Origin of the sequence: Streptomyces lincolnensis (assembly GCF_021173675.1) — a bacterium.
In the GTDB taxonomy this organism is placed as follows: domain Bacteria; phylum Actinomycetota; class Actinomycetes; order Streptomycetales; family Streptomycetaceae; genus Streptomyces; species Streptomyces lincolnensis_B.
On sequence record NZ_JAIHON010000002.1, the window covers coordinates 341,625 to 399,295 of the forward strand.

Annotated in this window: 51 protein-coding genes and 1 riboswitch (2 of these 52 cut by a window edge); of the genes, 33 read left to right on the top strand and 18 right to left on the bottom strand. The window is 71.3% G+C overall.

Annotation, left to right across the window (positions count from 1 at the left end):
• On the bottom strand, positions 1-44 hold the start of the coding sequence (gene bfr, locus K4B79_RS05080) for a bacterioferritin (RefSeq protein WP_232025027.1). 436 nt of this gene lie to the left of the window's left edge; only the first 44 of its 480 coding nucleotides appear in the window; its start codon is at positions 42-44; its stop codon lies off the left edge, out of view.
• A gap of 174 nt (positions 45-218) precedes the next feature.
• On the opposite strand from bfr, the gene K4B79_RS05085 reads away from it, so the two are divergent.
• On the top strand, positions 219-851 hold the full coding sequence (locus K4B79_RS05085; RefSeq protein ID WP_232025028.1) for a sulfite oxidase-like oxidoreductase: 633 nt from the start codon (positions 219-221) through the stop codon (positions 849-851).
• 33 nt (positions 852-884) lie between these two features.
• On the opposite strand, the gene K4B79_RS05090 is transcribed toward K4B79_RS05085, so the two are convergent.
• From K4B79_RS05090 to thiO, 5 genes are all read right to left on the bottom strand, one after another.
• Positions 885-1,748 carry a deoxyribonuclease IV gene (locus K4B79_RS05090; protein WP_232025029.1) on the bottom strand — a complete coding sequence of 288 codons (864 nt, stop codon included), beginning with the start codon at positions 1,746-1,748 and terminating at the stop codon, positions 885-887.
• 74 nt (positions 1,749-1,822) lie between these two features.
• The gene (gene pknB / locus K4B79_RS05095; RefSeq protein WP_232025030.1) at positions 1,823-3,754 is read right to left on the bottom strand and encodes a Stk1 family PASTA domain-containing Ser/Thr kinase; all 1,932 of its coding nucleotides are present in this window, start codon (positions 3,752-3,754) and stop codon (positions 1,823-1,825) included.
• 307 nt (positions 3,755-4,061) lie between these two features.
• Positions 4,062-4,856: a thiazole synthase gene (locus K4B79_RS05100; RefSeq protein ID WP_232025031.1), complete on the bottom strand. Its 795-nt coding sequence runs from the start codon at positions 4,854-4,856 to the stop codon at positions 4,062-4,064.
• A 3-nt stretch (positions 4,857-4,859) separates the two neighbouring features.
• The gene (gene thiS / locus K4B79_RS05105) at positions 4,860-5,060 is read right to left on the bottom strand and encodes a sulfur carrier protein ThiS (protein ID WP_232025429.1); all 201 of its coding nucleotides are present in this window, start codon (positions 5,058-5,060) and stop codon (positions 4,860-4,862) included.
• Between the two features lie 14 nt (positions 5,061-5,074).
• Complete coding sequence (thiO, locus tag K4B79_RS05110; protein ID WP_232025032.1) at positions 5,075-6,250, bottom strand: glycine oxidase ThiO; 1,176 nt, start codon at positions 6,248-6,250, stop codon at positions 5,075-5,077.
• Positions 6,248-6,359, bottom strand: a riboswitch (TPP riboswitch). (Overlaps the previous gene by 3 nt.)
• Positions 6,360-6,411: 52 nt before the next feature.
• On the opposite strand from thiO, the gene K4B79_RS05115 reads away from it, so the two are divergent.
• The 6 genes from K4B79_RS05115 to K4B79_RS05140 all read left to right on the top strand — a co-directional run bounded on the left by K4B79_RS05115 (position 6,412) and on the right by K4B79_RS05140 (position 11,525).
• On the top strand, positions 6,412-6,762 hold the full coding sequence (locus tag K4B79_RS05115; protein WP_232025033.1) for a hypothetical protein: 351 nt from the start codon (positions 6,412-6,414) through the stop codon (positions 6,760-6,762).
• A 49-nt stretch (positions 6,763-6,811) separates the two neighbouring features.
• Positions 6,812-8,038 carry an NAD(P)/FAD-dependent oxidoreductase gene (locus K4B79_RS05120; RefSeq protein WP_374208421.1) on the top strand — a complete coding sequence of 409 codons (1,227 nt, stop codon included), beginning with the start codon at positions 6,812-6,814 and terminating at the stop codon, positions 8,036-8,038.
• Positions 8,039-8,104: 66 nt separating this feature from the next.
• Positions 8,105-8,476: an Rv2175c family DNA-binding protein gene (locus tag K4B79_RS05125; RefSeq protein ID WP_232025034.1), complete on the top strand. Its 372-nt coding sequence runs from the start codon at positions 8,105-8,107 to the stop codon at positions 8,474-8,476.
• Between the two features lie 209 nt (positions 8,477-8,685).
• Positions 8,686-9,366 carry a thiamine phosphate synthase gene (gene thiE, locus K4B79_RS05130; protein WP_232025035.1) on the top strand — a complete coding sequence of 227 codons (681 nt, stop codon included), beginning with the start codon at positions 8,686-8,688 and terminating at the stop codon, positions 9,364-9,366.
• 189 nt (positions 9,367-9,555) lie between these two features.
• Positions 9,556-10,479 carry a methylenetetrahydrofolate reductase [NAD(P)H] gene (gene metF / locus K4B79_RS05135; protein ID WP_232025036.1) on the top strand — a complete coding sequence of 308 codons (924 nt, stop codon included), beginning with the start codon at positions 9,556-9,558 and terminating at the stop codon, positions 10,477-10,479.
• Positions 10,480-10,535: 56 nt separating this feature from the next.
• Positions 10,536-11,525: an SCO2102 family sporulation regulator gene (locus tag K4B79_RS05140; protein ID WP_232025037.1), complete on the top strand. Its 990-nt coding sequence runs from the start codon at positions 10,536-10,538 to the stop codon at positions 11,523-11,525.
• A 57-nt stretch (positions 11,526-11,582) separates the two neighbouring features.
• Here K4B79_RS05140 and K4B79_RS05145 read toward each other — a convergent pair whose 3' ends face one another.
• The 4 genes from K4B79_RS05145 to K4B79_RS05160 all read right to left on the bottom strand — a co-directional run bounded on the left by K4B79_RS05145 (position 11,583) and on the right by K4B79_RS05160 (position 17,107).
• On the bottom strand, positions 11,583-13,097 hold the full coding sequence (locus K4B79_RS05145; RefSeq protein WP_232025038.1) for a phytoene desaturase family protein: 1,515 nt from the start codon (positions 13,095-13,097) through the stop codon (positions 11,583-11,585).
• Between the two features lie 506 nt (positions 13,098-13,603).
• Positions 13,604-14,233 (bottom strand): TetR/AcrR family transcriptional regulator, encoded by a 630-nt coding sequence (locus tag K4B79_RS05150; RefSeq protein ID WP_232025039.1) that lies wholly within the window; start codon positions 14,231-14,233, stop codon positions 13,604-13,606.
• Between the two features lie 59 nt (positions 14,234-14,292).
• Entirely contained in the window at positions 14,293-16,377 is a 2,085-nt protein-coding gene (locus K4B79_RS05155) for a YhgE/Pip family protein (protein ID WP_232025040.1), read from the bottom strand.
• A complete protein-coding gene (locus K4B79_RS05160; protein WP_232025041.1) occupies positions 16,349-17,107 on the bottom strand; it encodes an ATP-binding cassette domain-containing protein in 759 nt (252 codons plus the stop codon). Before K4B79_RS05160 ends, K4B79_RS05155 begins: the two co-directional genes overlap by 29 nt.
• A gap of 180 nt (positions 17,108-17,287) precedes the next feature.
• Between K4B79_RS05160 and K4B79_RS05165 the strand changes: the two genes are divergently transcribed.
• From K4B79_RS05165 to K4B79_RS05175, 3 genes are all read left to right on the top strand, one after another.
• Positions 17,288-17,854: an SAV_6107 family HEPN domain-containing protein gene (locus K4B79_RS05165; protein WP_232025042.1), complete on the top strand. Its 567-nt coding sequence runs from the start codon at positions 17,288-17,290 to the stop codon at positions 17,852-17,854.
• Between the two features lie 196 nt (positions 17,855-18,050).
• The gene (locus K4B79_RS05170; RefSeq protein ID WP_232025043.1) at positions 18,051-18,821 is read left to right on the top strand and encodes a methyltransferase; all 771 of its coding nucleotides are present in this window, start codon (positions 18,051-18,053) and stop codon (positions 18,819-18,821) included.
• A 276-nt stretch (positions 18,822-19,097) separates the two neighbouring features.
• Complete coding sequence (locus K4B79_RS05175) at positions 19,098-19,496, top strand: DUF3040 domain-containing protein (RefSeq protein WP_232025044.1); 399 nt, start codon at positions 19,098-19,100, stop codon at positions 19,494-19,496.
• Between the two features lie 202 nt (positions 19,497-19,698).
• Here K4B79_RS05175 and K4B79_RS05180 read toward each other — a convergent pair whose 3' ends face one another.
• From K4B79_RS05180 to K4B79_RS05195, 4 genes are all read right to left on the bottom strand, one after another.
• On the bottom strand, positions 19,699-22,116 hold the full coding sequence (locus K4B79_RS05180; protein WP_232025045.1) for a transglutaminase TgpA family protein: 2,418 nt from the start codon (positions 22,114-22,116) through the stop codon (positions 19,699-19,701).
• The gene (locus K4B79_RS05185; RefSeq protein WP_232025046.1) at positions 22,113-23,477 is read right to left on the bottom strand and encodes a DUF58 domain-containing protein; all 1,365 of its coding nucleotides are present in this window, start codon (positions 23,475-23,477) and stop codon (positions 22,113-22,115) included. Before K4B79_RS05185 ends, K4B79_RS05180 begins: the two co-directional genes overlap by 4 nt.
• Positions 23,477-24,511 (bottom strand): AAA family ATPase, encoded by a 1,035-nt coding sequence (locus K4B79_RS05190; protein WP_232025047.1) that lies wholly within the window; start codon positions 24,509-24,511, stop codon positions 23,477-23,479. The genes K4B79_RS05185 and K4B79_RS05190 overlap by 1 nt, the downstream gene beginning before the upstream one ends.
• 238 nt (positions 24,512-24,749) lie before the next feature.
• On the bottom strand, positions 24,750-25,358 hold the full coding sequence (locus K4B79_RS05195) for a beta-class carbonic anhydrase (protein ID WP_374208423.1): 609 nt from the start codon (positions 25,356-25,358) through the stop codon (positions 24,750-24,752).
• 384 nt (positions 25,359-25,742) lie between these two features.
• Between K4B79_RS05195 and rsmH the strand changes: the two genes are divergently transcribed.
• From rsmH to K4B79_RS05275, 16 genes are all read left to right on the top strand, one after another.
• Positions 25,743-26,702 (top strand): 16S rRNA (cytosine(1402)-N(4))-methyltransferase RsmH, encoded by a 960-nt coding sequence (gene rsmH, locus K4B79_RS05200; RefSeq protein WP_232025049.1) that lies wholly within the window; start codon positions 25,743-25,745, stop codon positions 26,700-26,702.
• A 34-nt stretch (positions 26,703-26,736) separates the two neighbouring features.
• A complete protein-coding gene (locus K4B79_RS05205) occupies positions 26,737-27,336 on the top strand; it encodes a septum formation initiator family protein (RefSeq protein WP_232025050.1) in 600 nt (199 codons plus the stop codon).
• A gap of 5 nt (positions 27,337-27,341) precedes the next feature.
• A complete protein-coding gene (locus K4B79_RS05210; RefSeq protein WP_308280394.1) occupies positions 27,342-29,318 on the top strand; it encodes a peptidoglycan D,D-transpeptidase FtsI family protein in 1,977 nt (658 codons plus the stop codon).
• 173 nt (positions 29,319-29,491) lie between these two features.
• Positions 29,492-31,012, top strand: coding sequence for a UDP-N-acetylmuramoyl-L-alanyl-D-glutamate--2,6-diaminopimelate ligase (locus tag K4B79_RS05215; RefSeq protein WP_232025431.1), 1,521 nt, complete (start codon positions 29,492-29,494; stop codon positions 31,010-31,012).
• A 4-nt stretch (positions 31,013-31,016) separates the two neighbouring features.
• The gene (locus K4B79_RS05220) at positions 31,017-32,423 is read left to right on the top strand and encodes a UDP-N-acetylmuramoyl-tripeptide--D-alanyl-D-alanine ligase (protein WP_232025052.1); all 1,407 of its coding nucleotides are present in this window, start codon (positions 31,017-31,019) and stop codon (positions 32,421-32,423) included.
• A complete protein-coding gene (mraY, locus tag K4B79_RS05225; protein ID WP_232025432.1) occupies positions 32,423-33,511 on the top strand; it encodes a phospho-N-acetylmuramoyl-pentapeptide-transferase in 1,089 nt (362 codons plus the stop codon). Before K4B79_RS05220 ends, mraY begins: the two co-directional genes overlap by 1 nt.
• Entirely contained in the window at positions 33,508-34,917 is a 1,410-nt protein-coding gene (murD, locus tag K4B79_RS05230) for a UDP-N-acetylmuramoyl-L-alanine--D-glutamate ligase (RefSeq protein ID WP_232025053.1), read from the top strand. Before mraY ends, murD begins: the two co-directional genes overlap by 4 nt.
• 116 nt (positions 34,918-35,033) lie before the next feature.
• Positions 35,034-36,395, top strand: a complete 1,362-nt coding sequence (gene ftsW / locus K4B79_RS05235) for a putative lipid II flippase FtsW (RefSeq protein ID WP_232025054.1) — start codon at positions 35,034-35,036, stop codon at positions 36,393-36,395.
• A 6-nt stretch (positions 36,396-36,401) separates the two neighbouring features.
• Complete coding sequence (gene murG / locus K4B79_RS05240) at positions 36,402-37,499, top strand: undecaprenyldiphospho-muramoylpentapeptide beta-N-acetylglucosaminyltransferase (RefSeq protein WP_232025055.1); 1,098 nt, start codon at positions 36,402-36,404, stop codon at positions 37,497-37,499.
• Between the two features lie 35 nt (positions 37,500-37,534).
• Positions 37,535-38,329: a cell division protein FtsQ/DivIB gene (locus K4B79_RS05245; RefSeq protein ID WP_232025056.1), complete on the top strand. Its 795-nt coding sequence runs from the start codon at positions 37,535-37,537 to the stop codon at positions 38,327-38,329.
• Between the two features lie 282 nt (positions 38,330-38,611).
• Positions 38,612-39,817: a cell division protein FtsZ gene (gene ftsZ / locus K4B79_RS05250; protein ID WP_232025057.1), complete on the top strand. Its 1,206-nt coding sequence runs from the start codon at positions 38,612-38,614 to the stop codon at positions 39,815-39,817.
• Positions 39,818-39,827: 10 nt separating this feature from the next.
• Complete coding sequence (gene pgeF, locus K4B79_RS05255; RefSeq protein ID WP_232025058.1) at positions 39,828-40,556, top strand: peptidoglycan editing factor PgeF; 729 nt, start codon at positions 39,828-39,830, stop codon at positions 40,554-40,556.
• A gap of 6 nt (positions 40,557-40,562) precedes the next feature.
• Positions 40,563-41,282: a YggS family pyridoxal phosphate-dependent enzyme gene (locus tag K4B79_RS05260; protein WP_232025059.1), complete on the top strand. Its 720-nt coding sequence runs from the start codon at positions 40,563-40,565 to the stop codon at positions 41,280-41,282.
• A 128-nt stretch (positions 41,283-41,410) separates the two neighbouring features.
• Positions 41,411-42,061, top strand: a complete 651-nt coding sequence (locus tag K4B79_RS05265; RefSeq protein ID WP_232025060.1) for a cell division protein SepF — start codon at positions 41,411-41,413, stop codon at positions 42,059-42,061.
• Positions 42,062-42,133: 72 nt separating this feature from the next.
• Complete coding sequence (locus K4B79_RS05270) at positions 42,134-42,424, top strand: YggT family protein (RefSeq protein ID WP_232025061.1); 291 nt, start codon at positions 42,134-42,136, stop codon at positions 42,422-42,424.
• 52 nt (positions 42,425-42,476) lie between these two features.
• Positions 42,477-43,694 (top strand): DivIVA domain-containing protein, encoded by a 1,218-nt coding sequence (locus K4B79_RS05275; RefSeq protein ID WP_232025062.1) that lies wholly within the window; start codon positions 42,477-42,479, stop codon positions 43,692-43,694.
• Positions 43,695-43,918: 224 nt separating this feature from the next.
• On the opposite strand, the gene ileS is transcribed toward K4B79_RS05275, so the two are convergent.
• Positions 43,919-47,080, bottom strand: coding sequence for an isoleucine--tRNA ligase (gene ileS, locus K4B79_RS05280; RefSeq protein WP_232025063.1), 3,162 nt, complete (start codon positions 47,078-47,080; stop codon positions 43,919-43,921).
• Between the two features lie 606 nt (positions 47,081-47,686).
• Here ileS and K4B79_RS05285 point away from each other — a divergent pair.
• The 6 genes from K4B79_RS05285 to K4B79_RS05310 all read left to right on the top strand — a co-directional run bounded on the left by K4B79_RS05285 (position 47,687) and on the right by K4B79_RS05310 (position 53,534).
• Positions 47,687-48,901 (top strand): TraR/DksA family transcriptional regulator, encoded by a 1,215-nt coding sequence (locus K4B79_RS05285; protein ID WP_232025064.1) that lies wholly within the window; start codon positions 47,687-47,689, stop codon positions 48,899-48,901.
• A 70-nt stretch (positions 48,902-48,971) separates the two neighbouring features.
• Positions 48,972-49,571 (top strand): signal peptidase II, encoded by a 600-nt coding sequence (lspA, locus tag K4B79_RS05290; protein ID WP_232025065.1) that lies wholly within the window; start codon positions 48,972-48,974, stop codon positions 49,569-49,571.
• Between the two features lie 77 nt (positions 49,572-49,648).
• A complete protein-coding gene (locus K4B79_RS05295; RefSeq protein ID WP_232025066.1) occupies positions 49,649-50,593 on the top strand; it encodes an RluA family pseudouridine synthase in 945 nt (314 codons plus the stop codon).
• Positions 50,590-51,060: a GNAT family N-acetyltransferase gene (locus K4B79_RS05300; protein WP_232025067.1), complete on the top strand. Its 471-nt coding sequence runs from the start codon at positions 50,590-50,592 to the stop codon at positions 51,058-51,060. The genes K4B79_RS05295 and K4B79_RS05300 overlap by 4 nt, the downstream gene beginning before the upstream one ends.
• A 74-nt stretch (positions 51,061-51,134) precedes the next feature.
• On the top strand, positions 51,135-52,721 hold the full coding sequence (locus K4B79_RS05305; protein WP_232025068.1) for a Na+/H+ antiporter: 1,587 nt from the start codon (positions 51,135-51,137) through the stop codon (positions 52,719-52,721).
• Between the two features lie 72 nt (positions 52,722-52,793).
• Positions 52,794-53,534, top strand: a complete 741-nt coding sequence (locus tag K4B79_RS05310; protein WP_232025069.1) for an SDR family NAD(P)-dependent oxidoreductase — start codon at positions 52,794-52,796, stop codon at positions 53,532-53,534.
• A 53-nt stretch (positions 53,535-53,587) separates the two neighbouring features.
• Here K4B79_RS05310 and K4B79_RS05315 read toward each other — a convergent pair whose 3' ends face one another.
• Entirely contained in the window at positions 53,588-54,742 is a 1,155-nt protein-coding gene (locus K4B79_RS05315; RefSeq protein ID WP_232025070.1) for a mechanosensitive ion channel family protein, read from the bottom strand.
• Positions 54,743-54,819: 77 nt separating this feature from the next.
• Here K4B79_RS05315 and K4B79_RS05320 point away from each other — a divergent pair, with 77 nt between their 5' ends.
• The gene (locus K4B79_RS05320; protein WP_232025071.1) at positions 54,820-55,389 is read left to right on the top strand and encodes a dienelactone hydrolase family protein; all 570 of its coding nucleotides are present in this window, start codon (positions 54,820-54,822) and stop codon (positions 55,387-55,389) included.
• Between the two features lie 4 nt (positions 55,390-55,393).
• Here the strand turns inward: K4B79_RS05320 and K4B79_RS05325 are convergent, their stop codons facing one another.
• Both K4B79_RS05325 and K4B79_RS05330 read right to left on the bottom strand, forming a co-directional pair.
• Complete coding sequence (locus K4B79_RS05325) at positions 55,394-57,064, bottom strand: alkaline phosphatase D family protein (RefSeq protein ID WP_232025072.1); 1,671 nt, start codon at positions 57,062-57,064, stop codon at positions 55,394-55,396.
• A gap of 79 nt (positions 57,065-57,143) precedes the next feature.
• On the bottom strand, positions 57,144-57,671 hold the 3' portion of the coding sequence (locus K4B79_RS05330; protein WP_232025073.1) for a thioredoxin domain-containing protein. 315 nt of this gene lie beyond the right edge of the window; 528 of the gene's 843 nt are visible here — the last part of the coding sequence; its start codon lies beyond the right edge, outside the window; its stop codon occupies positions 57,144-57,146.

Consider the following 57,671-nt stretch of genomic DNA (forward strand, 5'->3'; position numbering starts at 1 on the left):
AGCTGCTCGTTGAGGAATTCGATGACCTCGGTGTCGCCCTGCATCGCAGAGGCTCCTTCCGACCGTGGGAACTGGCGGGTTGCGCCGCATCCTTGCATCGGGAACGAAGATCGTCCAGTAAGTCTTCACTTAGTAAGTAAGGGCAGGCTTAGTTCTAATTGCCCGATATGGGCAGGGGTTGGTCATGTGCACTGCCCGAGGTCTGTCAGGATGGAGACATGGGTCAGCCGGTGGAACGCGAGTCTGGAGAAGAGGCGTACTCCGAGCTTCCGCCGGGGCAGCGACTCCAGCGCGGCTGGCCGGTCACGCACTACGGCCCGGTCCCCAAGTTCCGTCCCGAGCGCTGGGAGTTCCGCGTCTTCGGCGCCACCGCGGACGGCGAGAAGCACTGCTGGAACCACGAGGAGTTCACGGCCCTGCCGTACACCTCCGTCCTGGGCGATCTGCACTGCGTCACGAAGTTCAGCATGCTCGGCTCCGAGTGGGGCGGCGTTCCGGCCCGGACGATCCTGGAGATCGCCCCGCCCGCGCCGAGCGTCACCCATGTGATGGTCTGGGCGGAATACGGATTCAGCTCGAACCTGCGCCTCGCCGACTTCGCGGGCGAGCGCACGATCTTCGCCACCCACAAGGACGGCGAACTGCTCACCGCCGAGCACGGCTTCCCGCTCCGCCTCGTCGTGCCCCATCTGTACGCCTGGAAGGGTCCCAAGTGGGTCCGCGGCGTGGAGTACATGACCGCCGACCGCCGCGGCTTCTGGGAGGAGCGCGGCTATCACAACGTCGGCGACCCCTGGAAGGAACAGCGGTACTCCTACCAGGAGGAACCGGGGGACGGCCCCGAGCTGTGACTCAGGGACGGGGTGAGGGTCGCGACCTCCGACTCAGCCGTCCCGCAGCTTCTTCAGCCGCTCCACGTCCGCCGCGTGCCCCTCTTTCCCGCCGGGCGTCTCGATGATCAGCGGTACGCCCTCGGTGGCGGGGTGGGTCATCAGCTCCCGGAACGGGTCCTCGCCGATGTGACCGGCGCCGATGTTCTCGTGACGGTCCTTGTGGGCACCGACCACGTCCTTGGAGTCGTTGGCGTGGATCAGCTTCAGCCGGCCCTCGCCGACCGTGTCCACCAGCAGGTCCAGGGTCTGGTGCATGCCCGAGGGACCGGTCAGGTCGTGTCCGGCGGCGAAGATGTGGCAGGTGTCCAGGCACACGCCCAGCCTGGGGTGGGCGTCCAGTGCCTCGAAGTACGGCCCGAAGTCCCAGGTCCGCGAGCACAGCGAGGCGCCCTGCCCCGCGGTCGACTCCAGAAGCAGGTACGGGTCGTCCTCGTGGGTGAGCTCGTCGAGCAGCGGCAGCAGATGCTCCCGCACCTGCTTCAGGGCCACGGAACGGTCCCGTCCGCCGGTCGCGCTCCCCGTGTGCACGACCACGCCCAGCGCCCCGATCTCCCGGCCGCGCCGCAGTGAGTGCCGCAGCGACTCCACCGACCTCTCCACGGTCGCCTCGGTGTGCGAGCCGAAGTTGATCAGGTACGGGGCATGGACGTACGCCGGGATCGACTCGGCCTCGCACACCGCGCGGAACTCCTCGTCCTGGCGGGGATTCCCGGTGGGCGTGGCCCAGCCGCGCGGGTTGGCGACGAAGACCTGGACGGTCTCGGCCTTGAGGTCATGGGCGTACGACAGGCCCACGGAGTGCAGGCCGCCGGCCACGGGGACGTGGCCGCCGACGGGGTTGCGCTGAATCGTCACGGATTCAAGGGTGTCATGCTGCCGGGGGTGCTCCGTCAGCGGAGGGTTGCCCGGTCAGGGGTGGTCGCTCTCGGTCAGCGGATGGTGATCGTGATCGTCGACCCCTTGGGCGCGCTCTCCCCGCCCGCGACGGACTGTTTGCTGACGGTGTCGCCGAAGAGCCCGAGCAGTCCGCGGTCCTCGTCGACCTGGAAGCCGGCCCCCTCCAGGGCGGCCTTGGCGTCGTCCACCTTGTCGCCGGTCACGTCCGGGACCTCGACCATCTCGGGGCCCTTGGACACCGTCAGCGTGACCGTGTCGCCCTCGGCGGCCTGGCGGCCGTCCGCCGGGGTCTGCAGGGCGACCTGGCCCTTGTCGAACTCCGAGGAGGTGACCTGCTGGGGGGAGACCTTCACCTTCAGGCCCGCCTCCAGCAGTTCCGCCCGCGCGTCCTCGACGGTCCGGCCGGTGACGTCCGGGACGTCGATCGGGCTGCCCTTGCTGACGGTCAGCGCGATCGCCGAGCCCGCCCGCCGCGTGGTGCCCTTGTCCGGGGTGGTGGAGATGACGGAGCCCTTCGGGACGTCGTCGCTGAACTCCCGGGTGACCATGCCGGGCTCCAGACCGCTGTCCTTCAGCAGGGACCTCGCCTTGTCCAGGCGGTAGCCCTCCACGTCCGGCACCCGGACCGTCTCCGGCCCCTTCGAGATGGTCAGCGTCACGGAGTCATTGCTCCGGATCCGGCTGCCCGGCTGCGGGTCGGACTTCATGACGGTGCCGCGCTTGAAGGTGTCGCTGTAGGCCTCCTTGACGTCACCGACGTCCAGTCCGGCCGACTCCAGCCGGTCCCGGGCCTGCGCCTCGGTTTTCTCCAGCAGCCTCGGGACCTCGGTGAACTGGCCGGCGTTGATGTACCAGACGCCCGCGCCGACACCGAGGACCAGCAGCACGGCGGCGATGATCGCCATCAGACGGGGCCGCGGGCCGCCTCGGCGGCGTGGGGGCAGGGGCGGCGGCGACTCCAGCCGACTCGTGCGGTGGTAGCCGCCCTCGGGCTCGTCCTCGTTCACCGGCAGCGGCCGGGGGACGGTCAGCGAGCGCGGGATCACGCTCGTGCGGTTGTCGGAGTTGTCGTGCGCCGTGGCGGTCGCCTGCGGCGGTACCGCGTCCAGCTGGTCCGCGCTCAGCGCGGCGCGCGCCTCCCGCGCCTGGGCGAGCAGCGCGACCGCGTCGTACGGGCGTAGATCGGGGTTGCGGGCCGTCGCGGACGCCACCAGCTCGTCCAGTTCGTACGCCAGTCCCGGCACCAGGGCCGAGGGCGGCGGCACGTCCTCGTGAAGGTGCTTGTAGAGCACGATCGCGGGGGAGTCCCCGTCGTGCGGCCTCTCACCGGTGAGCATCTCGTACAGGACGACACCGCACGCGTACACGTCGACCCGGGGGTCGGCGGCGCCCGGCTGCTCGATCTGCTCAGGCGCGAGGTAGGAGACGGTGCCGAGGACGGCGCCGGTGGTGCTGGTGACCGTGTCCACGGAGCGCACCAGACCGAAGTCGGCGACCTTGACCCGGCCGTCGTCCCCTATCAGCACGTTCTCCGGCTTCATGTCCCGGTGCACGAACCCGGCGCGGTGCGCGGCGCCGAGCGCGGCCAGCACCGGTTCCAGGATGTCGAGCGCGGCCCGGGGCTGCAGCGCGCCTCGGTCGCGCAGCACGTCCCGCAGGGTGCAGCCGGCGATGTGCTCCATGGCGAGGTAGACGTACGACCCGTCGGTGCCCTGGTCGAAGACCTGCACGACGTTCGGGTGCGCGAGCCGGGCGACGGACTTCGCCTCCCGGATGAACCGCTCCACGAACACCCCGTCCGCCGCGAGCGCGGGGTGCATCACCTTGAGCGCGAGCACGCGGTCCAGGCGGGTGTCCACGGCCCGGTAGACCGTGGCCATCCCGCCGACCGCGATACGCGCGTCCACGCGGTAGCGGCCGTCGAGCACCTGCCCGACCAGGGGGTCCTGAAGGGTCGTATCCACGCAGGTGAGTGTACGAGTTGTCGCTGACAGTCCAGCGGGATCGGGGTATTTCGGGGCTGGACTGAAGCGGAGCTGTGACGGGGATCGCATGGAGCGGGGGCTTGGGGGCGGTCGGTCGTCTGCGGCTGGGTGGGAGCTGGTCGCGCAGTTCCCCGCGCCCCTTGGGTGGGTGCGGTCACCGTTGCTTGCCTGCTCCGCTGCCGTAGCTGCGGGCAATCGTGCTGCTGGGGCGGCGCCCGTCCCACAGAGAGGCGGCACCCCGCAAGCGCGGGTGAGCGCCCCCACCCCCCGCCGCACCCCCGGGCGCCTAGAAAGCAGGCCGCTCCGGATCCAACCGAGCAATCCCCTCCACCGGCGACGACGCCTCCGCGAAGTGCCGCCTGGGAATCCGCCCCGCCCGGTACGCCAACCGCCCCGCGTCCACCGCGTGCCGCATCGCGTGGGCCATCAGCTCGGGCTCCTGGGCCCGGGTCACGGCGGAGGCGAGCATCACGCCCGCGCACCCCAGCTCCATCGCCAGCGCCGCGTCGGACGCCGTCCCGGCCCCCGCGTCGAGGATCACCGGCACACGCGCGTGCTCGACGATCAGCTGGAAGTTGTGCGGGTTGCGGATGCCGAGCCCGGAGCCGATGGGGGAGCCCAGAGGCATGATCGCGGCGCAGCCGACGTCTTCCAGCTTCCGCGCGAGCACGGGGTCGTCGTTGGTGTAGGGCAGCACGGTGAAACCGTCGTCGACGAGGGTCTCCGCCGCGTCCAGGAGCTCGATCGGGTCCGGCAGGAGCGTGCGCTCGTCGGCGATGACCTCCAGCTTGACCAGGTCCGTGCCGAGGGCCTCGCGTGCGAGGCGGGCGGTCAGGACGGCCTCCCCGGCGGTGAAGCAGCCCGCCGTGTTCGGCAGGACCCGGATGCCCAGCTTCTCCAGGACGGACAGCACGGACCCGTGCACCGAGGGGTCCACCCGCCGCATCGCGACCGTGGTCAGCTCGGTCCCGGAGGCGACCAGCGCCCGCTCCAGCACCTCCGGGCTGGGCGCGCCGCCGGTGCCCATGATCAGTCGGGACGTGAAGGACGTACCGCCGAGGACGAAGGGGTCGTCGGCCATGGGTCAGCCTCCTTGGACGGCGGTGAGGACCTCGACGCGGTCGCCCTCGGAGAGGGGCGTCGAGGGCCACTGCGCGCGCGGGACGACGGTTTCGTTGAGGGCGGCGGCCACTCCGGAGGGCGCCGGGGTCAGGGCGCGCACGACGGTGTCGAGCGCCGTGCCGGAGGCGACCTCGCGCGGCTCGCCGTTGACGGAGATGGAGATGGTGACGGAGAGAGTCATGCGGGTTGCTCCACGAGGGCCATGGGTTCCGTGGTGATGAAACGCTTCGGCGTGAACGGGCGGGCCTCGTCGGGGAGTTCACCGGTGGTCAGCACATGGGCCATGGCGTCACCGGTGACCGGCGTCAGCAGCACCCCGTTGCGGTAGTGCCCGGTGGCCAGCAGCAGCCCGTCCAGACCGGTCGGGCCGAGCAGCGGCGCGTTGTCCGGGGAGCCGGGCCGCAGCCCCGCCCGGGTCTCGGTGAGCGGCAGTTCCGTGATCCCGGGCACCAGCTCGTGCGCGTCCCGCAGCAGCTCGTACACCCCGCCCGCGGTCACCGTGGTGTCCCAGCCCAGTTCCTCGCTGGTCGCCCCGATCACCAGCTCGCCGTTCTCGCGCGGCACCAGATAGACCTGGCTGCCCCGCACCACGGCGCGCACGGTCCGGCTCAGGAACGGCGCGTACCGCTCCGGCACGGTCAGCCGCAGCACCTGCCCCTTCACGGGCCGTACGGGAGGCAGCACCGCGTCGGGAACCCCCGCGAGCCGCCCGCTCAGGCTGCCCCCGGCGAGGACCACCTGCCCCGCGCCCAGCGCCTCGCCGTCGCGCGTGACCACGCCCGCCGCCCGCTCCCGCGGCACGGTGAGCCGCTCGGCCCACACCCGGTGGAAGACGACGCCCGCCCGCTCGCACGCGGCCAGCAGGGCCCCGGCGAGGCGGCGCGGGTCGATCTGGTGGTCGCCGTCGACCCGCAGGCCCCCGCGCACGCCCGGCGCGAGCATCGGCTCCAGGCGCCGGCACTCCCGCCCGGACAGCCACTCGGAGTCCAGCCCCGACTGCCGTTGCAGGGAGTGCAGTTCGCGCAGATGGGCGCGGTCGTCGGCGTCCAGCGCGACGGCGAGCGTGCCGCACTGCCGGTAGCCGAGGTCCCGCCCGGTGAGTTCGGTGAGCTCGGCCGCGAAGTCCGGGTAGCGGCGGGCCGAGGCGAGGTTCAGCCCGAGCAGGGTCTGCTCGCCGTAGTGCAGTTCCGTGACGGCGGCCAGCATCCCGGCCGCCACCCGTGCGGCCCCGCCGCCCGGTTCGGGATCCACCACGGCCGTGGTGAACCCGCGCTGTGCGGCCCGCCACGCCGTGACGAGCCCGATGATTCCGCCCCCCACGACGAGGACGTCTGATGTGTGCGTACGCGACATGGGCGTCCAGCCCCTCCCTTCGCCGGCATGACCCGGATCAGGTTCGTACGGTCGGAGGCCGCCAGCCTCCCTCTCAGCCCGGTGCGTCCGGGCTCCCGCGAGTGCTCTACGTTGGCCACCCTAGCCCGACGTCGTATGTCTCAGTAAGGGAGCCTCCGCCCGTGGCACGCTCGCTCGACGGTCTCGTCCTCGCCCCCGTCACCGACCAGGCCCCAGGTCAGGTGGGCACCAGGACCCGTTTCACGTACCACGAGCAGGGCGGCGAGATCTGGGCCGAGTACGCGGGCGGCGACGTCGTACGCGGGCATCTGCTGGGCACCCGTGAGGGCGACCGTCTCGACTTCCGGTACGTCCAGCTCAAGCGCGACGGATCGACGTCCTCGGGGCACTGCGTGTCGACGGTCGTCGACCTGCCCGACGGCCGTGTACGGCTGGAGGAGACCTGGGAATGGGAGTCGCAGGAGGGCAGCGGGACCAGCGTCGTGGAGCAGGTCACGGAGCGGGACTCCTGACTGACGGATTGTCAGTTGCCCGAGGCGATCAGGTGTCTAAGGTGATCGGGTGAGCGAGCAGACACATGCGCGGCGACGGGTGGTCGTCGTCGGCGCGGGCATGGCCGGGGTGCAGACCGCCGTCGCCCTGCGGGAGCAGGGCTTCACCGGCGGCGTGACGGTGATCGGCGCGGAGCCCCACCAGCCGTACGACCGGCCGCCGCTGTCGAAGGCCGTCCTGCTGGGCAAGGCCGAGGACTCCGCCTTCGAGGTGGACTTCGAGGGCCTCGGCATCGACCTGCGGCTCGGCCGCGAGGTCCTCGGCGTACGCCCCGCCGACCGCGAGCTGGACACCGCCGAGGGCCCGGTGCCCTACGACGTCCTGGTCCTGGCCACCGGCGCCGAACCGATCCGGCTGCCGGGCGCCGAGGGCGTCCCCGGCGTCCATCTGCTGCGCACCCTGGACGACGCCGAGCGGCTGCGCCCGGTGCTGGCACGGCAGCACGACATCGTGGTCGTCGGCGCGGGCTGGATCGGCGCCGAGTTCGCCACGGCCGCGCGCGAGGCGGGCTGCGCGGTGACGGTCGTCGAGGCCGCGGACCGCCCTCTCGCGGGCGCGCTGCCCGCCGAGGTGGCCGAGCCGATGGTCTCCTGGTACGCCGACGCCGGAGCCGTCCTGCGCACCCACGCGCGCGTGGAGCGCGTCGAGCCCGGTGCCGTCCTGCTGGACGACGGCTCGCGGCTGCCCGCCGGCGCCGTCGTCGTCGGCATCGGCGCCCGCCCCGCCACGGCCTGGCTGGCCGGTTCCGGCATCGCGCTCGGCCGGCACGGCGAGGTCGTCGCCGACGACCGCCTGCGCACCTCCGCGCCGGACGTCTACGCGGTCGGCGACTGCGCCTCCTTCCCCTCGGGGCGCTACGGCGAACGCCTCCTGGTCCACCACTGGGACAACGCCCTCCAGGGCCCGCGCACGGTCGCCGCGAACATCATCGGCGAGGCCGTCGGAGCGGTCCCGGCGGTCTACGACCCGGTGCCGTACTTCTGGTCCGAGCAGTTCGGCCGCTTCGTCCAGTACGCCGGTCACCACGCCTTCGCCGACACCACCCTGTGGCGCGGCGAGCCCACCGGGCCGGCCTGGACGGTCTGCTGGCTGCGCGAGAACCGTCTGGTCGCCCTGCTCGCGGTGGGCCGCCCCCGGGACCTGGCCCAGGGCCGGCGGCTGATCGAGGCGGGCACCCCGATGGACCCGGCGCTGCTGACGGATCCGGCGAAGCCGTTGAAAACGGCCACGGCGTAGTGCGAAAAGCGCAGGTCGGGGGAGTCCGGCTTCCTACTGTCAGTGCGGGATGGCACGCTTGTTTCCGTGACCGAGATTGACGCAAAGATCGATGCTCTCGTCCCCGCCTGGCTCACCCTCCCCGACATCGCAGAAATGCTGGATGTCGAGGTGACGCGTGTGCGGCAGCTGGTCAAGGACGGCCAGCTCATCGCCGTACGCCGTGGCGAGAACCGCGCGCTGCACGTTCCCGCCGCCTTCATCGACGGGGCCGAGCAGAAGGTCGTCAAGGGCCTGTCCGGGACCTTGACGCTCCTGCGGGACGACGGCTTCAGCGACGCAGAGATGCTGGAGTGGCTCTTCACCCCCGACGAGAGCCTGCCCGGCACGCCCGCACAGGCCCTCAGCGAGAATCGCGGCACGGAGGTGAAGCGCCGGGCCCAGGCGCTCGCCGTCTGATCCGATCCGACTGATCGCAGACCGATCCGCACACCGTCCGGAGTACGGGCCGGGGCGCGCGCGTCACGGCCCGGCCGGAGTCATGGCTCCATGGCCTCCGGCCGGGGCCCGTCGCGGTCCGTCGAGCCACGCCTGTGGTTCACTACGGCCCGCCGCCGACCGCACCGGCCCACGGCCCGTACGCCACCGACACCCGGGGGGACCTCCGCATGCCCGTCACGTCCGACACCGCCGCCCGCGACCGGCTTCCCGACGCCCGGCTCTACCTCTGCACGGACGCCCGCAAGAAGCAGGGCGACCTCGGCGACTTCCTGGACGCGGTGCTGAGCGGCGGCGTGGACATCGTCCAGCTGCGCGACAAGACCCTGGAGGCCGACGAGGAACTGGCCCTGCTGGAGCTCTTCGCCGACAAGTGCCGCCGGCACGGCAAGGTCCTCGCGGTGAACGACCGGGCCGACGTGGCCCACGCGGCCCGCGCCGCCCACCCCTGGGGGCCCGCCGTCCTCCACCTGGGCCAGGGCGACCTCCCCGTCCCCGCCGCCCGCGCGATCCTCGGCGACGACCTCCTCATCGGCCGCTCCACGCACTCCGAGGCCGAGGCCGCCGCGGCCGCCGTCCAGGAGGGCGTCGACTACTTCTGCACCGGCCCCTGCTGGCCCACCCCCACCAAGCCCGGCCGCCACGCACCCGGCCTCGACCTGGTCCGGTACACCGCCGCCCTCGGCACCGAGCGCCCCTGGTTCGCCATCGGCGGCATCGACCTCGGCAACCTCGACGAGGTGCTGCGGGCCGGCGCCCGCCGGGTCGTGGTCGTCCGGGCGATCACCGAGGCGGACGACCCCGGCGCCGCGGCGGGGGAGTTCGCGAAGCGGCTACGGCACGTGGCGTAGTCGACCGGGCGACCAGTCCATCGGTCGGATGATCGACCTGGTGAGCGGTCGGATGATCGATCAGGTGGTCGGTCGGATGATCGGCCGGGGTGTCCGGCGAGTGTCCGAGGGATGGACAACAAGTCGACAAATCCGGCAAATTTCCCTGATCCGGTTGGGAGAGGGCCGCCCCCTGACTAACCTGCGGGTATGGCCCTCGGAACCGCATCCACCAGGACGGACCGCGCACGCACGGTGCGTGACATGCTCGCGACCGGCAAGACGACGTACTCCTTCGAGTTCTCGGCGCCGAAGACGCCCAAGGGCGAGCGGAACCTGTGGAGCGCGCTCAGGAGGGTCGAGGCGGTCGCCCCGGACTTCGTCTCCGTGACCTACGGCGCCGGTGGCTCCACCCGCGCGGGCACGGTCAAGGAGACCCAGCAGATCGTCGCCGACACCACGCTCACCCCGGTCGCCCACCTCACCGCGGTCGACCACTCCATCGCGGAACTGCGCAACATCATCGGCCAGTACGCCGACGCCGGGATCCGCAACATGCTGGCCGTGCGCGGCGACCCCCCCGGCGACCCCATGGCCGACTGGGTGCCCCACCCGCAGGGTCTGACCTACGCCGCCGAACTCGTCCGGCTCATCAAGGAGTCGGGCGACTTCTGCGTCGGCGTCGCGGCCTTCCCGGAGATGCACCCGCGCTCCGCCGACTGGGACTCCGACGTCGCACGCTTCGTCGACAAGTGCCGGGCCGGCGCCGACTACGCCATCACGCAGATGTTCTTCCAGCCGGAGTCCTATCTGCGCCTGCGTGACCGAGTCGTCGCGGCGGGCTGCGAGACCCCCGTCATCCCCGAGGTCATGCCCGTGACCAGCGTGCGGATGCTGGAGCGGTTGCCGCAGCTCAGCAACGCGGCCATCCCCTCCGCCCTGAAAGAGCGGATCCTCACAGTCAAAGACGATCCGGCGGCTGTACGCTCCATTGGTATTGAATTCGCCACGGAGTTCTGCGCACGGCTGCTGGCCGAGGGAGTGCCCGGACTGCACTTCATCACGCTCAACAACTCCACGGCTTCACTGGAAATCTACGAGAACCTCGGTCTGCACCACCCGCCGCAGGCCTAGACCGGCCACGCCGGTATACGACACACTGCGTAGCGGCTACTGGGAGAGGGGCGTACATGGGCTGGACGGTCCTCTACATCGCGTTCGGAGTCGTCGCGCTGTGGCTGCTGGGTGAAGTGCTGTTGCAGTACAAGGCGCGGCTGCGCTGGCGACTGCTCGCCTTCGCCGGGTTCCTCGGCGTGGTCCTGGGTGTCCTGATCCCGTCCGTGATCGTCATCGCCCTGGGCGCCGCCGCCTTCGCGGTCGGCCAGACCTACGTCACCCTCTCCTTCCGCCGCGGCTTCGCACAGGGCTGGGCGGTCAATCCGCCGGAGGCCCTCGGCAACCTGGTCGGCGGCAAGCGCAACCGCCGCGACCGGGGCCGGCAGGAGCCGACCCTGGAGGTCACCGACCTGGAGAGCGGCGAGGCGGGCTTCGCCGAAGAGCCCCCGTACGCCGACGGCACCAAGTACGGCCAGGACACCGGCGCCTACGGCCAGGACGACTACGACCGCGACGACGTCTTCACGCCCGCCCGTCCCCTCCAGCCGACGGCCGCCGAGACCACGTCCGTGTACGAGCCGCAGCCCCTCCCCGACGACACGGGCTCCTACGGCATATACGACACCGGCTACGCGGCCGCCGCCGACGCCTCCTACGCGGCCGCGGGCCAGCCCCAGGACCAGTACGCGACGGCCGCCGCCGACCAGACGTACGGCTACGACGGCTACACCGGCTACGACCAGCAGCAGTACGGCTACGATCCGGCCGGACAGCAGCAGTACGCCGCCTACTCCGACCCGTACATCGGCACCCAGACCTACGACGGTTCCGGGTACGACGCCTCCTACGGCGGCCAGCAGCAGTACGGCCAGCAGGGCTACGCCCAGGACCAGTACGCCACCGGCACCTACGGCGAGACCCCGCCCGGCGGTGTGTGGGTGCCCCAGCAGCGCAGCACCGACGACCCGTACGGCGCCGAACTCCCGCCGGAGCAGCAGCAGTACGGCCAGCAGGGCTACGACCAGACCCAGGGCAACGGGTACGGCGACCAGTACCGCTTCTGAGGGATGTACTCCTCCTTCTGAGGAACCGCCCGCCCGTTCGGGCCCCGGGGCTCGACGTCACTGAGAGCCGCGGAACTCCGGCCCCTCGACGATCAGTCCGGCCACGAGCGCGCCCGACATGCCCGCGTGGGCGAGCCCGCCGCCCGGGTGCGACCAGCCGCCGACGGTGAACAGACCCGGTGTTCCCGTGCTGTTGGACGGATGCAGCAGGCCGCCGGCTCCGGCCGCCAGTGCCGGCGCCGGGACCGAGCCGCCCTCCGCGCCGGTCTCCTCGGCGATCTCGGCCGGAGTACGGACCTCGTGCCAGAGCAGACGCTCGCGCAGATCGGGTACGGCACGCCCGGCGGCGGCGATCATGTGCTCGACGCCACGGTCGACGTCCGGCTGCTCCGGTCGTCCGCGGCCGGTCTGTGCCGGCACCACCGAGGTGAGGGTGATCGCCTCATGGGCGGAGTCCGGGACCAGCTTCGGGTCGTCGGGACGCAGGACGGTGACGGTGGGGCGGGTGTCCGTCCCGAGCGGGGTACCGAACAGAGCCTCCAACTCGCCCTCCCGGTCGGGCGCGTGCACCACCGTCCGGTGGGCCACCCCTTCCGGCCGCGGACCGCGCAGCGCCATCAGCACCGTCAGACGGCTCGCCGCCCCCCGCTGGGCCGGGACGCCACCGGCGGGCCGCACCACCGACTCCCGGACCAGTCGGTCCACCACCGCGGGAGCCGTGCCGGCGACCACGAAGTCCGCCTCCGCCACGGACCCGTCGGCCAGCTCCACCCCGGCCGCCCGGCCGTCCTTCTCCAGCAGCCCCGTGACCTCGGCGCCGAAGACGAACTCGACCTTCCTGGCCACGCACCGCTCGTGCACCGCGCGCGCCAACTCCCGTATCCCGCCGCGGACATACCAGGTGCCGAAGGCGTGCTCCATGTACGGCAGCACGGCGGCGCTCGCCGGGACGGCGCGCGGATCCAGGCCGTACGCCAGGGCGTGGCTCTCCAGGAGGGCGGCGAGCCGGGGGTCGCGCAGCTCCCAGGCGGCGACCTCGGCGAGGGTCGTGGCCCTCCGGGTGCGCAGCAGTCGCTTGTGCGGGACCGCCGGGTAGGGCTCGCGCTCGGCCAGCACCGACCAGTTCGGCCAGAGGGGCTCCTCCAGGAGCGGTCTGCGGGTCCGGTCCCAGGCCTCGCGCGCCCGGACCAGGAAGTCGCCCCAGCGCTGCCCGGCGGCCGCACCGAGCGCCTCGTCCAGGGCCGCGACGACACCCGCGCGCGAGGCGTTCGGCAGGGACACCTGTGTGCCGTCGGCGAAGACGTGCCGGGACGACGGGTCGACCTGGACCAGCTCGACGCACGCCTCCAGCGGCTCCTTGCCGGTCTTCAGGAACAGGTCGCGGTAGACCGCGGGGAGGGTCAGCAGTCCGGGGCCCGAGTCGAAACGGAAGCCGTCCCGCTCGAAGCGGCGCACCGCTCCGCCGTACGTGTCCGTACGCTCGTACACCGCCACCCGGTGGCCCGCGACGGCCAGCCGGGCAGCGGCCGCCATCGCGCCCATGCCGGCGCCGATCACCGCAATCCGTGCCATGCCCGCGACTTTATCGGCCACCACCGACAATCCGTCCGCGGGCCCGTGACCTGCCGAGTTCACGGGGGACCGGCCCCGGATCCCCCGGGCGAGGGAAGTACGGACGCGGACGCGATCGTCACCACTGGGTGACAGAGCGTCCTGGGGGTGAGTGCGCAGGGCTGAGTACGCGTACCTAGTGAGTGAGTTGAGTACGCGCGCGGATGGGCTGCGACCTGCGGGAACGAGAGAGTGGAGGCACGGAGAGGGGCGCGGCTCCGGCACCGGCGACACGGGGCGCCGGAACGGAGCGGCCCCTGATCCGCTCCTTCCGTCGGCAGAGCCGGCGGAAGCGAGACACGGGGGAACCCGGAGTTGACCGAACGGGACCCAACGGGGGAATCGGGGGACACGGGGGAATCGGGGGAGCACGAGGAGGCGCCGGTTCGAGGTGGCCCGCGGGGGACGCGGCCACATCGGACCGGCGCTTCTGTGTGCGCCGACCACACCTGCGGCCCGTGTGGGCCTCAGTGGCAGCCGCTCACCCGCCCCTGGAGCAGCCGGGACAGCGCCGCGTGCACGTCGTCCAGGGAGCGTTCCGGCTGGAACGCCTGCCAGTCCAGGGCGGCCACCAGCACCATGCCGACCAGCGCGGCCGCGGTCAGCGGGATGTCGATCTCGTCGCTGAACTCGCCGTTGTCGACGCCCTCGCGCAGCACGCCCTCGATGACCGCCACCGCCTCCTGCCGGACCACCATCAGGGTGGATTGCCAGGCCCGGTTGGTGCGCCACAGCTCCGCCACGTACAGCTGGGTGAAGGACGGATAGCGCTGGATGAAGACCAGCCCCGCGCGGATCATCGCGTCCAGGGCGTCCACCTTGCCGCCCCCGTCCCGGGCGGTGCGCTCGGCCGCCTCCCGCAGGGACGCGCTGAGGAGGCCCACGCCGTGCCGCAGCAGTTCCTCGAAGAGGACGGACTTGCTCGCGAAGTTGTAGTAGACCGTGCCCTTCGCGACCCCGGCCCGCTCGGCGATCTCGTCCACCGTGGTGGCGGAGAAGCCCTGCTCGGCGATGAGCGTGACGGCCGCCTCGTAGAGCTTCTGCCGGGTGGCCTCGCGGCGCGTGCTGACACCCGACGTGGCGCTGCTGCTTTCCATGGTCCCGATTCTCACAGGAGCCGCCCCCCGGCGGGGCACCGGAGGCGTCACCGCCGGGCTCACAGGGTCAGCTCCGGGTGCAGCCGGTCGAGCGTCCACACCTGTCGCCGGCGGGCCGACACGGCCGTCAGGGCCAGCGCGCCCGCGGTGAAGGCCGCCAGCACGGCACAGGCCTCCCAGACCGGCCCGAGGCCACCGCCCGTGATGAGCCGGCGCAGCGCCTCGACGACGTAGCTCATCGGCAGGAAGGGATGCAGCGCGTTGAAGAAGCCGGGGCTGGTCTGCACCGGGTAGGTGCCGCCCGCGGAAGTCAGCTGGAGCATCAGGAGGGCGAGGACGAGGATCCGCCCGGCCGCTCCGAAGCGGGCGTTCAGCCACTGCACGATCGCCGCGAAGCACGCCGTCACCAGGAACAGGAAGCCCACCGTCCCGGCCGCCCGCACCATCTGGAGGCCGACCGCCCAGTGCAGCACCGCCATCAGGGCCGCCGTCTGGAGCACCCCGATCGCCACCACCGGCAGCCAGCCCGCCAGCGCGATCCGCCAGGCCGAGGCGCCCGCGGCCAGCGCACGCCGGTTCATCGGGGTGATCAGCATGTACGCCACCATCGCGCCCACCCACAGGGACAGCGGGATGAAGTACGGGGCGAAACCGGTGCCGTAGTTGGGCGCCTTGTGCAGGTCCCTGGAGACCAGCTGGACGGGGTCCGCCATCACCTCGGTGCGCTGGTCGCGGTCCTTCTCGTCGTAGTCGGGGATCTGCTCGGCGCCGTCGTGCAGGCCCCGCGAGAGCTTGCCCGAGCCGTCGACGAGCTTGTACATGCCGCCGTTCAGGTCCTCGGCGCCGGTCCTGAGCTCGCCGACGCCCTCGTCCAGGTCCGTGGCACCTGTCTCGGCCGTCCCGAGCCCGGTGTGCAGCGCCTTGGCGCCGTCGGCGACCTTGCCAGCGCCCTCGTTCAGCTTGTTGATCTTCCGTACGGCGTCGTCGAGGTCCTCGGTGAGGTGGGGCGCCCGGTCGGCGAGCGCCCGGGCCTGCTTCTGGAGCGTGCCGAGGTGGCCGTCGAGCTTCTTCAGGTCGCCGTTCTGGTCCGCGACCAGGGTGTTGACGTCGTCGGCGACCTTCGCCACGTCCGCCGCGGCCTGCTTCGCCTTCTTCAGGTCGGCGCAGGCGGCGTCCGGCAGCACGGGGTCCGTGCAGCGCGCCCTGTACACCGTCTCCAGGGTGCCGGAGGCCGCGTGGGCGCCCTTGGCGGCGGTCGGGGCGGTCTTCACCAAGGTGTCGAGGTTGTGCCGGACCGCCGCGGCCGAGTCGGCGACGAGGCGGGCCGTGTCCCCGATGGTCTTCTCGTTGTCCTTCAGGAACGGACGCACCTTGTCCGAGACCCCGTTGACCTTGTCCGCCAGGGTCTGCGTGCCGTCCGCGACGCGGCGCGCGCCGTCCTCCAGGTCACCCGCGCCCGAGTCCAGCTTCGTCAGCCCCGTGGAGAGCCTGCCACTGCCCTTCTCGGCGTCCTTCAGGCCGTCGGCGAGGTCCTTGGAGCCCTTCTCCGCCTTGCCGATGCCGCCCTGAAGGTCGTCGGCCCCGTCCGCGGCCTTCACGGTCGCGCCGTGGATGTCCGAGAACGAGATGAAGATCCGGTCCAGGAAGGACCGCGAGGCCTTGGTGGACGCGGCCGTCCGCACCTCCGCGAACACCGTTCGCGAGATCTGCCCGACGATGTAGTTGTTCGCGTCGTTCGTCCGCACCTGGAGCGCGCCGGTCTCGGGCGAGGCGCCCGAACTGGAGGCGATCCGGCGGCTGAAGTCCTTCGGCATGGTCAGCGACAGGTAGTACCTGCCGTCCTCCACGCCCGCGCGTGCCTCGGCGGCGCTCACCTCCTGCCAGTCGAAGACGTCGCTCTCGCGCAGCCCCTTGGTGATCTCGTCGCCCGCCGTGAGGCGCTTCCCGTCGGCGGTGGCGCCCTGGTCGTCGTTCACCAGCGCCACGGGGATGCGGTCCAGTCGGCCGTACGGGTCCCAGAAGGACCACAGGTACAGGGCGCCGTACAGCAGCGGCAGCACCAGCAGCGCCACCAGGGCGGCGCGCGGCAGCTTGCCCCTGCCGAAGCGGCGCAGCTCAAGCGCGGCCAGTCGCGGCGAGCGCATCGGCGTTCTCCTTCCGGGACTCTCGGGACTGTCGGGGTTCTTGGGACTGTCGGGTGGAGATCCGCACGGCGTCCTCGGGGGCCTCGCTGCACACGGCCAGGACGGTCGTTCCGCCCTCGGCGATCGACCTCAGCAGCGCCCAGGCCTCGGCGCGCTCGGCGTCCGACAGCTTCAGGTCGACGTCGTCGACACCCAGCAGCCCCGGCCGCCCGATCAGCGCCAGCGCCACGGACAACCGCAGCGCCTCCAGCCGCTCCAGATCGCGTACGGCGGTCCGCGGGCCCTTGGGCAGGTCCGCGGGGTCGAGCCCGGCGGCGGCCAGCGCGGTGTCGATCCGCAGCGCCGACTCCGCGGACCGCTCGGCACGCGGCCGCAGCAGTCCGCGCAGGGAGTCGCCGAACCGCCGCTGCAGCAGCGCCCGTTCCCGCAGGTGCTCCCCGACGGTCAGGGCCGGGTCGAGGTCGGTGACCCCGAAGACATGGGCCAGGGCACCGATCCGGCGTACCGCCCCCACCTGCTTCGGCAACCGCGCCCCGCCCACGGTCGCCGTCCCCTCGGTGGCCCTCATCCGTCCGGTGAGCGCGAGCAGCAGGCAGGTGCGCCCGGACCCCGACGGCCCTTCGACGGCGATCAGCGAACCGGGCTCCGCGGACGCGGTGATCCCTCGGAACGCCCAGCCGCGCGGGCCTTCGAGGCCGAAGTTCTCGGCGGTGATGCCGACTGCGCCCACGATCCCCCCTCAGCGATGTGGCGATTTTTTGAACTGACTGGTCAGTGCAAAAGCTAGCCCGAACTTGCGATCGAAGCAAAATCCCAGGTCAGAACGGATTGTCAGTGCCATACCTCACGATGGGCACATACGGCACCTCGTATCAGGAGCGTGCCGTCACACGACGACAGGAGGTTCGTCATGGCCAGCTACCACGCAGCAGCCGCCCGTCGGCGCCGCGCCTCCGGCCCTGCCCCCTCACTGACCGGCCCGGCGAGCGACGTGCACCCCGTGCTCCGCCGGGCCACGGCCCCGCCCGCCGCCCTCGACCTGCTCGCCCAGGCCCGCGCCGGCCTGGACGAGGCCACCACGCTGGAAACGTCGAACGAGCGCTACGCCACGGCCCACCTCGCCGCCCTGCGCACCGCCGCCGCCGTGCTCGCCGCCCGGGGGCGCCCGGAGACCTCCGCCCGACGCAGGGCCAAGATCCGGAGCGCCTGGGAAGTGCTCCCCGAGATCGCGCCCGAGCTCACCGAGTGGAGCGCGCTGTTCGCCTCCGGGGCCCGGCGCCGCGCCCGGGCCGAGGCCGGTATCCAGGGCGCGGCCAGCCGCCGGGACGCCGACGACCTGATACGCGACGTGGCGATGTTCCTCCGCCTCGTCGAACGCATGCTGGTCCTCCAGCCGGTCCTGCCCCAACCACGCCAGGACACGGACCGGCAGGAGGGCACCGACACCACCGACCGCGACTTCCCGGACGCGGGCTGACCGGCCGGGTACCAGGGGGGAAGCGGAGCGCGGACCGGGGCGAGGACCGGGGGAAACGGAGTGGCGCACCGCCGCCGCGGGTCCCATTAGGGTGGAGACCGCCTGAAGCCTCTGCCCGCCGCGGTCCGCGGCCGAGAGAGGCGTCCCGATCGCTCCGCCGCGCAAGAGGCGGTGCCGCGCCGAGGAGTCAACTGCCGTGTCGGACCCGCTGCGACCCCGCGCCTCTCTCCGTACCGCCGTGGTCTGGGAGGTCCTCCAGGACGCTCTTGATCGACGGGTCAAGGCCACGGGCCGGGAGTCGCTGGACGTCCTCGACACCGGAGGCGGCAGCGGCAACTTCGCGGTGCCGGTCGCCCGCCTGGGCCACCGCGTCACCGTCGTCGACCCCAGCCCCAACGCGCTGTTCGCCCTGGAGCGCCGCGCCGCCGAGGCCGGGGTCGCCGACCGGGTGCGCGGCGTCCAGGGCGACGCCCACGGTCTCCTCGACGTGGTCGAGCGCGACGGCCACGACGTGGTGCTGTGCCACGGCGTCCTGGAGTACGTGGACGACCCCGCCGAGGGCATCCGCAACGCGGTGGCCGCCCTGCGCTCCGAGGGCGTCCTCAGCCTGCTCGCCGCCGGCCTGGGCGGTGCCGTGCTCTCGCGTGCCCTCGCCGGCCACTTCAAGGAGGCCAGGCAGGCCCTCGACGACCCGAACGGCCGCTGGGGCGCCGGCGACCCCGTGCCGCACCGCTTCACCACCGAGCAGCTCACCGCCCTGGTAGAGGGCGCGGGCCTCGCCGTCGCCGCCGTGCACGGCGTCCGGGTCTTCGCCGATCTCGTCTCCGGCGTGCTGGTCGACACCGAGCCCGGGGCCCTGGAGGCGCTGCTGAAGCTGGAGGAGGCGGCGGCCGAGCTCCCCGCCTTCCACTCCGTGGCCACACAGCTTCATGTGCTGGGTGAGACCCGGGCGGCCGCCGAGGCCTGAGCGTCCTGTCGTGACGCGTCGCTGATCAGCGACGCGGCTGTGGATGGAGTACGCCACAGGCCCCCCGATCGCGCGCTGAGCGCCGTATGATCGAGGGAGGCCGCCCGGCATGACGGGTCGGCTCCTGGGGAATGGAAGCCTCAGCGAGTCGGAACGCTCATGGCGGATTCCGGTTGGCCAATTGGCGCAGAGGGGCGGGTTTCACGGGGGCGATTCCCTGCCTATCCTGAAGGGACCCCCTAGTCGCCCCGGCGACTGCACGATGAGGAGGACTCCGTGCCGCTCTCGGAGCACGAGCAGCGAATGCTCGAGCAGATGGAGCGAGCGCTGTACGCCGAAGATCCCAAGTTCGCGTCGGCGCTCGAGGGAAGCGGGCTGCGTACGTACACCCGGCGTCGGGTCTACCAGGCGGTCGCGGGCTTCCTCGTGGGTATCGCGCTCCTCATGGCCGGTATGGTCGCCAAGCAGGTGTGGCTCAGCGTGGTCGGCTTCCTGGTCATGCTGGGTTGTGCGGTACTCGCCGTAACAGGTTGGCGCAAGGCCCCCAAGCCGGGGGAGCAGCCGACCGGTGCCGGTCCACAGACAGCACGCCGTCAGGGACGACAGCGGCGCTCCATGATGGACCGTATCGAGCAGCGCTGGCAGCGGCGCCGCGACGAACAACAGGGCAATTAGCTCGACGAACAGCTCTCGCGTCCGTGAGGGGGTGACCACCTGGCCGGGTGGTCACCCCCTCACGCATGCGCGGTAAATCGGCCAACTTCTTCGGCCAACTTCTCTTCCAACGGATCCAACGGGTCCAACGGGCGGGGCCCGGACCGCCTCACACGGTCCGGGCCCCGCCCGTTCGTCTGCCCGCCCCACCAGGGGGCGCCGCTCAGCCTCGCTGGTCCGACGGCTTGCGCAGGGTCGGCCGGACCTCGGCCATGCGCGCCGTGAAGCCCGCCCACCACTCCGAGAGCGCCCAGGCCACCCGTACGGTGGAACGCGGAGCGATCACCGCGCGCATCTTGGTGCCCCTGCTGACCGTGTGGTTCAGCCCGGCCGTGGCCCGGCGGACGTCTTCCGCCAGCCCCGCCGTCGGGCGTGGACGGGGCGCGTAGAGCACCTGCTCCACGGCGTCCGCCACCCGGTGCACGCCCGCTGCCGTCGCCGGGTCGAGCTGCCCGATCCGGACGATGCGCGCGGCTGCCTTGCGCGGGGTCTGCGACTCCTCCGGCGCGATCCCGAAGTCCCACGCCGTGTCGGTCAACTCCTCCCAGACGGCGAGGGTGTGCCGCGCCGAGTCCGCCTCGCTGCGGCCGTGCCCGCCCAGCCGTACCGCCCGGGTCCGCAGCCGCCACAGCATCGGCGCCAGGGGGACCGCCAGGACCAGCAGCCCGACGGCGAGCCAGCCCAGCAGTCTCAGATACCACCAGGGGCCGGCCACGACCCACCAGGAGATGTCGTCGTCGTCGCCCGGCGCGGCCGCCGGGGACTCGCTCTGGCACTCGTTCAGCTTCTTCTGCTCCGGGGTGCAGGTGTCGCTGGCCGAGGGCGCGGCGGAGGGCGCCGTGCTGGCCGCCTCGGACGGCTGCGCCGGGTTCGGCAGCGAGCTGCCGGGCGTCTCCGGGGCGGTGTACGACGGCACCGTGCCCCGGCTGGGGGTCGGCTCGAAGCGGGTCCAGCCCACACCCTCGAAGTACAGCTCGGGCCAGGCGTGGGCGTCCTTCAGCCCCACCGACACCGTGTCACCCTCCACGGTGCCGGGCGCGAAGCCCACCGCGACCCGGGCCGGAATGCCCAGGGACCGGGCCATCGCCGCCATCGCGAAGGAGAAGTGGACGCAGAAGCCCTCCTTGTCCCTCAGGAAGCGGGCGATCGCCTGGGAGCCGTTGCCCACCTGCACCTGGGTGTCGTACTCGAAGCCACCGGTCACGGCGAAGTAGTCCTGGAGCGCGACCGCCTGCTCGTAGGGGTTGGTGATCCCCTCGGTGACCCTGCGGGCCGTCTCGCCCACCACCGCCGGCAGGGACGGGGGGAGCTCGGTGTACTCGCGGACCAGGGCCGGGGGCGCCGGGGGCGCGTCGGCGAGCTGTCGGGCCGTCGGCTGCACGTCGAGGCTTCTCACCTGGTACGTCAGGCCGCTCGTGGTCTGGCCGTGGTCGCCGACGAGCGTCATGCCCTCGGGCTCGTAGCGCCAGTTGCCGCTGATGCTCACACCGCTCGGCGGGTACGGCATCGGCAGCCAGTTCTGGGCGTAGCCGTCGGTCGCCGTGACGGTGGTGACGAACTCCGTGCTCTTGACGTCGCGGGACAGGCCCACGGGCGTCGGGAACGTGCCGTCCGGCACGGCGGTGATGGCGCGCTTGGACGGCTTCCAGGTGGTGCCGTCGAAGTCGTCCAGGGACACGATCCGCAGGTACAGGTTCGACAGGTCCGCGTTCTTGTCGGGCCGCAGGGACATGACCTGGCGGTCCTCGTCCACGTTCAGGTTGTCGCGGAGGGACACCAGCGGGTTCACCGCGGAGATGGTGCCGCCGCCTCCGGAGCCGGAGCCCACACCCGCGCCCGCGTTCTCCAGCAGGCCGCCGTTCATCGCGGGCATGGCGAGCGGCACCACGAGGGCGACGCCCAGCGCGACCACACCGATGCGCCGGCCGGTGCGGACCGGGGCCACCGCCCCGCCGGACTCCGCGCCGCCCTGGGTGCGGGGCGCCCCGCCGAAGACCCGGCCCCACTGCGACAGCCGCTCCCGCCCCTCGGCCAGGAGCAGCAGCAGATAGCCGGCCGCCGCGACCAGGAACCACAGCCAGTCGGCGCCGCCTTCGGACAGCCCTGCGGCGACCGAGTACAGGGCCAGCAGCGGCAGGCCGGCCGGGGCCGCGCTGCGGAAGGTCACCGCGAGGGTGTCCACCGCGAGACCGATGATCAGCACGCCGCCGACGAGCATCAGCCGGATGCCGTCGGACTCCAGGGGCGCCGGGATCGCGTACCGCGCGATGTCGTCGGAGCCCTGGCGGAGCAGGTCGGCGAAGTGCACGAAGGCGTCCGGGCCGGGGATCAGCCCGACGAAGGCCTGTTCGCGGGCGAAGCTCAGGGTCAGCAGCATCAGGCCCACCAGGGCCTGCGCCAGCACTGTCAGGGGCCGCGCCAGCGGAACCCGCCGGGTCGCGGCGCCCACGCCCGACTGCACCGCCAGCAGGAAGCCGGCCTGCACGATCCAGGTGGCCGGATCCACCAGCGGCAGCAGGGCGCACGCGGCCATCAGTGTGGCCGCCCAGGCGCACAGCGCCAGTCGTGCCCGCCCGCTCATCGCAGTCCCTCCCCGGAACCGGTCGCACCGACGCCCGAGCGCTCCCGGTCCGCCTGGCGCCACAGGCCGTCCAGCGCCGCGCCACGCGGCACGGCCAGGGCCGTCCAGCCCGCCTCGCGCAGCATCCGCAGCCGCTCCTCGCCCCTGTTCAACGGGCCGGGCACATCGCTCGGTTCCCGGATCCAGCTCTCGCTGTCCAGCACGAAGGCGATCGCCCCGCCGCTGCGCCGGCGCATCTTGGCGGCCACCGCGGCCTGCTCCTCGTCCAGGTCGCCGAAGAAGCCCACCAGCAGTCCTTCATTGCCCCCGCGCAGCACGTCGTAGGCCCGGGACAGGCCCGCGCCGTCGGAGTGGTCGATCACCGCGAGGGTGTCCATCATCAGCCCGGCCGCGTCCGCCGTCTCCTGGCTCGCGCCCGCGAACCCGTCGGCGCCCTCGCCCGGCACCGAGTTGCCGGTGTCCGTCAACAGCCGTACGGAAAAGCCCCGTTCGAGCATGTGCACCAGGACGGACGCGGCGCCCGAGACGGCCCACTCGAAGGCCGAGTCCGGTCCCGCGCCCTGGAAGGCGATGCCCCGGGTGTCCAGCAGCACCGTGCAGCGGGCCCGCTGCGGCTGTTCCTCGCGGCGCACCATCAGCTCGCCGAAGCGGGCGGTGGAGCGCCAGTGCACCCGGCGCAGGTCGTCGCCGTAGCGGTACCCGCGCGGGATGATGTCGTCGTCGCCGGCCAGGGCGAGCGAGCGGTTGCGTCCGTCGCCGTAGCCCTTCGCCTCGCCGCTGAACCGCACCGGCGGCAGTGGCTCCACGCGCGGGATGACCGTCAGGTCGTCGTACGTGGAGAAGGAGCGGGTCAGCTCGCACATGCCGAACGGGTCGGTCAGGCGCAGCTGGAGCGGGCCCAGCGGATAGCGGCCGCGCAGGTCGGAGCGGACCCGGTAGGACACCTCGCGGCGGCCGCCCGGCTCCACCCGGTCCAGGACGAACCGGGGGCGCGGACCGAGCACGTACGGCACCCGGTCCTGGAGCATCAGCAGGCCGGTGGGCAGCCGCGAGACATTGTCCATCCGCAGATGGACGCGGGCCTCGCTGCCGGCGGGCACGCGCGCGGGGGAGAGCCGGCGGCTGCCGGCCACCCGGTAGCGCGTGCGGAAGAGCACGGTGGCGCAGATCAGGGGCAGCACGGCCAGCAGCAGGCCGACCCGCAGCAGGTCGCTCTGGCCGAGGACGTACGCGCAGATCGCCGCGGCGACCCCGGCGGCCAGGAAGGACCGGCCGCGGGTGGTCAGACCGGCCAGCGCCGTACGTACACCGCCCTTGTCCCCCCGGTCGGCCTCCGCGTGCCCGGGCCCCCCGGTGCTCATCAGAGCCTCCGCGGCGGCTGCTGCGGATACGCCGGCGCTCCCCGCAGCCCGAGACCGGTGCCCTGCTGGGGCGCCGCCGGGACCGCGGTGCGCTGGAGGATCTCCTGGACGACCTGCTCGGCGGTGCGCCGGTTCAGCTGGGCCTGGGCGGTCGGCAGGAGCCGGTGGGCCAGGACCGCGACGGCGAGCGCCTGCACGTCGTCCGGCAGGGCGAACTCCCGCCCACTGAGGGCCGCGGACGCCTTCGCCGCGCGCAGCAGGTGCAGCGTCGCGCGCGGGGAGGCGCCGAGTCTGAGGTCCGGGTGGGTGCGGGTGGCCGCGACCAGCTCCACCGCGTAGCGTCGGACGGGCTCGGCGACATGGACATTGCGGACGGCTTCGATGAGCTTCACGATGTCGTGCGCGTGGGCCACCGGCTGGAGGTCCTCCAGCGGGCTCACCCCGCCGTGGACGTCGAGCATCTGCAGCTCGGCCTCCACGCTCGGGTAGCCCACGGAGACGCGTGCCATGAAACGGTCGCGCTGGGCCTCCGGCAGCGGGTAGGTGCCCTCCATCTCCACCGGGTTCTGGGTGGCCACCACCATGAAGGGGCTGGGCAGCTCGTAGGTCTGCCCGTCGATGGTGACCTGGCGCTCCTCCATCGACTCCAGGAGCGCCGACTGCGTCTTCGGCGAGGCACGGTTGATCTCGTCGCCGATCACGATCTGCGCGAAGATCGCCCCCGGCTTGAACTCGAAGTCCTTTCGCTGCTGGTCCCAGATGGACACACCCGTGATGTCCGAGGGCAGCAGGTCGGGCGTGAACTGGATGCGCCGCACCGAACAGTCGATGGAACGCGCCAGTGTCTTGGCCAGCATGGTCTTGCCGACACCGGGGACATCCTCGATCAGAAGATGTCCCTCGGCGAGCAGTACGGTCAGCGAAAGCCGTACGACCTCGGGCTTGCCCTCGATCACACCCTCCACCGAACTGCGGACTCGCTCCGCTGTGGCGGTCAGATCAGTGAGGCTCGCTCGATCGTCATAGGTCGTCACCCGGCCCTCCTCGGCCCGTTCTTTCCGGGCCGACGCTCTTGACGCGCAGCCGGCCCACCCCGAATCACGGACACCACGCGTGAAAGGTTCCGCGCGACGCCACACCCCGCATTCTTGCTGCCGTTACCGTTTCGTGTCACTCGCCTGTGGACAACTGCCCGCGCTATGTCAGGTCTTACGGTGTTTTGGGCGCCGGACGGCCGGAAATCCACAGCGAAACGACAGCTGCCGCCGTCGGTTACGCGGGGTCGACCTCGCGCAGCAGGCCGGTCTTCACGTCGAAGACGAAGCCGCGTACGTCGTCGGTGTGCACCAGGAACGGCGAGGTGCGTACCCGCTGCATCGACTGCCGTACGTCCTGGTCGACGTCCCGGAAGGCCTCCACCGCCCAGGCCGGACGCTGGCCGACCTCCATCTCCAGCTCGGTGCGGAAGTCCTCGGTGATCGCCTCCAGACCGCAGCCGGTGTGATGGATGAGGACGATACTGCGCGTCCCCAGCTTGCGCTGGCTGATGGTCAGCGAGCGGATCACGTCGTCGGTGACCACGCCACCGGCGTTGCGGATGGTGTGGCAGTCGCCCAGCTCCAGACCGAGCGCGGCGTGCAGGTCGAGGCGGGCGTCCATACAGGCCACCACGGCGACGTGCAGGACGGGGCGGGCGTCCATGCCGGGGTCGGCGAAGGCGTCGGCGTACCGCTCGTTCGCCTCGACGAGGCGGTCGGTGACGGTGCCGCCGGCTATGGCGGCCTTGGAGCCAGTGGGTACCGATGCGGAAGTCGTCATACCCATGACGGTACTGGTCACCCTCGCAATCGGCCCGGTGTGAGAGGGGACAAAGAATGTCATCGAGCCTTGGTGTGAGCTAACCCACAGGAGTGGTGCGAGGGCGGCCACACGGGTGATTCCGTCCGTTTCGTCGCTTCGACCGCGTCCGGGTCCGCGACGCGCAGGCCGGTTGATTGACCGCGAGACACCGTGGACTAAAGTGACGCGAAGCGGGAGGCGAGGCTCTCCCTGCTGGACTGACATTCCCGGAGACCCCGGCTCACGCACGGCCGGTCTCCCCACGTGCGCGGCGCGTACGTACGGCTCGGCCTCGTCCCGCTCCCGGCCGGCCGACGCTTTTGGCGCCGGCGGGCCGTCCCCTTCACTGGGGGTCCCCCAGCTTGCCGGGGGAGGGCGGGGACCCGGCCGTACGGACGAGGGCCGCGCCGGACCTGAGAGGGCCAGTTGAGCCAGAGTCGACATGTCCCGGTGATGCTCCAGCGGTGCCTGGACCTGTTGGCCCCCGCACTTCAGGACCGGCCGGGAGCGGTCGTCGTCGACTGCACCCTCGGCCTCGGCGGCCACAGCGAGGCTCTGCTCGCCCGCTTCCCCGAGGCCCGGCTGGTCGCCCTGGACCGCGACAAGGAGGCCCTGCGCCTGTCCGGCGAGCGCCTCGCGCCCTACGGGGAGCGGGCCACCCTGGTGCACGCGGTCTACGACGAACTCCCCGACGTACTGGACCGGCTCGGCATCCCGCACGTCCAGGGTGTCCTGTTCGACCTCGGCGTCTCCTCCATGCAGCTCGACGAGGCCGACCGCGGCTTCGCCTACGCCCAGGACGCCCCGCTCGACATGCGCATGGACCAGACGACCGGCATCGGCGCCGCCGAGGTCCTCAACACCTACCCGCCGGGCGAACTCGTCCGCATCCTCCGGGCGTACGGCGAGGAGAAGCAGGCCAAGCGGATCGTGGGCGCGATCGTGCGCGAGCGGGAGAAGGAGCCGTTCAGCAACAGCGCGCGGCTCGTGGAGCTGATCCGGGACAGCCTCCCGCAGGCCGCCAAGCGCACCGGTGGCAACCCGGCCAAGCGCACCTTCCAGGCCCTGCGGATCGAGGTCAACGGCGAACTGGCCGTGCTGGAGCGGGCGATCCCGGCCGCGGTGAAGGCGCTCGACGTGGACGGGCGGATCGCCGTCCTGTCGTACCACTCGCTGGAGGACCGGCTGGTCAAGCAGGTGTTCGCGGCCGGCGCCGCCACCACCGCGCCGCCCGGGCTGCCCGTCGTGCCGGAGCGGTACCAGCCCAGGCTCAAGCTGCTCACCCGTGGTGCCGAACTTCCCACCGAGGAAGAGGTCGCCGAGAACCGGCGGGCGGCGCCGGCGCGGCTGCGCGGCGCCCAGCGCGTCAGGAGGGACGTCGAGTGAGTGGACCGGGGTACCGGACGCGAGGGGCGGGCGAGTGAGCAGCAGACCCCGACTGAGGGGCAGGGCCGCCCGGCTGGCCCGACTGATCCCGGTGGGCGCGACCCCCGGCCAGGCCGCCCGCGCCCCGTTCGTCCTCCTTGTCGTCCTGCTGCTGGGGGGCGGCCTCATCGGGCTGCTGGTGCTGAACTCGGCGCTGTCCGAAGGGTCGTTCGAACTCGACGACCTCCAGAAGGAGACGAAGAGCCTGACCGACGAGGAGCAGGCGCTCCAGCGGGACATCGACGCCTATTCGGCCCCCGCCGCCCTCCAGCGCCGCGCCCGTGAACTCGGCATGGTGCCCGGCGGCGACCCGGCCTTCCTCGACCCCGACGGCAGCGTGAAGGGCGTACCGAGTCCCGCCTCCGGCCCTCGGCAGGCCTCCGCGCGGACGCCCCTCGTGCTCGCCCCCGAGGCGCTCGACAGCATGACCGGCCACACACCGACGACCCCCGGCACACCGACGCCGACCGCCGCCACGCCGACTCCCACGCCGCCGCAGACCCCCACGGCCCCGCCGCCCGCACCTCAGGAGGCCGCCCGGCAGGGCCGGCCCCTCCAGACCCCCGCGACCCCGACCCCTACCCCCGGCAGGTGACGGAAGTGGCTGATGACTCCGGCAGGCAACCCCCGCGCCGCCGGGTCCCCGGACCCGCACGCCCCGAGCGCTCCGCCCGCCCCGTCGGCCGGCCGCGTCCGGGCCCCGGAGCCCGCCCGGCCCGTCGCCCGGCGGCGCCCCGGCCCGCGGCCCCCAAGGTCATCCGGCTGGGCAGCCCCCGGCCCCGGCTGCGCATGGTCGGCCTGGCGCTGACCCTCGTCCTGATCGCCTTCGTCGTACGGCTGCTCCAGGTGCAGGCCGTCGACGCCGGCACGTACGCCGCCAAGGCCGAGCAGAACCGGTACGTCGGCTACACCCTGGCTGCCGAGCGCGGCGGGATCACCGATCGCGACGGAGTCGCCCTCGCGACCAGCGTGGACGCGTACACGATCACCGCGGACCCCACGCTCTTCACCCGCAAGCAGCTGAAGATCGACGACGGGCCGGAGCAGGCGGCCGCGCTGCTCGCCCCGATCCTCGGCGAGGAGCAGGACACGCTGGTCGAGAAGCTCAGGCCGGCGAACAAGGAACTGCGCTACGTCGTGCTCGCCAACCGGCAGACCCCGCAGGTCTGGAAGCAGATCAAGGACCTCAAGAGCGCGCTGGCCACCAAGGCCGAGGACGACAGGAGCACGGTCAACGTCCTCGCGGGCGTGCTCGCCGTGCCCACCAGCAAGCGCGTGTACCCCAACGGTGATCTCGCCGCCGGGATACTGGGCTGGGTCAACGCCGACGGCAAGGGCGGCGGCGGTGTCGAGCAGCAGCTGAACTCCCTGCTGGCCGGCAAGGACGGCAAGATCCGCTACGCCCAGTCCCGCGGCGTCCAGGTGCCGACCGCGGGCTCCACCGAGACGCCGGCGGTGCCCGGCAGTGATGTCGAGCTCACCATCGACCGCGACATCCAGTGGGCCGCACAGAACGCGATCACCGACCAGGTCGAGGAGTCCCAGGCGGACCGCGGCTATGTGATCGTGCAGGACACCCGGACCGGCGAGATCCTCGCCATGGCCAACTCGCCCGGCTTCGACCCGAACGACCTCTCCAAGGCCAGTTCGGTGAACATGGGCAACGCGGCCCTCCAGGACGCCTTCGAGCCCGGCTCCACGGCCAAGGTCATGTCGATGGCCGCCGTCCTCGAACAGGGTGTCGCCACCCCGCAGACGCACGTCGTGGTGCCCAACCGGCTGCACCGCGGCGACCGGCTCTTCAAGGACGACATCAACCACCCGACCTGGTACCTCACGCTCAACGGCGTGCTCGCCAAGTCCAGCAACATCGGCACCATCCTGGCCACCGGCCAGCTCGGCAAGACGCAGCGGCAGGCCAACCAGGTCCTCTACTCGTACCTGCGCAAGTTCGGCCTCGGCAGCTACACCGGGCTCGACTTCCCCGGCGAGACGCCGGGCATCCTCGCGCGGCCCGGCGACTGGTCGACCTCACAGCAGTACACGATTCCTTTCGGCCAGGGCGTGTCCATCAACGCGATGCAGGCGGCCTCCGTCTACTCGACCATCGCCAACGGCGGCGTACGCACCGAGCCCACGCTCGTACGCGGCACGAAGGGACCGGACGGGCGCTTCACACCGGCCGCGAAGCCCAAGGAGACAAGGGTCGTCAGCGCGAAGACGGCGAAGACCCTCGCCCAGATGCTGGAGTCCGTCGTGGACGACGAGGAGGGCACCGGCAGCAAGGCGCGCATCCCCGGCTACCGGGTCGCGGGCAAGACGGGTACGGCCAACCGCGTGGATCCGGCCACCGGCAAGTACAAGGGCTACACCTCGTCGTTCGCCGGATTCGCGCCCGCCGACAAGCCCCGCATCACCGTCTACTGCGCCATCCAGAACGCCACCAACGGCAACTACTTCGGCGGCCAGATCTGCGGACCCGTCTACAAGAAGGTCATGGAGTTCGCCCTGAAGAGCCTCCAGGTCCCGCCGACCGGCGCCAAGCCCGCCAGCCTTCCGGTCATCTACAAACCCTGACCAGCACTGTTCAGCACAGACCCCTCAGGAACCACCTCGTGACAACGATCACCCCCGATTCCGGGAACCAGGGTGCCCCCGCGCCCTCACTTCGCTCCGAACCGGGTACGCCCGGTACGCTCACCGCCGTGCCACACGCTGATCAGTCCCAAACCACCCAGAAGGGCGCACCCGTGACATATCCGGGGCCGCCTCGGCCGGTGCAGGTCTCCGCCACACCCCTCGCGGAACTCGCCGATCAGCTGGGTGCCGAGCCGCCGCAGCGCGCCGCCGAGGTCACGGGCATCACCCATGACTCGCGCGCCGTCCGCCCCGGCGACCTGTACGCCGCCCTGCCGGGCGCCCGCCTGCACGGCGCCGACTTCGTCACCCAGGCCGCGGGCCTCGGCGCGGTCGCCGTGCTGACCGACCCGACCGGCGCCGAACGCGTCGCCGCCACCGGGCTTCCGGCGCTGGTCGTGGACGACCCACGCGCGCGGATGGGCGCACTGGCGGCCACGATCTACGGCCACCCGGGACGCGATCTGCTCCAGATCGGCATCACCGGCACCTCCGGCAAGACCACCACCGCCTACCTGGTCGAGGGCGGCCTGCGGACGGCCCGCTCCACCGGCCTGATCGGCACGGTCGAGATGCGCATCGGCGACGAGCGCATCAAGTCCGAGCGCACCACGCCCGAAGCCACCGACCTCCAGGCCCTGTTCGCGGTCATGCGCGAACGCGGTGTCGAGGCGGTCGCCATGGAGGTCTCCAGCCACGCCCTCGTCCTCGGACGGGTCGACGGCTGCGTCTTCGACATCGGCGTCTTCACCAACCTCAGCCCGGAGCACATGGAGTTCCACTCCGACATGGAGGACTACTTCCGGGCCAAGGCGCAGCTGTTCACGCCGAAACGCAGCCGGCTCGGCGTGGTCAACTTCGACGACGAGTACGGGCGCAGGCTGGTCAAGGAGGCCACCGTGCCGGTGATCACCTTCTCCGCCGAGGGGCACCCGGACGCCGACTGGCGGGCCGAGGGCGTCGAAGTCGGGCCCATGGACTCGATGTTCACCGTGATCGGCCCCAAGGAGGAGCGGATCACGGCCACCTCGCCGCTCGCCGGTCCGTTCAACGTGGCCAACACCCTCGCCGCGATCGTCGCCCTGGCCGCCGCGGGCCTCGACCCGCAGGCCGCCGCCGACGGCATCGCCGCGGTGCCGGGCGTACCGGGTCGGCTGGAGCGGGTGGACGCCGGACAGCCGTATCTCGCGGTGGTCGACTACGCCCACAAGACCGACGCCGTCGAATCGGTCCTGCGAGCCCTGCGCAAGGTCACCGAGGGCAGGCTGCACATCGTCCTGGGCTGCGGAGGCGACCGGGACACCACCAAGCGCGGGCCGATGGGCGCCGCCGCGGCCCGGCTCGCCGACACCGCCGTACTGACCTCCGACAACCCCCGTTCCGAGGACCCCCTGGCGATCCTCGCAACCATGCTCCAGGGCGCCGCGTCCGTGCCAGTACACGAACGCGGCGAGGTCCAGGTCTTCGAGGACCGGGCCGCCGCGATCGCCGCCGCCGTCGCCCGCGCACAGCCGGGCGACACCGTGCTGGTCGCCGGCAAGGGACACGAGCAGGGCCAGGACATCGCCGGAGTGGTCCGCCCCTTCGACGACCGCCAGGTGCTTCGAGAAGCCATTCAGAAGACCCAGGGATGAACTTGTGATCGCCCTCTCTCTCGCCGAGATCGCAGCAGTCGTCGGCGGGCAGACGCATGACATACCGGATCCGTCGGCCGAGGTCACCGGACCGGTCGTCCGGGACTCCCGCGAGGCGGGACCGGGCACCCTGTTCGCCGCGTTCGCCGGTGAGCGCGTCGACGGCCACGACTTCGCCCGGCAGGTCGTCGAGGCGGGCGCGGTCGCCGTGCTGGCCTCCCGCCCGGTCGGAGTGCCCGCGATCGTCGTCGAGGACGTCCAGAGCGCCCTCGGTGCCCTCGCGCGTCATGTCGTACGGCAGCTCGGCGCGACCCTCGTGGCGCTCACCGGGTCCGCCGGCAAGACCAGCACCAAGGACCTGATCGCGCAGGTGCTCCAGCGCAAGGCGCCGACGGTGTGGACGCCCGGCTCGCTCAACAACGAGATCGGGCTGCCGCTGACCGCCCTGTCCGCCACCGAGGAGACGCGGTTCCTCGTGCTGGAGATGGGCGCCCGCGGTATCGGCCACATCCGCTACCTCGCCGGCCTGACGCCCCCGAAGATCGGCCTCGTGCTCAACGTCGGCTCCGCCCACATCGGCGAGTTCGGCGGCCGCGAGCAGATCGCGCAGGCCAAGGGCGAACTCGTGGAGGCCCTCCCGGAGGACGGCACGGCGGTCCTCAACGCGGACGACCCCCTCGTACGGGCCATGGCATCCCGTACGAAGGCGAAGGTGATCCTTTTCGGAGAGTCCGGCGAAGCGGACGTACGCGCCGAGAACGTGAGACTCACGGACAGCGGACAGCCCGCCTTCCTGCTTCGCACACCCTCCGGTGCAAGCGAAGTGACCATGCGCCTGTACGGTGAGCACCACGTGTCGAACGCGCTCGCCGCGGCCGCCGTCGCCCATGAGCTGGGCATGTCCGCGGAAGAGATCGCCACCGCGCTCTCCGAGGCGGGCTCCCTCTCCCGCTGGCGTATGGAGGTCACCGAGCGCCCGGACGGCGTGACCATCGTCAACGACGCCTACAACGCGAACCCCGAGTCCATGCGAGCCGCCTTGCGCGCGCTCGCGGCCATGGGCAGGGGGCGGCGGACCTGGGCGGTGCTCGGCAAGATGGCCGAGCTCGGGGACGAGGCGCTCGCCGAGCACGACGCGGTCGGACGGCTGGCCGTCCGGCTCAATGTCGGCAAGCTCGTCGCGGTCGGGGGCAGGGAAGCGTCCTGGCTGCAACTGGGCGCATATAACGAGGGTTCGTGGGGTGAGGAGTCGGTGCACGTGTCCGACGCACAGGCGGCGGTCGACCTGTTGCGCAGCGAGTTGCGCCCGGGAGACGTCGTACTCGTGAAGGCGTCCCGGTCGGTCGGACTCGAGAGCGTGGCGCAGGCGCTCGTCGAGACCGGTGCCGAGGGTGAGGTTTCCGCCCGATGATGAAGCAGATCCTGTTCGCAGGAGTCATTGGTCTTTTTCTCACGCTGATCGGCACCCCGCTGCTGATCAAGCTCCTCGCCCGCAAGGGCTACGGCCAGTACATCCGTGACGACGGCCCGCGCACGCACGGCAGCAAGCGCGGTACGCCGACGATGGGCGGTATCGCCTTCATCCTGGCCACGGTCGCCGCGTACTTCCTGTCCAAGGTGTTCACCGGTCTCGGCGCGGCCGAGACGCCCCCGCCGACCTTCTCGGGCGTGCTCGTTCTCGCCCTCATGGTCGGCATGGGCATGGTCGGCTTCCTCGACGACTACATCAAGATCGTCAAGCGGCGTTCGCTGGGTCTGCGGGCCAAGGCGAAGATGGCCGGCCAGCTGATCGTCGGCATCACCTTCGCGGTGCTGTCCCTCCAGTTCGCGGACTCCCGGGGCCAGACACCGGCCTCCACGAAGCTGTCGTTCATCACGGACTTCGGCTGGACGATCGGCCCCGTGCTGTTCGTCGTCTGGGCGCTGTTCATGATCCTTGCGATGTCCAACGGCGTGAACCTGACGGACGGTCTGGATGGCCTCGCCACCGGCGCCTCCGTCCTCGTCTTCGGCGCCTACACCTTCATCGGTGTCTGGCAGTTCCAGGAGTCCTGCGCCAACGGCGAGGCGCTGACCAACCCGGGCGCCTGCTACGAGGTGCGTGATCCGCTCGACCTGGCGGTCGTCGCCTCCGCGCTGATGGGCTCGTGCCTGGGCTTCCTGTGGTGGAACACCTCGCCCGCCAAGATCTTCATGGGCGACACCGGTTCGCTCGCGCTCGGTGGTGTCCTGGCCGGCCTCGCGATCTGCTCCCGCACCGAGCTGCTGCTCGCGCTGCTGGGCGGTCTGTTCGTGCTCATCACCATGTCGGTGGTCATCCAGGTCGGCTCGTTCCGCCTGACCGGCAAGCGGGTCTTCCGTATGGCGCCACTCCAGCACCACTTCGAACTCAAGGGGTGGTCCGAAGTCCTTGTGGTGGTCAGATTCTGGATCATCCAGGGCATCTGTGTGATCGTCGGACTGGGCCTCTTCTACGCGGGATGGGCGGCTGACAAGTGACCGACTGGCAGGGCAGGCACGTCACCGTCGCCGGACTCGGTGTCTCCGGGATCCCGGCGGCCAGGGCGCTGCACGCGCGCGGGGCGATCGTCACGGTCGTCAACGACGGCGACGACGCACGCGCGCGTGAGCAGGCCGCCGAACTGGAGGCGCTCGGCGTCACCGTGCGTCTCGGTGACGGCGCCACCCTGCCGGAGGGCACCGACCTCGTCGTCACCGCCCCGGGCTGGAAGCCGGACAAGCCGCTGTTCGCGGCGGCCCGCGCGGTCGGCCTGGAGATCTGGGGCGACGTCGAACTGGCCTGGCGCCTGCGCGGCCCCGACGCCGCCCCCTGGCTCGCGATCACGGGCACCAACGGCAAGACGACCACCACCCAGATGCTCGCGTCGATCCTCAAGGCCGCCGGCCTGCGCACGGCCGCGGTCGGCAACATCGGCGTCTCCCTCCTCGACGCGGTGCTCGGCGAGGAGGAGTACGACGTGCTCGCCGTGGAACTCTCCAGCTACCAGCTCCACTGGGCACCCTCCCTGCGCGCCCACTCCGCCGCCGTCCTGAACCTGGCGCCGGACCACCTCGACTGGCACGGCTCCATGGAGGCGTACGCCGCCGACAAGGGCCGCATCTACGAGGGCAATCGCGTCGCCTGCGTCTACAACGTCGCCGACAAGGCCACCGAGGACCTGGTCCGCGAGGCCGACGTCGAGGAGGGCTGCCGGGCCGTCGGCTTCACCCTCGGCACGCCCGGACCCTCCCAACTCGGTGTCGTGGACGGCATCCTGGTCGACCGCGCCTTCGTGGAGAACCGGCAGAAGAACGCCCAGGAGCTCGCCGAGATCTCCGACGTGAACCCGCCGGCCCCGCACAACATCGCCAACGCCCTCGCGGCGGCGGCCCTCGCACGGGCCTTCGGGGTGCCCGCCGCGGCCGTACGCGACGGTCTGCGGGCCTTCACACCGGACGCCCACCGCATCGCGCACGTCGCGGATGTGGACGGTGTCGCCTACGTGGACGACTCCAAGGCCACCAACACCCACGCGGCCGAGGCCTCGTTGGCGGCGTACGAGTCGATCGTGTGGATCGCGGGCGGTCTGGCCAAGGGCGCCGCCTTCGACGAACTGGTCGCCAAGTCGGCAAAGCGACTTCGCGGGGCCGTGCTCATCGGCGCCGACCGGGCCCTCATCCGGGAAGCCCTCGCGCGACACGCCCCGGAAGTACCCGTCGTCGACCTCGACCGGACCGACACTGGGGCGATGCTCCAGGCGGTCCAGGAGGCGAAGCGGCTCGCGGCCCCCGGCGACACGGTTCTGCTGGCCCCGGCCTGTGCCTCCATGGACATGTTCACCAACTACAACAAGCGCGGTGACGCGTTCGCGGAGGCGGTTCGCGAACTCGGCGCGGGCACCTGACCGCGGGCCTCGGCCACGTCGGGTGCATCGGGACCCTTTGGAGGGACGCGTGACTCGGATGTGGCCCGGGTTCGATCGGACAGCAGGCCCCGGCCCCGGCCGGGCGGGAGACGTCGATGCCCGGTAGCCGTACCGGGCGGCCGCCCGTGCAGCGGGCCGTCAGACGCCCCGCGGCCCCCCGCCCACCGCGCGAGAACCCCGTCCTGACCCTGTACCTGCGCGCCCGCCGCGCCTGGGACCGGCCGCTGACCGCGTACTACCTGATCCTCGGCGGCAGCCTGCTGATCACCGTGCTCGGCCTGGTGATGGTCTACTCGGCCTCCCAGATCACGGCCCTCCAGAAGTCGCTGCCGGGGTCCTTCTTCTTCCGCAAGCAGTTCCTGGCCGCCGCCATCGGCGCCGCGCTGCTGCTGATCGCCTCCCGGATGCCGGTGAAACTGCACCGGGCGCTGGCCTACCCGATCCTGGCGGGCGCCGTCTTCCTGATGGCCCTGGTGCAGGTGCCGGGGATAGGGATGTCGGTCAACGGCAACCAGAACTGGATCGCCCTCGGCGGCTCCTTCCAGATCCAGCCCAGCGAGTTCGGCAAGCTCGCCCTCGTACTGTGGGGCGCCGACCTGCTGGCCCGCAAGCAGGACAAGCAGCTGCTGGCCCAGTGGAAGCACATGCTGGTGCCGCTCGTGCCGGTCGCCTTCATGCTGCTCGGGCTGATCATGCTCGGCGGCGACATGGGGACCGCGATCATCCTGACGGCGATCCTGTTCGGCCTGCTGTGGCTGGCGGGCGCGCCCACCCGGCTGTTCGTCGGTGTGCTGTCGATCGCCGCGACCCTCGGTGTGATCCTCATCAAGACCAGCCCCAACCGCATGGCCCGCCTGCAGTGCATCGGCGCCACCGAACCCGGTCCGGGCGACTCCTGCTGGCAGGCCGTCCACGGCATCTACGCCCTGGCCTCCGGCGGACTGTTCGGTTCCGGGCTCGGTGCGAGTGTGGAAAAATGGGGCCAACTCCCGGAAGCGCACACGGACTTCATCTTCGCCGTCACCGGTGAGGAACTGGGCCTGGCGGGGACGCTGTCCGTGCTCGCCCTCTTCGCGGCTCTAGGCTATGCGGGTATCCGCGTGGCCGGACGCACGGAGGACCCCTTCGTGAGGTATGCCGCGGGAGGTGTGACCACCTGGATCACCGCTCAGGCGGTGATCAACATCGGTGCGGTGCTCGGCCTGCTGCCGATCGCCGGTGTCCCCCTCCCGCTGTTCTCCTACGGGGGTTCCGCCCTGCTGCCGACCATGTTCGCCATCGGGCTCCTGATCGCCTTCGCGCGTGACGATCCCGCTGCGCGGACGGCGCTTTCGATGCGGCAACCCCGCTTTGGTAGAAAGCGGGGGGCCGCGGGCTCGGCTGCCACGCGGGAGCCCAGGAGATGGAACACGATGCGACGGCGTGCCTCGGCGGCACGCTCGTCCGGAGAGCGGTGAATTTCGGTGCATGTCGTACTCGCCGGTGGGGGGACCGCCGGCCACATCGAGCCCGCGCTCGCCCTCGCGGACGCCCTGCGCAGGCAGGACCCGACCGTGGGGATCACGGCCCTGGGCACGGAGCGCGGCCTGGAGACCCGGCTGGTACCGGAGCGGGGCTACGACCTCGCGCTGATCCCCGCGGTGCCGCTGCCACGCAAGCCCACCCCCGAGCTGATCACCGTCCCGGGCCGGCTGCGCGGCACGATCAAGGCCGCCGAGCAGATCCTGGAGCGCACCAAGGCGGACGCGGTCGTCGGCTTCGGCGGCTATGTGGCGCTGCCCGGCTACCTCGCCGCCAAGCGCCTGGGCGTGCCCATCGTCATCCACGAGGCCAACGCCCGCCCCGGCCTCGCCAACAAGATCGGCTCGCGCTACGCCGCCAGGGTCGCCGTCTCCACCCCGGACAGCAAGCTGCGTGACGCCCGCTACATCGGCATCCCGCTGCGCCGCACCATCGCCACCCTCGACCGGGCCGCGATGCGTCCCGAGGCCCGCGCCGCCTTCGGGCTCGACCCGAACCTGCCGACGCTGCTGGTCTCCGGCGGTTCGCAGGGCGCGCGCCGGCTCAACGAGGTCGTCCAGCAGGTCGCGCCCTACCTCCAGCAGGCCGGGATCCAGATCCTGCACGCGGTCGGCCCGAAGAACGAACTGCCGCACGTACAGCAGATGCCGGGAATGCCCCCGTACATCCCGGTACCGTACGTGGACCGGATGGACCTCGCGTACGCCGCTGCCGACATGATGCTCTGCCGCGCGGGCGCGATGACCGTCGCCGAACTCTCCGCCGTCGGGCTCCCGGCCGCCTACGTCCCGCTGCCCATCGGCAACGGCGAACAGCGGCTGAACGCCCAGCCGGTGGTCAAGGCCGGCGGTGGACTGCTGGTCGACGACGCGGAACTGAGCCCCCAGTGGGTCCAGCAGAACGTCCTGCCCGTGCTCGCCGACCCGCACCGGCTGTACCAGATGTCCCGTGCCGCCGCCGAGTTCGGCCGCCGGGACGCCGACGACCTGCTCGTCGGCATGGTGTACGAGGCGATCGCCGCCTCTCGTGCACACCGGTAGGGACCGTATTGCCAGGTAGGTGAAAGGCAGGCAGCGTGGCCGGATCGACGACCGCCGAGCGCGGGGAACGCCAGCAGGAGTCGTCCGGCCCGCCGCCCGCCCGGAGGTTCACCCCGCCCCGACTTCGTACGATCATCATCCTCGCGGTGGCGGTGGTGGTCCTGGCGGCCGCCTCCGTCTGGGTGCTGTACGGCTCGAACTGGCTGCGCGTGGAGCGCGTGTCCGTCTCCGGCACCAGGATCCTGACGCCCGCACAGGTGCGTGAGGCCGCCGACGTACCGGTCGGCGCACCGCTGATTTCCGTCGACACCGATGCGATCGAGGCACGACTGCGCCAGAAATTGCCCCGAATTGACGTGGTTGACGTAGTGCGTTCCTGGCCTCATGGAATCGGGCTGAAAGTGACCGAGCGTACTCCGGTTCTGCTTGTCCAAAAGGGGCAAAACTTTGTCGAAGTGGACGACGACGGTGTCCGATTCGCCACGGTTTCTGAGCCGCCGAAAGGCGTGCCCGCACTGGAATTGACGCTCTCTCAGCCAGGCTCGCGCGCCGCGAGCCTGCGCCGTTTCGACGAGGGCCGACTCGTGCGCGAGGCGGTCCGGATCGCCGGTGCCGTTCCGGCCGCCGTCGCGAAGGACACACGGACCGTCAAGGTGCGTTCGTACGACGACATCTCGCTGGAGTTGAGCGGCGGCCGGACCGTCGTCTGGGGAAGTGGCCAGAAGAGTGCCGCCAAGGCTCGCACGCTCACCGCTCTCATGAAAGCCTCACCGGATGCGCGGCACTTCGACGTCAGCGTCCCCACCGCGCCCGCGTCATCAGGGAGTTGACGCACATCCGCGCAGGCCAGCACCCTGGTTGGCTAGCGCTACGGCTGATCACATAGGGTGAAAAGAAAAACGGGAGGTTCGGCGTGTTCGTTGAACGTGCGCCACTTGTCGACTTAGTGTCCTGTTCAGAAGACTCCAGGGAACAGACACACTGGTAACCCTAAACTTCAGCGTTAGGGTTCGGGTCGGCGCTACGGACCGTCCCATTCGGCATCTGTCGTCGGAGCGCGGGTTCACCCCGTGAGGCGGCGACAACGTAATTCGAGGCGAGAGGCCTTCGACGTGGCAGCACCGCAGAACTACCTCGCAGTCATCAAGGTCATCGGTGTCGGCGGCGGTGGTGTCAATGCCATCAACCGGATGATCGAAGTCGGTCTCAAGGGCGTCGAGTTCATCGCCATCAACACCGACGCGCAGGCACTGTTGATGAGCGACGCCGACGTCAAGCTCGACGTCGGCCGCGAACTCACCCGCGGACTCGGCGCCGGAGCCAACCCGGCCGTGGGCCGCAAGGCCGCCGAGGACCACCGCGAGGAGATCGAGGAGGTCCTCAAGGGGGCCGACATGGTCTTCGTGACGGCCGGTGAAGGCGGCGGCACCGGCACCGGCGGCGCACCCGTCGTGGCCAACATCGCCCGCACCCTGGGCGCCCTCACCATCGGCGTGGTCACGCGCCCGTTCACCTTCGAGGGACGGCGTCGCGCCAACCAGGCCGAGGACGGCATCGCCGAACTCCGCGAAGAGGTCGACACCCTCATCGTCATCCCGAACGACCGACTGCTGTCCATCTCGGACCGCCAGGTCTCGGTCCTGGACGCCTTCAAGTCGGCCGACCAGGTCCTGCTCTCCGGTGTCCAGGGCATCACCGACCTCATCACCACGCCCGGTCTGATCAACCTCGACTTCGCCGACGTCAAGTCGGTCATGTCCGAGGCCGGTTCGGCACTCATGGGCATCGGCTCGGCCCGCGGCGACGACCGCGCGGTGGCCGCCGCCGAGATGGCGATCTCCTCGCCGCTCCTGGAGGCCTCCATCGACGGCGCCCGGGGCGTGCTGCTCTCCATCTCCGGCGGCTCCGACCTCGGCCTGTTCGAGATCAACGAGGCCGCCCAGCTGGTCAGCGAGGCCGCGCACCCCGAGGCCAACATCATCTTCGGCGCGGTCATCGACGACGCCCTCGGTGACGAGGTCCGGGTCACGGTCATCGCGGCCGGCTTCGACGGCGGCCAGCCGCCGGCCCGCCGGGACACCGTCCTCGGCTCGGCCTCGTCGTCGGCCTCCTCCGGCCGCCGCGAGGAGCCGACTCCGGTACGGCAGTCCGAGAGCCGTCCGTCCTTCGGCTCGCTCGGCAGCGTCACGCCGAAGGAGGACCCGGAGCCGGCGCCCGAGCCGGTGGCCGACATCCCGGTCTCCCCGCCGGTCCCGCCGTCCCGGTCCTACTCGGACAGCGCGGCCGAGGAACTGGACGTACCGGACTTCCTCAAGTGATCCTTCTGACGTGATAGGACAGCGCGACACAGTGAACGGCGCGCACTTCGCCTTCACCGACAGGTGGGGCGGGGTGAGCGCCGTTCCGTACGAGGAGCTCAACCTCGGCGGAGCGGTCGGCGACGACCCCGACGCCGTACGGACCAACCGCGAACTGGCCGCCAAGTCGCTCGGCCTCGATCCGGACCGGGTGGTCTGGATGAACCAGGTGCACGGGGCGGACGTGGCGGTGGTCACCGCCCCCTGGGGCGACCGGCCGGTGCCGGAGGTCGACGCCACCGTCACCGCCGAACGCGGACTCGCCCTCGCCGTCCTCACCGCCGACTGCACTCCCGTGCTGCTCGCCGACCCGGTCGCCGGAATCGCCGGCGCGGCGCACGCGGGCCGGCCCGGCATGGTCGCCGGGGTCGTCCCGGCCGCCGTACGGGCCATGATCGAACTCGGTGCCGAGCCCTCCCGGATCGTCGCCCGCACCGGACCGGCCGTCTGCGGCCGGTGCTACGAGGTGCCGGAGACGATGCGCGCCGAGGTCGCCGCCGTCGAACCGGCGGCGCACGCCGAGACCAGCTGGGGCACCCCGGCGGTCGACGTGACCGCCGCGGTGCACACCCAGCTCCAGCGGCTCGGGGTGCGCGACCGGAAGCGGTCGCCGGCCTGCACGCTGGAGTCGGAGGACCACTTCTCGTACCGCCGCGATCGCACCACGGGGCGACTCGCGGGATATGTCTGGCTGGACTGATGGAACATGACGGATCGTAAGGACGAACTCGCCGCGAATCTGGCGAAGGTTCAGGAGCGCATCGCCACGGCGTGCGCGAGCGCCGGGCGGGGACGTGAGGAGGTGACCCTGATCGTGGTCACCAAGACGTATCCCGCGAGCGACGTGCGGATCCTGTCCGAGCTCGGTGTCCGGCACGTGGCCGAGAACAAGGACCAGGACGCGGCGCCCAAGGCGGCGGAATGCTCCGATCTGCCGCTGACTTGGCATTTCGTCGGTCAGTTGCAGACCAACAAAGTGCGATCCGTGGTCGGTTACGCGGATCTCGTGCAGTCCGTCGATCGTTCCAAGCTGGTGACGGCCCTGTCGAAGGAGGCCGTTCGGGCCGAGCGCGAGATCGGGTGCCTCATCCAGGTCGCGCTCGACGCCGGGGCGAGCGGGCGGGGGGAGCGAGGTGGGGTCGGGCCGGACGGTGTCGAGGAGTTGGCCGGCCTCGTCGCGAAGGCTCCGGGCCTGCGGCTCGACGGACTGATGACCGTCGCGCCGCTCACCGGGGAGTACGCGGGACGCGAACAGGCGGCGTTCGAGCGGTTGATGGATTTGTCGACCGACCTGCGCCGAGCCCATCCGGCTGCGAACATGGTCTCGGCAGGGATGAGTGCGGACCTCGAACAGGCCGTGGCGGCCGGGGCGACACATGTACGCGTCGGCAGTGCGGTACTCGGAGTCCGCCCCGGCCTCGGGTAACGTCGCCAGGAAGTCGGACCACAGCAGAAAATATGGTCATTACCGCTTACAGCGGGCATAACGACCTCGTGGATCGCGGGCACTTGGCAGTAGTCAGTCGATCCACCACAGAGCGGAGGACTCAGAGCATGGCCGGCGCGATGCGCAAGATGGCGGTCTACCTCGGCCTCGTGGAGGACGATGGGTACGACGGCCGCGGTTTCGACCCCGACGACGACTTCGAACCCGAACTGGACCCGGAGCCCGAGCGGGACCGTCGACGGCATGAGCCGTCACATCAATCACACCAGTCGCACCAGGTGATTCAGCCCGAAAGGGACGAATCGGTGAGAGTGGTGCAGCCTTCGGTGCCGCGCGAGCCGGTGCCCCGATCCGCTTCGCTAGCCGCGGAATCCGGACGTCCGGCGCGCATCGCGCCCGTGGCATCCATCACACAAGAACGCGCAAGCCTGGAGAAGAACGCACCGGTGATCATGCCCAAGGTCGTGTCCGAACGAGAGCCTTACCGGATCACCACACTTCACCCGCGGACCTACAACGAGGCCCGTACCATCGGGGAACACTTCCGTGAGGGCACCCCGGTGATCATGAATCTGACTGAGATGGATGACACAGACGCCAAGCGACTTGTCGACTTTGCGGCCGGTTTGGTGTTTGGTCTTCACGGCAGCATCGAGCGGGTGACGCAGAAGGTGTTCCTGTTGTCGCCTGCTAACGTCGATGTCACGGCGGAGGACAAGGCCCGCATCGCAGAGGGCGGGTTCTTCAACCAGAGCTGAGACGCAGGACCGGAACAAGCAGTAAAAGTAGTACCCAGCAGCACGGAAACAGGGGAGAGGGAAGCACCAACAATGAGCGTGGTCCTGGATGTCATCTACATCGCGCTGATGTGCTTCCTCATCGTGCTCATCTTCCGGTTGGTCATGGACTACGTCTTCCAGTTCGCCCGCTCGTGGCAACCCGGCAAGGCGATGGTGGTCGTTTTGGAGGCCACCTACACTGTCACTGATCCACCGCTCAAGCTTCTGCGGCGGTTCATCCCGCCGTTGCGTCTCGGGGGCGTGGCGCTCGACCTGTCCTTCTTCGTCCTGATGATCATCGTCTACATTCTGATCTCCGTCGTGGGCAATCTCGCGAGGTGACTGTGGACGATACGGTCTTGCCGACTGCCGATGACTACGTTGAGGTGAAGAGATGCCGTTGACCCCCGAGGACGTGCGGAACAAGCAGTTCACGACCGTCCGCCTCCGAGAAGGCTATGACGAGGACGAGGTCGATGCCTTCCTCGACGAGGTCGAAGCCGAACTGACCCGCCTGCTCCGGGAGAACGAGGACCTGCGCGCCAAGCTGGCCGCAGCCACGCGTGCCGCTGCCCAGAACCAGCAGAACATGCGCAAGCCTCCGGAACCGCCCCAGGATCAGCAGCAGGGGATGCCACAGCAGGGGCAGGGAATGCCCCAGCAGGGACAGGGCATGCCTCAGCAGGGTATGCCCCAGCAGGGCATGCGCGGACCCGGCGGCCCGGTGCCGGCCGGCATATCTGGCCCGCCGCAGCAGCAGATGGGCGGCCCCATGGGCGGCCCGCCCCAGCTGCCGAGCGGTGCGCCGCAGCTGCCCGCCGGTCCCAGTGGCCAGGGCGGCCCGCAGGGTCCCGGTCCGATGGGGCAGGGCCCCATGGGTCAGGGCCCGATGGGCCAGGGTCCGATGGGTCAGGGCACGATGGGTGGCCAGTCCCCCATGCAGCAGCAGATGGGCGGCCCGCTGGGTGGCCCCATGGGCGGTCCGATGGGCGGCCCCGGTCAGGGTGGTCCCGGTGGCGACAGCGCCGCCCGTGTCCTCTCGCTGGCCCAGCAGACCGCCGACCAGGCGATCGCCGAGGCCCGTTCCGAGGCCAACAAGATCGTCGGCGAGGCGCGTTCGCGTGCCGAGGGTCTTGAGCGTGACGCCCGTGCCAAGGCCGACGCCCTGGAGCGGGACGCGCAGGAGAAGCACCGCGTCGCGATGGGCTCGCTGGAGTCCGCCCGCGCCACGCTGGAGCGCAAGGTCGAGGACCTGCGCGGCTTCGAGCGCGAGTACCGCACGCGGCTGAAGTCCTACCTGGAGTCGCAGCTGCGTCAGCTGGAGACCCAGGCCGACGACTCGCTGGCCCCGCCGCGGACCCCGGCGACCGCGTCGCTGCCGCCGTCCCCGGCGCCGTCCATGGCTCCGGCCGGTGCGAGCGCGCCGTCGTACGGTGGCAACCAGGGCATGGGTGGCGGTCCTTCGCCGGCCGCTCCGTCCTACGGCGGCCAGCAGCAGATGTCGCCCGCGATGACCCAGCCGATGGCGCCGGTTCGGCCGCAGGGGCCCGGGCCGATGGGCCAGGCTCCCTCGCCGATGCGTGGGTTCCTCATCGATGAGGACGACAACTGACGGCCTCTAGTACGCCTTAGGCGTCGGCAGCGTTCAGGGCGGGGCCCGGGTTTTTGACCCGGGCCCCGCCCTTTTGTCGTGTGTGGGTGCGTGCTGGTGAGGTGCTGGCGCCCAGAGGGGTGCCGGGTTGGGTTGTCGGGCGGCTGCGGGTTCGTTGTGGCTGGCCGCAGACACGTGTGAGGGCCCGGCCCCCGGCGGGGGGCCGGGCCCTCGGGGCCTGGTGGTTACGCCTTGCGGAGGCGGAACGTCAGGGAGAGGCCCTCGTCGGTGAAGGGCTCGCCGTAGCTGTCGTCCGCGTCGTCCTGGGCGAAGTCGGTCGACAGGACCTCGTCGGAGATCAGCTCCGCGTGCTCGGTCAGGGCCGCGGTCACCGCCGGGTCCGTGGAGGTCCAGCGGAGCGCGATGCGGTCCGCCACGTCGAGGCCGCTGTTCTTGCGGGCCTCCTGGATGAGGCGGATCGCGTCACGGGCGAGGCCCGCCTGGCGCAGCCTCTCCGTGATCTCCAGGTCCAGGGCGACCGTGGCGCCCGAGTCGGAGGCCACCGACCAGCCCTCGCGAGGCGTCTCGGTGATGATGACCTCGTCCGGGGCCAGGGTGACCGTCTCGCCGTCGACCTCGACCGACGCCGTGCCCTCGCGCAGGGCCAGCGACAGCGCCGCCGCGTCCGCGTGGGCGACGGCCTTGGCCACGTCCTGGACGCGCTTGCCGAACCGCTTGCCGAGGGCGCGGAAGTTGGCCTTGGCGGTGGTGTCCACCAGGCTGCCGCCGACCTCGCTCAGCGAGGCGAGCGACTCGACGTTCAGCTCCTCCGTGATCTGCGTGTGCAACTCCGGGGAGAGGCCGTCGAAGCCGGTGGCGGCGATCAGCGCGCGCCGCAGCGGCTGACGTGTCTTCACGCCCGACTCCGCGCGCGTGGCGCGGCCCAGCTCCACCAGCCGGCGGACCAGGACCATCTGCTTCGACAGCTCCGGGTCGATGGCGGAGAGGTCCGCCTCCGGCCAGTCGGCGAGGTGGACCGACTCCGGGGCGCCGGGGGTGACCGGGGCCACCAGGTCCTGCCAGACCCGCTCGGTGATGAACGGGGTCAGCGGGGCCATCAGCTTGGTGACCGTCTCGACGACCTCGTGCAGGGTGCGCAGCGCGGCCTTGTCGCCCTGCCAGAAGCGGCGACGGGAGCGGCGGACGTACCAGTTGGAGAGGTCGTCGACGAACGCCGAGAGCAGCTTGCCGGCGCGCTGGGTGTCGTAGGCCTCCAGGGACTGGGTCACCTGGTCGGTGAGCGCGTGGAGCTCGGACAGCAGCCAGCGGTCCAGGACCGGGCGGTCGGACGGGGCCGGGTCGGCCGCGGACGGCGCCCAGTTCGACGTACGGGCGTACAGGGCCTGGAAGGCGACCGTGTTCCAGTACGTCAGGAGCGTCTTGCGGACGACCTCCTGGATGGTGCCGTGGCCCACGCGGCGGGCCGCCCACGGGGAGCCGCCGGCCGCCATGAACCAGCGGACCGCGTCGGCGCCGTGCCGGTCCATGAGCGGGATCGGCTCCAGGGTGTTACCCAGGTGCTTGGACATCTTGCGGCCGTCCTCGGCGAGGATGTGGCCCAGGCAGACCACGTTCTCGTAGGACGACTTGTCGAAGACCAGGGTGCCGACGGCCATCAGCGTGTAGAACCACCCACGCGTCTGGTCGATGGCCTCGCTGATGAACTGTGCCGGGTAGCGGGACTCGAACAGCTCCTTGTTCTTGTACGGGTAGCCCCACTGCGCGAACGGCATCGAACCCGAGTCGTACCAGGCGTCGATGACCTCCGGCACGCGCGTGGCCGTCTTTCCGCAGCTCTCGTGCGGGCAGGCGAAGGTGACCTCGTCGATGTACGGGCGGTGCGGGTCCAGCCCCGACTGGTCGGTGCCCGACAGCTCGCCGAGCTCCGCGCGGGAGCCGACGCAGGTGAGGTGGTCGTCCTCGCAGCGCCAGATCGGCAGCGGGGTGCCCCAGTAGCGGTTGCGGGACAGCGCCCAGTCGATGTTGTTGGTCAGCCAGTCGCCGTAGCGGCCGTGCTTGACCGTCTCCGGGAACCAGTTGGTGTTCTCGTTCTCCTGGAGGAGGCGGTCCTTGACGGCGGTGGTGCGGATGTACCAGGACGGCTGCGCGTAGTAGAGGAGCGCGGTGTGGCAGCGCCAGCAGTGCGGGTAGCTGTGCTCGTACGGGATGTGCTTGAAGAGGAGGCCGCGCTGCTGGAGGTCCTCGGTGAGCTTTTCGTCCGCCTTCTTGAAGAAGACGCCGCCGACCAGGGGGACGTCCTCCTCGAACGTGCCGTCCGGGCGGACCGGGTTGACCACGGGCAGGCCGTAGGCGCGGCAGACCTTGAGGTCGTCCTCACCGAAGGCGGGGGACTGGTGGACCAGGCCCGTACCGTCCTCGGTCGTGACGTAGTCGGCGTTGACGACGTAGTGCGTCCCGCCCTCGGTCTCCGGGAACTCGACGAGCTCGAACGGGCGCCGGTACGTCCAGCGCTCCATCTCGGCGCCGGTGAAGGACTGCCCCGTGGTCTCCCAGCCCTCGCCGAGGGCCTTGGCGAGAAGCGGTTCGGCGACGACGAGCTTCTCCGCGCCGTCCGGGCCCTTCGTCGCGACGACGTACGTCACCTCGGGGTGCGCGGCCACGGCCGTGTTGGAGACGAGGGTCCAGGGCGTGGTCGTCCACACCAGGAGCGCGGCCTCGCCCGCCAGCGGACCGGAGGTGAGGGGGAAACGGACGAAGACCGAGGGGTCGACGACCGTCTCGTAGCCCTGCGCCAGCTCGTGGTCCGACAGGCCGGTGCCGCAGCGGGGGCACCAGGGGGCGACGCGGTGGTCCTGGACCAGCAGGCCCTTGGTGAAGATCTCCTTCAGCGACCACCACACGGACTCGATGTACTCGGGGTCCATCGTGCGGTAGGGGTCCTGGAGGTCGGTCCAGTAGCCCATACGGTCCGTGAGCGCTTCGAAGGCGTCGGTGTGCCGGGTCACGGACTCACGGCACTTGTCGTTGAACGCGGCGATGCCGTACGCCTCGATGTCCTTCTTGCCGCTGAAGCCGAGTTCCTTCTCGACCGCGAGCTCCACCGGGAGGCCGTGGCAGTCCCAGCCGGCCTTGCGGGCCACGTGGTAGCCGCGCATGGTGCGGAAGCGGGGGAAGACGTCCTTGAAGACGCGCGCCTCGATGTGGTGGGCGCCCGGCATGCCGTTGGCGGTGGGCGGGCCCTCGTAGAACACCCATTCGGGGCGGCCCTCGGACTGCTCCAGGCTCTTGGCGAAGATCTTCTGCTCGCGCCAGAAATCGAGCACGGCGTGCTCCAGCGCGGGCAGGTCGACCTGGGCGGGCACCTGGCGGTACGTCGGCGTTGTCATCTGCGAGCTTCCTCCGGCGGACTTGCTGCCTTCCGTCCGGAGGGACGAGAGCCGTGTCTTTCCGTACGCCGGTTTCGGCGCGCTCCCGCGGTACCACCCTCCTTGGCTCTCCGGTGCGCCGTACACACCGACGAGCCCCCTCATTGGGGTCGCGATACCGGGTCTACTCGCCGCGGCTGTCCCGCTGCGGCTTTCTTCCGGCGGCTCCGGGGTGATCTTCGCGTCGCGCTCGCCCCCGGGCTTCCACCGTCCCCGGGTCGCTCTGGGCTGCGTACGTCGCTACTCGTCCCCATCCACGCTTCTCGCTGCGCCCAGTGTACGGCGCCGCGCGGACAGCGGCCGACCGGTTTTCCGGCGGTCGGGGCGCGGGGCGTCGTGGGGCCCGGGCGTGACCCGAATGGAAGCGGTACGGGTGTTCGGATTCTGGGACGGGCGATCGGGCGGATTACGGGGCGGGGAGCTGGGCACAACGCATGCAGGCTCGGCGCGTGGCATGCGCGAGGCGGGCGAATCGGGCGGTGTGCCCCGTTGCCGCGGGACTCAAGTCGATTTATCGTCCCAGCACGATTCGCGTGCAAGATCACAATATGTGAAGGGGCCGCGGCCATGGTGGCGAAGAAGACCGCCGTACAGCAATCGGCGTCCGGCAGGTCCACGAGCGCCTCCGGCGATGCGGCCAAGGACGTGGGCGGCAAGAAGAGCGCGCAGGGGGGTACGGCCGCCAAGCGCGCGGCCCGAACCGTGAAGACGGTCGCGGCCGGAGCGGGGGGCACGGCCGCGAAGAAGTCGGCGCCGGCGAAAAGGACCACCGCGAAGCGGGCGGCCACCGCCGGGGCGGTCGGCGAGAGGGAGGGTGCGGAGAGACCGGCGGCCGGGGAGAGGGAGGGTACTCAGTCGGCCGGCGGGACGAGGGCCGGCAAGAAGGCGGTGGTGAAGGCGCCCGCCGGGAAGAAGCCCGTAGGGACGACCTCGGCCGGGAAGAAGGCGGCGGCCACCGCGGCAGCTCCCGAGGAAGCGGCCACCGAGGTGGCGGGCGCGAAGGGGGCGGCCCGGAAGAAGGCCGTAGGGAAGAAGGCCGTAGGGAAGAAGACCGTCGGGAAGAAGGCGGCGGAGACGTCGGCGGGGAAGAAGGCGGCCGCATCTGGAACGGCGGGCGGTGGGGCGGCTGTCGTGAAGGGCGGGGTCGGGAAGGTCGCCGTGGCGAAGGGGGCGCCCGCGAAGGGGCGCACTCCGAAGGGCGCGGCCAAGAGGACTGCGGCCGGGGCGACCGTGGGCAAGAAGAAGAGCAGCACCTCCAAGAAGGCGGGCGCGGCCGAGGCCGCGAAGCAGACGGGAGCCACGACGGTGGTTGCGAAGAAGACCCCTGGCACGGCCACGGCGGCGAAGACCGCCGTACCCAAGGCGCGACTCGCCGCGGCGGAGCCCGGCGAGCTCGCGGTGCGCCCCGGTGAGGACCCCTGGACCCCGGAGGAGGTCGAGGAGGCGCGGACCGAACTCCAGTCCGAGGTGACACGGCTGCGGGACGAGATCAGCGCGTCCGAGAAGTCCCTGGTGGGCCTGATGCGGGACTCCGGGGACGGGGCCGGCGACGATCAGGCGGACACCGGCACCAAGAACATCACGCGGGAGCACGAGATGGCCCTCGCGGCCAACGCGCGCGAGATGCTCCTCCAGACCGGGCGCGCCCTGGAGCGGCTGGACGCGGGGACGTACGGACTGTGCGAGAACTGCGGCAACCCCATCGGCAAGGCGCGCATGCAGGCATTCCCGCGGGCCACCCTGTGCGTGGAGTGCAAGCAGAAGCAGGAACGCCGGTACTGACCAGTACCTGGGTGCCAGGGGGCGTGCCGTACTCTCGTCCTCAGTCAGGTACCTAGGTTGAGGGACTCACGTGGCAGAGGCGGAGCGCATCATCGGTACGCCGGATTCCCCGGAGGGGGCTGGGGCCGAGCCGGAGCAGTCGTCCAGTACGGACGGGCGGGACAGCGCCGGCACGCGGCCCAGGGGCAAGCGGCGGATCGCCGTCCTGTTCGCGGTCGCGGCCTTCGCCTACGCTCTCGACCTGATCAGCAAGATGATCGTGGTCGCGAAGCTGGAGCACCACGAGCCCATCGAGATCATCGGCGACTGGCTGAAGTTCGAGGCCATCCGGAACGCGGGCGCGGCCTTCGGCTTCGGTGAGGCCTTCACCGTGATCTTCACAGTGATCGCGGCGGCCGTGATCGTGGTGATCGCCCGGCTCGCCCGCAAGCTGTACAGCCTGCCCTGGGCGATCGCGCTCGGCCTGCTGCTCGGCGGCGCGCTCGGCAACCTCACCGACCGGATCTTCCGCTCGCCGGGCGTGTTCGAGGGAGCGGTCGTCGACTTCATCGCGCCCAAGCACTTCGCGGTGTTCAACCTGGCCGACTCGGCGATCGTGTGCGGCGGCATCCTGATCGTGCTGCTGTCGTTCAAGGGGCTCGACCCGGACGGGACCGTCCACAAGGACTGAGGCCGCGACGGTCCTGTGGGCAGAGTTATCCACAGGCGCCGTACGGGGCTCTCGGGCGCGTCCGGCATACTCGACGGGTGAGCACCGTTCCCGAGATCCGCAACCTTCCCGTACCCGACGGCCTGGAGGGCGAGCGCGTCGACGCCGCCATCTCCCGCATGTTCGGCTTCTCCCGGACGAAGGCGGCCGAACTCGCGGCCGCGGGGAAGGTCACGGTCGACGGATCGGTGGTCGGCAAGTCGGAGCGCGTGCACGGCGGCGCCTGGCTGGAGGTCGAGATGCCGCAGGCGCCCGCGCCGGTGCAGGTGGTCGCCGAGCCGGTCGAGGGCATGGAGATCGTGCATGACGACGATGACGTGGTCGTGATCGTCAAGCCGGTCGGTGTGGCCGCGCACCCGTCGCCGGGCTGGACCGGCCCGACCGTCATCGGAGGGCTGGCCGCGGCCGGCTACCGGATCTCCACCTCCGGCGCCGCCGAGCGCCAGGGCATCGTGCACCGCCTCGACGTCGGCACGTCCGGTCTCATGGTCGTGGCCAAGTCGGAGTACGCGTACACCTCGCTCAAGCGCCAGTTCAAGGAGCGCACGGTCGACAAGCGGTACCACACGCTCGTCCAGGGCCACCCCGACCCGACCAGCGGCACCATCGACGCGCCCATCGGCCGCCACCCCCAGCACGACTACAAGTGGGCGGTCACGGCCGAGGGCAAGCCGTCCGTGACGCACTACGACCTCATCGAGGCGTTCCGCGCGGCCTCCCTCCTCGACGTGAAGCTGGAGACCGGCCGCACCCACCAGATCCGCGTCCACATGGCCGCCCACCGCCACCCCTGCGTCGGCGACCTGACGTACGGCGCCGACCCGACGCTCGCCAAGCGGCTGGGCCTGACCCGCCAGTGGCTGCACGCCGTCCGGCTCGGCTTCGAGCACCCCGGGGACGGGCAGTGGGTGGAGTACGCGAGCGACTATCCGGAGGACCTCCAGCAGGCGCTGGACCGGGTGCGCGAGGAGACGTACGTATGAGCCCGTCGTCGTACGCGGTGCGTGTGGCCGGGGATCTCGCCGACCGTGAGGCGTGTTTCGCGGTGCGCAAGGAGGTCTTCGTCGGCGAGCAGGGGGTCGCCGAGGACATCGAGTACGACGCCTACGACGCCGGTGCCGTGCATGTGCTGGCGATCCGGGAGGACGGGACGCCGCTCGGGACCGGGCGGCTGCTCCACGGCGAGGCCGCGGCGACGAAGGTCGACGGGGATCCTTCGGTGGGGGTGCTGGGACGGCTCGCCGTGACGAAGTCGGCGCGCGGGCTCGGCGTCGGGGCGGCTCTCGTGCGTGCCGTCGAGGACGCGGCGCGAGCGCGGGGGCTCGCTGCGGTGGATCTGCACGCGCAGACGCACGCGTTGGGGTTCTACGAGCGGCTGGGATACGTGGCGTACGGGCCGGAGTTCCAGGACGCGGGGATGCCGCATCGGGCGATGCGGCGGGTGCTGTAGCCACGAGGTGGGGCGTGGGGCATGGCAGGCTGGGCAGTCGTGCTGTGGACGTCTAGCCTGTCGGAGCGCTGACCGTGGATCAGTTGGCCCTGTTGTTCATGCTGTTGCTCGGGGCCGTGGTGAGCGTCCCGGTGGGGGACCGGCTCGGGCTGCCGGCACCGGTGCTGATGACACTGCTCGGGATCGTGCTGGCCCTGCTCGACTTCGTGCCGAACGTGAACGTCCCGCCGGACCTCATTCTCCCCCTGCTGTTGCCGCCGTTGCTGTACGCCGCCGTACGGCGCACGTCCTGGCGGCAGTTCGCGGCCAACAGACGGCCGATCTTCCTGCTGGCCGTGGCGCTGGTGTTCGTCACCACGCTGTGCGTGGCCGTCGTGGCCAACGCGATTGTGCCGGGGCTGCCGATCGCCGCCGCCGTGGCGCTCGGCGCGCTGGTCGCGCCGCCCGATCCGGTGGCCGCGACGGCCGTTGCCGGACAACTCGGGCTGCCGCGGCGGATGGTGTCCATCCTCGAAGGCGAGGGCCTCTTCAACGACGTCACGGCGATCGTGCTGTACCACGTGGCGATCGCCGCGGCCGTGAGCGGGGCCTTCTCGCCGTGGAAGGCCGGTCTCGACCTGGTGCTGTCCGCCGTGGTCGCGGTGGCCGTGGGGCTGGCGCTGGGCTGGGGCGCCAACAGGCTGATGGACCTGCTCGGCGACGCGACCCTGCAGATCGGGCTGACCCTGCTCGTGCCGTACGCCTCGTACGTGCTCGCGGAGGAGTTCCACGGGTCCGGAGTGCTCGCCGTGCTCACCACCGCGCTGTTCCTCGCCGAGTACGCCACCGATCCCGACGACGTGATGACCCGGCTGGCCGGGCACACCTTCTGGGACATCGTCGACACGCTGGTCACGGGCGTGGCGTTCGGGCTGGTCGGCCTGGAGCTGCACAACGCGATCCGTACGGCGTCCGGGCGCTGGGGCGAGATGCTCGGGTGGGCGGCGGCCGTCGTGGGCGTGGTCGTGCTGGTGCGGCTGCTGTGGCTGCTGCCGGCCACCTGGCTGGCCAAGCGGCTGCACGCCAAGCGGGACCACGACGAGGACATCCCCATGGGCTGGCGGGAGACCGTCGTGATGTGGTGGTCGGGGATGCGGGGCGTGGCCTCGGCGGCCCTGGTGCTGGCGATTCCGCTGAACACCGATGACGGATCCGCCTTTCCCGAGCGGGACGAGCTGGTGTTCATCGCCTTCGGCGTGATCATGGCGACGCTGGTGCTCCAGGGGCTGACCCTGCCGTGGCTGGTGAAGCGGCTCGGGGTGCAGGCGGACACCGGTCGCGAGAAGGAGTTCGAGAAGGCGCTCGCCGTACGGGCGGCCAAGGCGGCCAAACGCAGACTGCGGGAGATCGAGGCCGTCGAGGAGCTGCCGGAAGAGCTGTCCGAGCAGATGCTGCGGCGGGCCTTCGACATCGGCGTGCGGATCAGCCCCGACATCGGGGAGGACGAGCGTCGGGAGGCCCACGAGCAGCGGGTGCGGCGGCTGAAGCGGATCCGGCGCATCCAGGGCGAGATGCTGAGCGCGGCACGGCACGAGGTGCTGGCGGCGCGGAGCGAGCCGGGCGCCGACCCGGAGGTGGTGGACCGGGTGCTGCGGCATCTCGATGTGCGCAGTCTGCGGTGACCTCGTACCCCTTCATGACGGCCGTGTGAAACGCGGACGACAGGGCGGAGCGCGGTTTGTAGGGTCGGGATCATGGCTCGCAACATCGTGATCAGTGGTGGAGGTACGGGGATCGGGCTTGCGGCGGCGCAGGCCTTCGCGGAGGAAGGGGACCGCGTTCTGCTGCTCGGGCGGCGGGGTGACGTGCTGGAGAAGGCCGGGGTGCCGGGGGCGCTGACGTACGCCGCCGATCTCAGCGATCCCGGTGCCGTGCAGGGCGTCGCCGACTTCGTGGCCACCGAGTTCGGCACCGTGGACGTCCTCGTCAACAGCGCCGGAGGCGCCGGGAATCTGGAGCCCGGGCCCGAGAGCGAGGACCCGCTCGACACCGTCGCGCACCGGTGGACCGTCAATTTCCGGATCAATCTGCTGACCGCCGCGCTGCTGACCGAGGCGCTGAAGGAGCGGCTCGCCGAGCCGGGCGGGCGGGTGCTGTTCGTCAGCTCGATCGCCGCGTACCGGGGCTCCGGGAGCGGGGCGTACGGGGCGGCCAAGGCGGGCCTGCATCCGTACGCCCATGACCTGGCCCGGGAACTCGGGCCGCGTGGGATCACCGTGAACGTCGTCGCGCCCGGCTATGTCGAGGACACCGGGTTCTTCGGGGAGGCGATCGAGGAGGCGCGGCGCGAGCGGCTGGTGCGGGAGACCCCGACCGGCCGCGCCGGGACCCCCGGGGACGTCGCCGCGACCCTGCACTGGCTGGCGTCCCCGGGCGCCGGGCATGTCACGTCCCAGATCATCCAGGTCAACGGGGGTGCCGAGCGCGGGCGTTGACGGCCGACGGCCCGGTCTCACCGAGGAGGCCGAAGAGGCCGTGGCCGTGCCGCTCAGCGGCCCGTGTTCGGCGGCTCGTACGCACGGCGTGGGCTCGTCCCGTCGCGGGACGGGCCCACGCCGTCCCGGGTGGGCCCGCCGCCGTCCCGTGACGGACCGCCGTTCGAGCGGGCGCGGGGCAGCACCGCGTCCGCCGTGTTGACGCGGGGCAGGGCGTACGGATGCTCCTCGGACAGCCAGCGGATCATCCGCTCGCGGACCGTGACCCGCACCGTCCAGATGTCGTCCGCGTCCTTGGCGGTCACCAGGGCCCTGACCTGCATGGTGTTCGGCGTGGTGTCCGTGACGTCCAGGCCGTAGGCGCGGCCGTCCCAGGCCGGGCACTCGCGCAGGATGTCGCGCAGCTTCTCGCGCATCGCGTCCAGGGGCGCCGCGTGGTCGAGGTGCCAGTAGACGATGCCGGTCATCTGCGGCGTGCCGCGCGACCAGTTCTCGAAGGGCTTGGACGTGAAGTACGACACCGGCATCGTGATCCGGCGCTCGTCCCAGGTCCGTACCGTGAGGAACGTCAGGGTGATCTCCTCGACGGTGCCCCACTCGCCGTCCACCACGACCGTGTCGCCGATGCGCACCATGTCGCCGAAGGCGATCTGCAGCCCGGCGAACATGTTGCTGAGCGTCGACTGGGCGGCGACACCGGCGACGATGCCGAGGATGCCGGCCGAGGCCAGCAGCGAGGCACCGGCCGCGCGGAACGCCGGGAACGTCAGCAGCATGGTGGCCGCCGCCACCACCCCGACGACCGCCGAGACCACGCGCATGATCAGCGTCACCTGGGTGCGCACCCGGCGGACCCGGGCCGGATCGCGGTGGGCGCGCGCGTAGCGGCTGTACGAGGTCTCCACTATCGCGGCGGCGATCCGGATCACCAGCCAGGCGGCGGCCCCGATGAGCACCAGCGTGAGCACCCGGCCGACCGCCTCCTCGTGCCGGTCCAGCAGCTGCGCCTGGTCGTACGACCCTCTCAGCAGGGCCGCGCACAGCACCAGCTGATAGGGGATGCGGCCCCGGCGCAGCAGGCCCCACATCGGGGTCTCGTGGTGTCGTTGGTCGGCCTTGCGCAGCAGCAGGTCGGTCGCCCAGCCGATGATCAGCGTGAGCAGGACCGCCCCGCCGACCACGATCAGTGGGCGGAGTACGTTCTCCATGCCCTCGAACGTAACCGGCCCCGGGTGCTCATGAACATGTGACTTCCGCCCCGTGATGGGTACGGCACCATAACCCCATGAACATCATGCTTTTCCACTCGACCTTCGGCCTCAGGCCCGCGGTGCGCGCGGCGGCCGACCGGCTGCGCGCCGCCGGGCACGAGGTGTGGACGCCGGACCTCTTCGAGGGGCGCACGTTCGAGACGGTCGAGGAGGCCCGGGACTTCAGGGAGGAGATCGGCAAGGACGAACTGCTCAAGCGGGCCGTCCTCGCGGCGGCGCCCTACTCGGAGCGGGGGCTCGTGTACGCCGGGTTCTCGCTGGGGGCCGCCGTCGCGCAGACCCTGGCCCTCGGCGACGAGAAGGCGCGCGGGCTGCTGATTCTGCACGGCACGTCGGATCTCGCGCCGAACGCCTCCGTGGACGGTCTGCCGGTCCAGCTGCACGTGGCCGAGCCGGACCCGTTCGAGCCGGACGACTGGCTGGGCGCCTGGTACCTCCAGATGCGCCGCGCGGGCGCCGATGTCGAGGTCTACCGGTACGCCGGGGCGGGCCACCTCTACACCGACCCCGACCTGCCGGACTACGACGAGGAGGCCGCCGAGGCCACCTGGCGGGTGGCGCTCGGCTTCCTGGAAAGCCTCTGAGCCTCTAGACGGGGCTGTAGGTGCGCTCGACCTTCTGCGTGCCGCTGCGCGTGCGGTACGACCGCTGCCAGGCGGAGGTGGCGCCGGGCCTGGTCTTGTCGGAGATCACGTAGTAGTCCATCTGCGCGCGCTCGGCGGTGATGTCCAGGACGCCGTAGCCGTGGCGGTCGGTGTCGACCCAGTGGACGTGCCGGTTGGCGGCCCTGATGACCGGTGCGGCGACCGCGGAGATCGTGCCCTCGGGGGCCTTGGTGAGGTCGTCGAGGTTGTCGGAGGTCACCGAGGTGACGACGAACTCCGTGGCGGCCGAGGGGGACAGCGGGTAGGTACCGGCGTCCACCGGCACGTCGTTGGCCCACGCCATGTGGATGTCCCCGGTCAGGAAGACGGTGTTGCGGATGGCGTTCGCGCGGAGGTGGGCCAGGAGTTCGCGGCGGTCGTCGGTGTAGCCGTCCCACTGGTCGGTGTTGAGGGCGAGGCCCTCCTTCGGCAGGCCCAGCAACTCGGCGAGCGGCTTCAGCAGGTCCGCGGAGAGCGAGCCGATGGCGAACGGCGAGATCATCACCGAGTTCCCGACCAGCCGCCAGGTGGTGTCGGACGCCTTCAGCCCGGCCTTCAGCCAGTCGAGCTGGGCGCGGCCGGTGAGCGTACGGTCCGGGTCGTCGACCGAGCCGTTGCCGACGGCGACCTGCTGCGAGCGGAAGGACCGCAGGTCGAGGAGCGAGAGGTCGGCGAGCTTGCCGAAGCGGAGCCGGCGGTAGGTGGTGCCCGCGAGCGCCGGGCGCACCGGCATCCACTCGAAGTAGGCCTGCTTGGCGGCGGCCTGACGGGCCGTCCAGGTGCCCTCGGCGCCCTCGGTGTGGTTCTCGGCCCCGCCCGACCAGGCGTCGTTGGCGAACTCGTGGTCGTCCCAGATGGCCACGACGGGCGCGGCCGCGTGCAGCGCCTGGAGGTCGGGGTCGGTCTTGTAGCGCCCGTGCCGGGTGCGGTAGTCGGCGAGGGTGACGATCTCGTGGGCGGGCGCGTGCTGTCGTACGACGGTGTCGCGGGTGCCGTACTCGCCGGTGCCGTACTCGTAGATGTAGTCGCCCAGGTGCAGCCAGGCGTCCAGGTCGCCGCGGGCCGCGAGGTGGCGGTACGCGGAGAAGTAGCCGGCCTCCCAGTTGGCGCAGGAGACCACGCCGAAGCGGAGGCCCGGCACGCGCGCGTCGGCGGCGGGCGCGGTGCGGGTGCGGGCGACGGGGGAGTCGGTGCCGCCGGCGGAGAAGCGGAACCAGTAGTCGGTGGCGGGGCTGAGGCCCCGTATGTCCGCCTTGACGGTGTGGTCGGTGGCGGCGGTCGCGGTGACGGTGCCTTTGGCGACGATGTCGGTCAGCGCCCGGTCCCGGGCCACCACCCAGTCGACCGGGGTGTCCGGGCCGAGCCCGGACCCGGGGGTGGCCTGTGCGGTGGGTGTCACACGGGTCCACAGCAGGACGCCGTCGGGCAGCGGATCACCGGAGGCGAGGCCGTGCAGGAAGGCGGGAGCCTCGTCGGCCGCGCGGGCGGGCAGGGCGGCGGCGAACGGACCGGTCAGCACGGCGGTGGCGGCCGCGGCCTTGACCACCGAACGGCGGTGGGGCGACAGGGAGTCGGGGGAGTGGGTGCTCTCGGGGGATCTGTAACGACTGGTCACGACCGATCAGGTTACTGATCGGTATGAACGGGAGCGGGCGAACCGCCGAAGGTTCGCCCGCTCTTCCGTGAAGGCCCGCTCAGCCCTTGAGGGCCGCGTCGACCACCGAGTTGAACTCGGCCACGGTCATGGGCGGGTTGCCCTGGCTGCCGGTGGTGAGGATCTTGCCGTCCATGACGAAGCTCGGGGTGCCCGTCACCTTGTCCTTGTTGGTGTCGAAGGTCTTCGACATGGCGAGCGCCCAGGCGTCGTACTTGCCGCTGGTGACCGCGTTCTGGAAGGTCTTGTTGTTCTTCAGCGCCGGGACGGTGTCCGCGACCTTGATCAGGTAGTCGTCGCTCTTGAACTCGTCCTTCGACTCCTCCGGGTGCCACTTCGTGGAGTACAGGGCGTTCTTGTACGCCAGGAAGGCCTCCGGGCTGACGTTCAGCGCGGCGCCCATGGCGCTCATCGCGTTCTTGGAGCCCTCGCCGTTGGTGCCGATCTTGCCGTCGCCGAGCGAGTCGCCGTCGAGGAAGGTCCCGCCGATGTACTGCATCTTGAACTTGCCCTCCTCGATGTCCTTGTCGAGGGTCGCGCCGACGGTCTGCTCGAACTGGGCGCAGAT

Coding starts and splice junctions, on each gene's coding strand:
- K4B79_RS05165 (WP_232025042.1), top strand. CDS start 17,288: ATGGCCAGCTACCACGCAGCAGCCGCCCGTCGGCGCCGCGCCTCCGGC.
- thiE (WP_232025035.1), top strand. CDS start 8,686: ATGCCCGTCACGTCCGACACCGCCGCCCGCGACCGGCTTCCCGACGCC.
- thiO (WP_232025032.1), bottom strand. CDS start 6,250: ATGTCGCGTACGCACACATCAGACGTCCTCGTCGTGGGGGGCGGAATC.
- ftsW (WP_232025054.1), top strand. CDS start 35,034: ATGCCCGGTAGCCGTACCGGGCGGCCGCCCGTGCAGCGGGCCGTCAGA.
- metF (WP_232025036.1), top strand. CDS start 9,556: ATGGCCCTCGGAACCGCATCCACCAGGACGGACCGCGCACGCACGGTG.
- K4B79_RS05285 (WP_232025064.1), top strand. CDS start 47,687: ATGGTGGCGAAGAAGACCGCCGTACAGCAATCGGCGTCCGGCAGGTCC.
- K4B79_RS05310 (WP_232025069.1), top strand. CDS start 52,794: ATGGCTCGCAACATCGTGATCAGTGGTGGAGGTACGGGGATCGGGCTT.
- ileS (WP_232025063.1), bottom strand. CDS start 47,080: ATGACAACGCCGACGTACCGCCAGGTGCCCGCCCAGGTCGACCTGCCC.
- K4B79_RS05270 (WP_232025061.1), top strand. CDS start 42,134: ATGAGCGTGGTCCTGGATGTCATCTACATCGCGCTGATGTGCTTCCTC.
- K4B79_RS05265 (WP_232025060.1), top strand. CDS start 41,411: ATGGCCGGCGCGATGCGCAAGATGGCGGTCTACCTCGGCCTCGTGGAG.
- K4B79_RS05195 (WP_374208423.1), bottom strand. CDS start 25,358: ATGACATTCTTTGTCCCCTCTCACACCGGGCCGATTGCGAGGGTGACC.
- K4B79_RS05155 (WP_232025040.1), bottom strand. CDS start 16,377: ATGCGCTCGCCGCGACTGGCCGCGCTTGAGCTGCGCCGCTTCGGCAGG.
- K4B79_RS05315 (WP_232025070.1), bottom strand. CDS start 54,742: ATGGAGAACGTACTCCGCCCACTGATCGTGGTCGGCGGGGCGGTCCTG.
- K4B79_RS05140 (WP_232025037.1), top strand. CDS start 10,536: ATGGGCTGGACGGTCCTCTACATCGCGTTCGGAGTCGTCGCGCTGTGG.
- K4B79_RS05275 (WP_232025062.1), top strand. CDS start 42,477: ATGCCGTTGACCCCCGAGGACGTGCGGAACAAGCAGTTCACGACCGTC.
- K4B79_RS05260 (WP_232025059.1), top strand. CDS start 40,563: ATGACGGATCGTAAGGACGAACTCGCCGCGAATCTGGCGAAGGTTCAG.
- K4B79_RS05100 (WP_232025031.1), bottom strand. CDS start 4,856: ATGGCCGACGACCCCTTCGTCCTCGGCGGTACGTCCTTCACGTCCCGA.
- K4B79_RS05085 (WP_232025028.1), top strand. CDS start 219: ATGGGTCAGCCGGTGGAACGCGAGTCTGGAGAAGAGGCGTACTCCGAG.
- K4B79_RS05300 (WP_232025067.1), top strand. CDS start 50,590: ATGAGCCCGTCGTCGTACGCGGTGCGTGTGGCCGGGGATCTCGCCGAC.
- K4B79_RS05145 (WP_232025038.1), bottom strand. CDS start 13,097: ATGGCACGGATTGCGGTGATCGGCGCCGGCATGGGCGCGATGGCGGCC.
- K4B79_RS05320 (WP_232025071.1), top strand. CDS start 54,820: ATGAACATCATGCTTTTCCACTCGACCTTCGGCCTCAGGCCCGCGGTG.
- K4B79_RS05180 (WP_232025045.1), bottom strand. CDS start 22,116: ATGAGCGGGCGGGCACGACTGGCGCTGTGCGCCTGGGCGGCCACACTG.
- K4B79_RS05150 (WP_232025039.1), bottom strand. CDS start 14,233: ATGGAAAGCAGCAGCGCCACGTCGGGTGTCAGCACGCGCCGCGAGGCC.
- mraY (WP_232025432.1), top strand. CDS start 32,423: ATGAAGCAGATCCTGTTCGCAGGAGTCATTGGTCTTTTTCTCACGCTG.
- K4B79_RS05185 (WP_232025046.1), bottom strand. CDS start 23,477: ATGAGCACCGGGGGGCCCGGGCACGCGGAGGCCGACCGGGGGGACAAG.